The organism is Acinetobacter soli (assembly GCF_000760595.1).
Taxonomy (GTDB): Bacteria; Pseudomonadota; Gammaproteobacteria; order Pseudomonadales; family Moraxellaceae; genus Acinetobacter; species Acinetobacter soli.
The window spans coordinates 288357-345620 of sequence record NZ_BBNM01000001.1; the positions used below are offsets into that span (position 1 = coordinate 288357).

The following is a 57264-nucleotide window of genomic DNA, read 5'->3' on the forward strand; positions in this document are numbered from 1 at the left end:
ATACCGAAGGCGCCATGATTTTTGTCAGCGTGATTGTTGCATTGATGGAACTATATGACATTGATGAACAGGATTTCGTCAAACTCTGGCGTAACGAAATCGAAATTGTTCATCCGGCAAACCGAGGCCAAGCCATCAGCGAAACCACTTAAAGGTCATTTTAAGCAGTAAAAAAAAAGATGACCTAACTGGATGATTTTTTTAGCCAGTCTTATTTTTTGTTTAAAAACACAAGGCTTATGATTATACTGCTGAAAAAATAGCCCTTGAAAGTTGAGCCACCATGCCTACGCTAGATTCTTCAATTTTTGATCTTGCACCTATTCCAATGTGGCTCGAAGATTACAGCGGAATCAAAATTCAGTTTGATGAGTGGCGTGATCAAGGGATCCAAGATTTACGAACTTTTCTTCGTGAAGATCTCGAACGTGTTCGACAATGCGCACATAAAATCAAGCTGATTCGTGTCAATCAAAAAACCTTACAACTTTTTGAAGCAGCATCGTTTGAGCAGCTTTGCGACAATCTGGCGGTTATTTTTCAGCAAGACATGCTCGATTCACATTTGAATGAATTGGTCGATTTATGGGAAGGTAAAACGCTATTTTCAAGTATGGCCGTCAACTACACGCTCAGTGGTCGGCGCTTAGATATACAATTGCACGGTACCATTTTACCGGGCTATGAAGATTCATTTGCGCGTGTACTGGTCACCACTGAAGATGTCACCCAAGTTCACCATGCACGCCGCTTAGAAGAAAAAAATCGTCAACTGGCCGAATCTCGTTTTCACTATTCACCGGCCTCGTTATGGGTTGAAGATTTCAGTCGTGTCAAATTCCGGCTTGATCAGCTCAGACAGCTGGGAATAGATGACTTTAGAACCTTTATTGATGTCCATCCCGAGTTTGTCAATCAATGTGTGGAAGACATCCTGATTTTAGATGTCAATCAAGCGACCCTCGATTTATTTCAAGCACCCGATAAAGCAACACTGCTTAAAAATACGCATAAAATATTTGCAAAAGAAATGCTCAGCACCTTTCGTGAACAGCTTATCGAGCTATGGAAAGGCAATATCCATCATCAGCGAGAAGCAATTAATTATGCACTCGATGGCAGTATTCGCAATGTATTACTGCAATTTACCGTGTTTCCGGGTTATGAGCACAACTGGGGCATTGTGCAGGTCGCCTTAACCGATATTACAGCACGCAAAAAGGCAGAAAATTACCTTGAGTATTTAGGTAAACACGATGTGCTAACCAAACTTCATAACCGCTCGTTTTATAGCGAAGAAATTCATCGCTTAGAACGAAGTATGGTGCGCCCTATCTCATGTATTTTTTTAGACATGAATGGGCTTAAAGCTATCAATGATTATCATGGTCATGATGCGGGAGATGATGTACTCAGGCGTGTGGGTCAGATCTTAACGCAATCGATTCAGCAAACTCCATATACGGCGTCTAGAATTGGCGGCGATGAATTTGTAATTTTAATGCATGGGGCAGACGAAACGGCGGTCAGCGTGATGCTACAAACCATTGATGCCCTACTCACTTTGGATAATCAGTTTTATTCGAGCCAGCCGATCAGTATTTCTATGGGATATGCCACAACACGCGAACATGAAACGATAGAAAGCATGTTAAAGCGCGCAGATGCCGAGATGTATACAAAGAAAAAAATGCATCATGATCGCGTTTAAACCATTTTATCTCATACAAAAAAAGCCCCTACGATGTTGCAGGGGCTTTTTAATTGTTTGATGACGCTGCTTAGCGTTTTCCCATCGAACGACGTGTTCCGCGCGGTGGCATCCAGGTGCGGTCTGCATACTGCTCAGGTTTCGGACGCACATAATTGTGTGCGACATCCTCTTCGTTTTGATCTGCTGGATTTGCAATTGGAAAAGGTAATTTAACCAAAGCTTTTTTGGCTTTTGGCTTGGCTTGACTCATGTTCTGTACTCAAGTTTTCTTGAACAACGCATATATTAAATGATTTTGCTTCAGGATGCTTTTAAAAATCGTAAATGATGATGATCAAGCTGAATTTACAGGTGTCTCTGAATGTTTTTTTATTTTTGTTTTGATAATAAAACACGAACTGAGGTTTTTGGGCTAAGATAGTGTGCTTTTATTTTTTATCCCACAAGAAGGAATATTGCCGTGGACGTACGTCTGTCTGATCGTGTAAATGCCATCAAGCCGTCCCCTACTTTGGCCGTTACGAACAAAGCAGCAGAACTTAAAGCTGCAGGAAAAAACGTGATTGGTTTAGGTGCAGGTGAACCAGATTTCGATACCCCGCAACACATCAAAGATGCTGCGATTGAAGCAATTCACAATGGCTTCACCAAATATACCGCAGTAGATGGTACGCCAGGCTTAAAAAAAGCAATTATTGCAAAATTCAAGCGTGACAATAATCTAGATTATCAAGCAAACCAGATTTTGGTTTCATGTGGTGGCAAACAATCGTTCTTCAATTTGGCACTTGCGTTGCTCAATAAAGGCGATGAAGTAATCATCCCAGCACCATTTTGGGTGAGCTACCCAGATATGGTGATTATTGCCGAAGGTACGCCAGTCATCGTGAAATGCGGTGAAGAGCAACGCTTTAAAATTACCCCAGAGCAGCTTGAAGCAGCCATTACTCCAAATACACGCTTATTGGTATTGAACAGCCCATCAAATCCGACAGGCATGATTTATACCAAAGCAGAGCTTGAAGCACTTGCCGATGTACTTCGCAAGCACCCACAAGTATATATCGCATCTGACGATATGTATGAACCGATTCGTTGGGAAGATGAATTTTACAACATCGCGACTGTGGCACCCGATTTATACGACCGTACCATTGTATTAAATGGTGTTTCAAAAGCGTATGCCATGACTGGCTGGCGCATTGGCTATGCAGCGGGTCCTGCAAAAATCATTGGCGCAATGAAGAAGATTCAGTCGCAATCGACTTCTAACCCAACCTCAATTTCACAAGTTGCAGCAGAAGCAGCACTAAATGGCCCTCAAGATGTGTTAGAGCCAATGATTGAAGCGTTCAAACGTCGTCATGATTTGGTTGTAAACGGCTTAAACGCCATTCATGGTATTTCTTGCCTGCCTGCGGATGGTGCATTTTATGCCTATGCCAACATTCGCCCATTGATTCGTGCCAAAGGCCTCAAATCGTGCACCGAGTTTTCTGAGTGGTTATTAGAAGAAACTGGTGTTGCAGTTGTACCTGGTGATGCATTCGGTCTTGGTGGCTTTATGCGTATCTCATACGCTACCGCAGATGAAGTATTGGTTGATGCATTAGCCCGTATTAAAAAAGCGGCAGAATCCATTGACGGTATCGATGCAGCCATTGCATCAATTCAAGCTGAAAAAACAGCTTAACTGTTAAGCTCCCGATTTATAAAAAAAGCCTGTCTTCGGATAGGCTTTTTTTATGGCTGAATCGTTCATTATTTTTCACTTGATATATTTTTATTTTTGCACAGATATTTATACGTTTAAATACACTGCATCCCGCTCATCATATAGCTTTATACAGCATTTTGCTTAGCTATAACGCTTAGGGCGTGATAGTGTTAAATAATGACAATAATACGGAAAGGTATGATCAATCTCGATCTGTTTTACCTGCTGATCTTGTGTGCTCCATGCATAGGCATAAGCAGGAGAAAATAAACCGCTACGCTCAATGGAAAACAAAAATAATGAGTTATCCCAGCTTTCAGACGCACGTTCCCACAAGTGATCCGCTGAATCATGTAGCAATTTAACCTGATGCTCAGTCCATTTATCGCCAAACCAGAGTTGCAATAAATCGCCTAAATAGATTTTTTCTTGACTAAAAACGGCAAAATGAATGTGTGCGTCGGTGACATTTTGATAATACTGCTGAGGATCGCGAATAATGTCGAGATAGTTTTTTTGATAGAAAGCGAAATCAGAAAAGATTTGTTCAATTTGAAGAGTCGGCATGATATAGCCCTCCGGTTTAGCCATTTAGTGCTGGCAAGTTGGTTAAATCCACACTGTTCAGATGACCATCTGAACGTTCTCTTATATAAAACATAACAGTGATTTTCGTGCCGTGCAAGCAAAATTGATAATTTGAGCCAGTTTGCTCAAATAAGAAACATACACACTAAAAATGAAACAAAGATGACAAATTTGGCTTGACCCCTGTCAAAATCTCCTTATAATCGCATTCAGATTCTCCCATAGCTCAGTCGGTAGAGCGACGGACTGTTAATCCGCAGGTCCCTGGTTCGAGCCCAGGTGGGAGAGCCAAATATCAAAAAGCCCGCAGCATTAAAGCGGGCTTTTTTTTGCCTAAAAATCGCTATAAAAAAACCTCTTACGCAAAGAGGTTTTTTATTTTAAGCAGCCTGTGCTTCTGGTACGCCACTATGAAAACGAAACACTTTATCTGCTGAGAGAATGAGGTTTTTTTCTACTTCACGAATTTGCACAATACGCTGTTGAATATCCTCTTCAGGGTTCTTCATTTTTGCCGTTTGTGCAACCTCTAAAGCCAGTGCCAGATAGTCCTCAAAATGCCGAGATTCAGACTTGAGTAGATATCGGTAGTAACGCCCTAATTCGTCATCGACATGCGGTGCCAAGGCATGAAAACGCTCACACGAACGCGCTTCAACAAAAGCACCAATGATTAAAACATCAATGAGTGCTTCTGGCTCATAAGTTCTAATTTGTTTGCGAAGTTCACCCGCATAGCGCCCTGCACTGACCGCCTTCCATTCCTGCCCACGTTTTTTCATCAACTCGAGCACTTGCTCGTAGTGCAACATTTCTTCACGCACCAGTTGCGCCAGCTTCACCTGTAGATCTGTAAAAAAACTGTAGCGGAACATCAAATTCATGGCTGTTCCTGCTGCTTTTTTTTCACAATTGGCGTGATCTTGCATTAATAATTCAAGATTATTGAGCGCTTCGTTCAACCATGCTTGAGGTGTTTGACACCCCAAGAATTCAATTACAGGTTGCATCAGTTCATCATAGTTTGGACTTGACATCTTGACTCACTTATCCTGCCGCTTGAATCGCAGCCTTCATTTGCTTTACAGCTTGCTCAAGTCCAACAAAGACACTATCTGCAATAATCGAATGACCAATATTCAATTCATGAATCTGCGGGATCGCAGCGATCGGAGTAATGTTCTCTAAATTCAGGCCATGCCCTGCATTTACCACCAGCCCTTTGCTTGCAGCATATTCAGCGCCACGTACAATCCGCTCTAGCTCGGCACGCTGTTGTTGCTCACTGCTTGCATCGGCATAGGCGCCTGTATGCAGTTCAATCGTCGGCGCACCACAGGCAATGGCAGCATCAATCTGGGCAACATCGGCATCGATAAATAACGACACATCACACCCTATAGCAGTTAATTCAGCTGTCGCTGCTTTCACTTTTTCAAAATTCCCCAGAACATCTAGCCCACCTTCTGTGGTGACTTCCTGACGTCGCTCTGGAACAAAGCAAACATGTTGAGGTTGAATTTCCTTGGCAAATGCAATCATTTCATCTGTCACTGCAAGCTCAAGGTTCATACGTGTTCTAAGCACTGGACGCATACGACGTACATCGTCATCTTGAATATGACGGCGGTCTTCACGCAAATGCAGTGTAATGCCCTCGGCACCTGCTTGCTCACACACCAGTGCAGCCTGTACAGGATCTGGATAAACGGTTCCTCTGGCCTGTCTCAAAGTTGCGACATGATCGATATTGACGCCAAGCAAAGCAGCCATACAAACATCCTATTTATGAACGAGATTGAGTATTTTGAATCCACAATTGGCGACTTTTTAATGGTCGGTCTCCCAAAAGGGATGTAATCATCTGACGGTATAGTTTACCTAATAATTGTAATTGGTCGGGAGAAAATTCGTTCCCGATTTGATAATTCTGCATACAGCCAATCAATTGCCCAGACAAGGTCGACTGGGTGTGCTGTAAAACAGGCATAAAGCCTTCTGTAGACTGAAACTGATAGTGCGCTAACGGATTAATCGGTTGCTGGTTGGCATCGATTTCAAAATCGATGGCATAGCCCAGCTCTTGCAATAACACATGCTCAAACTGCCGTAAAATCTGTTTCAGGTAATGACTCGGTGCCTGTTGTTGATGCAAATGTTGTAATTGCAGCAATGTGTGCTGATAGTGCCGGAAAGTTTCTGGCATAGGCTCTTCTAGCGGGCATAAACGCAGTAAAACTTCGTTGAGATAAAATCCGGCAAAAAATGCATCGCCCTGAAAGAAAACTGGAAAGTTTAAAATTTCGAGCTTGGTAAAATTTTTTAAGTCACCTTTGCCTGTGGCTTGCAAGGTAAAAGGCTGATACTGCGGAGGAGGATTTTGCCGAAGAATACCATCGATACGACCGTATTCTTCGCTAAACAAATGCACGATATGACTTTTTTCACGATAACGCCGGTGATGAATCAGATAACCATGAAGGACTTGGTTTCGCATAAAAACGCAAACTAATCCTTCTTGGCTGAGTCTTTATCGTCATCCCCATCGGGAATCACGGCACCCACCACCGCAGCAGTACCTTTAACCACCCCTTTGGTGGTTTTGTAGGCCACCTTGACAGGAACAGTCACAATCTTGGTAATACAGCCTTGAAGCATCAACACGCAACCCAGCAGAACAACACAGCGAATCATGACTGTCATCGACATTACTCTTGTTTAAATATCACTATAGCCCAAGCTTTTCAGCGCACGCTCATCATCAGACCAGCCACCTTTGACTTTCACCCAAAGCGTGAGCATGATTTTTTGTTCAAACATTTTTTCCATGTCTGTACGTGCTTCCATACCAATCCGTTTGAGTTTAGCGCCTTTGTCACCAATCACAATGGCTTTTTGTCCAGCACGCTCAACAAAAATGGTCGCATCGATATAGGTACAAGCAGGCTTCATACGGCCAGTCTTTTCACTTATCGCCGGTTCTTCAGTTTTAAATGATTCAATCTGCACCGTCAAATCGTATGGCAATTCTTCACCAAGCTGACGCATGATTTTTTCGCGAATAATTTCGCTGGCCAAGAAACGCTCTGAACGGTCGGTCACTTGATCGAAAGAATACAATGGCGGTTGAAACGGCAGGTATTTTTCAATGATGTCACGCAAGTGATCTAGATTTGCACCACGAAGCGCAGAAACAGGAATAATTTCTGCAAAGTTCATGAGCTTTGCGCGCTCTTGAATGAGAGGCAGCAAGCTGCGTTTTTCTTCTACGGTATCAATTTTGTTGATCACCATAATGACCGGCATATCTGCATTTTTGAGCTTTTCAAGCACAAGATCGTCATTTTGAGTCCATTTGTGACCATCGACCACAAATAGCACCAAGTTCACGTCACGCAGTGCAGAGTGCGCTGCACGATTCATCATCTTGTTGATCGCACGCACTTCTTTTTTATGCATACCCGGTGTATCGACATATACCGCTTGAGATTTCTCGCGTGAATCGATTCCCACAATTTTATGACGTGTGGTTTGCGGTTTACGTGAAGTAATCGAAAGTTTTTGACCCAACAAATGGTTCATTAATGTGGATTTACCCACATTTGGACGCCCAACAATTGCAACAAAGCCGCTACGGAAGTCGGAAGGTATCTCGACACCGGCGGAACTAAAAAATTGATCAATCAGATTTGGGGATTGATTTTCATCATTATCATGTGAATCTGGATTGATTTGATCAGAATGCATCGACATGCAAATTACTGCTCCAATAACTTTAAAATTTCTGCCGCAGCTGCTTGCTCAGCAAAACGGCGGCTCGAGCCCTCACCTAAAACATTTGGTAGCCCGGCTACCACACATTCTACTTTAAAGTGCTGGTGAGGGGCATCCCCTTGAATATCCACAACCTCGTAAACAGGGAGAGGTTTTTTACGTGCTTGTAAATACTCTTGTAAACGCGACTTCGGATCTTTTAACTGATCTGTCGGTTCGATATGATCCAGATAGGGTACATACCAGTTTAAAACAATTTTGTTTAACAAATTTAAATCGGCGCTATCGACATAAATTGCACCGATAATCGCTTCGACCGTATCGGCCAGAATTGATTCGCGATGATGTCCACCCGATTTTAATTCACCTGTGCTTAAAATTAAACAGCGACTCAGTTTCAAATCATTTGCGATTTTACCAAGCGCTTCTTGACGCACCAAGGTCGCACGCATGCGCGTTAAGCGACCTTCATTTTCATGCGGATAAGTCTGATACAAATAATTGGCAATGATCATACCCAACAGCGAGTCGCCCAAAAATTCAAGGCGCTCGTAGTTGTACTTGTGACTAACAGATCGATGCGTGAGTGCAAGCTGAAGTAATTCCAACTGCTTAAACTCGTATCCGATCCGACTCTGTAATCTTGGATCACTGAGTTTGGACTGCGTTTTGTTCAAAATTTTTCTCAAATTTTATAACTAAATCAATATTAAACAAGAACGGTCTTCTTACTTCATATTGTTTGCTAACGCGTAAACCACCTTTGTTCGTTACCTTTGCAATCTCGTTAAATCGAACGTCACGTACACTGTTCATGTCTAAACGCTGATTCATCTGGGTCACAAATTTATCGACCGCGATATTGCGAGGAGATTCACGCATTAAGGCGTCGATCTGGTTATTGATGATTCGATCATCCCAATAAGCCGGAGCAACTGCCACTGCTGCTTTAAGTACTAAAGCAAAGACAATAATCCCCAAAAAAACACCTAAATACGAAGCACCCCATTGAGACTTGCGCATTTGTTGTTGTCCTAATTTCTAATTTTAGTCAATTGTACCATTTCGGTTGAAGGATGGAATCTTAAAGCCAGGTTCTTTATGCATCCAAATATAGAATGCACGCCCAGTCAGATTCTCTTCAGGTACAAATCCCCAAAAGCGACTATCTGCACTCTGATCACGGTTATCGCCCATGGCAAAGTAATGCCCTTTTGGTACCGTAACTTCCCAGTACATTCCGTCTTCAGCGGCATATTTACCGTTGTCGATGTAATTGATAAACGGCGCTTGGCGTGCAATGTTGACCCCTTCAAGCTCACGCATGGTAAAGGTATGCTCACCCAAGGTCTCTTTATGATAAATCGAGGTTGGAGTGTCTAAACTGTCTTTTTCACGACTAAACTGAGTCGCAACTTTAGGTACTTTCTGACCATTAATGCTTAACTGACCATGATCATAGACAATATGATCGCCCGGCAGGCCAACCACACGCTTGATGTAACTGATGGTCGGTTGTGGTGGATAACGAAATACAATCACATCACCGCGTTTTGGCTCACCTACATCAAGAATTTTGGTGTTTACGATCGGAAGACGAACACCATAGTCGTATTTATTGACCAGAATAAAGTCGCCAGTTTCGAGGGTAGGCACCATTGAATCAGACGGAATATTAAATGGTTCAATAATAAACGATCGAAGCACTAAAACCACGGCCAGCACAGGCCAGAAGTCGTACGCCCAAGTAATGATAAAATTTTCGCTTCCCCGTCCTTTGGTTACACGTTGCTTAAACACCAACTTGTCGAGAAGCCACACCAAGAAAAAAATGAGCGTGACAGGAACGAGAATTAAATTAAAATCAAAATCCATGGGCGAGTCCTAAAGGTTATCTCTCTACTTTTAATACAGCTAGAAACGCTTCTTGTGGGATTTCAACACTTCCCACCTGCTTCATACGTTTCTTACCTTCTTTTTGTTTCGCAAGCAATTTCTTCTTACGCGAAACGTCACCACCATAACACTTCGCCAATACATTCTTACGCATGGCTTTTACGGTTGAGCGCGCAATAATTTGAGCACCAATGGCCGCTTGAATTGCCACGTCAAACATCTGACGAGGAATCAAGTCTTTCATTTTTTCAACCAGTGCAATACCACGGTGACGCGCATCCTGACGGTGACAGATCATGGCCAATGCATCGACCTTTTCACTATTAATTAACACGTCTACCTTAACCAGAGATGAACTTTCAAAACGGACAAAGTTGTAATCGAGTGATGCGAAACCACGTGAGCAAGATTTTAAGCGGTCGAAAAAGTCCATAACCACTTCAGCCATTGGAATTTCGAACGTCACCGACACTTGGTTACCCAAGAATTTCATGTCTTTTTGTACACCACGGCGCTCGATACATAGCGTCATGACATTACCAAGATATTCTTGAGGCACCAGAATATGACATTCTGCAATCGGTTCGCGAAGGTCTTCTACCGTGCTGGCGTCTGGCATTTTAGACGGGCTGTCGATATAAATCGTATCGCCTTTTTTGGTCAGTGCTTCATACACTACGGTTGGTGCAGAGCTGATCAGGTCTAAATCGTATTCACGCTCAAGTCGCTCTTGTACGATTTCCATGTGCAGCATGCCCAAGAAACCACAGCGGAAACCAAATCCAAGCGCATCAGAACTTTCAGGCTCGAAAAATAATGCCGAGTCATTAATTTGAAGTTTCTGCAACGCTTCACGGAACGGTTCAAAATCGCTTGAATCGATTGGAAATAATCCCGCATACACCTGTGGTTTAACCTTTTTAAACCCTGGCAAAGTTTTAACTTCTGGCGTTGCGGAAAGTGTGATGGTATCACCTACCGGCGCACCAAAGATGTCTTTAATCCCCGCAATCACGAAGCCTACTTCACCCGCTTCAAGCATGTCAGTTTCGGTATGTTTTGGATTGAATACACCCACAGAGGTGACTGGATGCACTTGACCAGTCGACTTAACCAGCATTTTGTCGCCCTTACGGATCCGACCTTGCTTGATACGTACCAAGGAAACAACGCCTAAGTAGTTGTCAAACCATGAATCGATAATCAGTGCTTGCAGTGGTGCGTCACGATCACCTTCTGGTGCTGGAATCACATCGACCAAGCGCTCAAGCACACCTTCAACCCCAAGACCAGTTTTCGCTGAACAAGTCGGTGCTTCAGTGGCTTCAATACCAATAATTTCTTCAATTTCGTGAATAACGCGTTCTGGCTCGGCCTGTGGCAAATCAATCTTGTTGAGAATCGGTAAAACTTCTAAGCCCTGCTCAATTGCGGTATAGCAGTTGGCAACAGATTGCGCCTCAACACCTTGTGCTGCATCGACCACCAAAAGTGCGCCTTCACATGCTGCAAGTGAACGTGACACTTCGTATGAAAAGTCGACGTGTCCTGGTGTATCAATAAAGTTGAGTTGATATTCTTGTCCATTCGGATGCGTGTAATACAAGGTTACCGATGCCGCTTTAATGGTAATTCCACGTTCCCGCTCAAGTTCCATTGAATCCAATACCTGAGCTTGCATTTCACGATCTTGCAAGCCACCGCACATTTGAATAAAACGGTCAGCAAGTGTCGATTTGCCGTGATCGATGTGTGCAATGATCGAGAAGTTACGAATATTTTTGATATCAACGGATTTTTTAGCCGATGCCATAGATTACTCTGAAAAAAAGTACACCTTAAAGCGCAATACTGAACATAGCATGCAAGGTGTAAAAAGGACTGTCCTGAATTGCTGCACAGTATAAGCAACCAGACACCAAAAATATAGTGCGATCCGGCGCATTTCACAAAGTAATCGAAATGGGTTAAGAGCATTGCATTTTGAGCCACGCCTCCCTTATTCACTTAAACCGCTGTTCTATGACATCTCTTTAACATGCACTGATATCCCATCAGATCAATCAATCGCGCAGTTATGGAGACGGATGAACTGCGTAACACATCGTAAAGTCAATCGGATTAATGTCCTTCGATAAAGGCTGATACGCTTGAGTAAACGTCGGAGACATGCGTTTTGGTCGGCCTGAACTCATCTCGATGCAGGCCCATTTGGTTTTCGCTACAAACAAGATTGTCTGATCTTTAGGGCGATAAAATACGTACTGGCGTGATAGATACAAACTATCGAGCGCATCTAGCCATGTGCGTAAAATCAGTTCATCTCCTTCAAACGCGGCCTTACGATACTGGACATGATGCTCCACCGCCACCATGGCATGATTAAGCTGTTGATACTGTTTTAACCCAAGCCCCAGTGCATTGACATGCTTACTGGCCACATCTTGCATCCACTGCACATAAACCACATTGTTCACATGACCCAGTTGATCAATGTGTTCAGCGCTCACCGTCAGAGCCAAATCAAAAATTGCACTCATCTTTTGTCCGTTATTGTCATTGAAAAAGTTACGCAGAATTTACGTTACATCTTGCTGTGCTTCATCTACGCTTTTGAGCACGATACAAAGATAGGTTTAAAACATGAGTAGCCTGATCGTTTCAATGTCAAAGCAAACCCCACATCGCTTTTCAGTGAGCTCATTGCCCATTGACCTTGAAGCGCCTACCACCGCACATTCTAAAAATAACAGCTCTGCGTTTTTGCAGGAAGTCGAAGAATACCTGAAACGCTATCCAAATACACAACATATTGATGTATGCCTGCACGATCTCAATGGTCATATTCGTGGCAAACGCATCGATATCAACAGCCTGCGACAACTCGATAAAGGCTGCTATTTCCCCCTATCGGTCTATGCCATGAATCTAGATGGAAAAGTCAATGAAGAGACGGGTTTAGGTAAATATATTGGCGAGCCAGACCGATTATGCCGTCCTATTTTAGGGAGTTTAAAACCCGCAGCGATTCAACCTGAATTCAACGCTCAGGTGTATGTTTCAATGCAAGATGACACGCTAATAGACTGTCCCTATGAACCTCGGAATGTGCTCAAGAAAATTGTCAATCAGCTACATGCTGAGCAGTATTATCCAGTGATGTCGGCCGAGCTTGAGTTTTATTTGTTTGATATCACCGCCAGCTCACGTGATGCCCTGCTCAGTAATCAAAGCTTTGATATGGACATGCCTGAACGAGATTTACAGGTGCTGCAAGAAATTGAACGAATTGCGAAATTACAGTCGATTCCCATTACAGGCCTAGTCGCAGAATCTGCCATGAGCCAATATGAGATCAATATTCTACATCGTCCTGATATTCTGACCTTGTGTGATCAGATCATGTCGTTAAAACGTATTGTTAAGCAGGTCGCCAAACAATTTCATATGCAGGCCTGTTTCTTGGCAAAACCCGATTTGCATCAGGCTGGAAGTGGCATGCATTTTCATCTGAGTATCTGCGATTCAAATTTGCAAAATCGCTTTCGTACCTCTTCGCCAGATCAACCCTGCAATGCATTACAACAAGCCATTAGTGGACTGGTCGATTTAATGCCTGCTTCCATGGCAATTTTAGCACCCAACATCAATTCTTATCGTCGTTTTCAACCCGGCCAGCATGTGCCTATGGAAGCCAACTGGAATATCAATAACCGCAATGTGGCCATCCGCATTCCCTGTGCAGATGCAGAGAATCAACGGCTCGAATATCGGGTAGCTGGTGCAGACTGTAATCCCTATTTAACCGTAGCGGTGATTTTAACGGGAATTTTACATGGTATAGAGCACTCACTGGAAATGCCTAAACCTTCCCACCAAATCAAGCAGCTTCACGAACATATTTTTTTACCTCAGCAGCAACTAGATGCACTTGATCGGTTTAAAAATAATACAACACTCCAGCACTATCTAGGTCGAGAGTTTTGCGAGCTCTGGCACACCTTAAAGTACGCCGAACATCAACACGTTTATCAGCAAATCACCAGTGCCGAAAAAGCATGGGACTTATAATAATAACAACACGTTTAAAACAACAAAAAGCCAGAAGCAGATGCTTCTGGCTTCAAATTAAGTACGTTTTAACATTGTGCCGATTAGTTAATACGTAAACCCAACATGGCGCGTTGCCCTTGACGAATCAGTGAAATGCGAGCAACCGAATTTTTAGGAAGCGCAGCAACCGCTCTGGCAAACTCGCTGGTATTGTTAATTCGAGTTGAATTGATTTGAACAATCACATCCCCAGGCATTAAGTTTGAGCGCGAAGCCAAACCGCCACGGGTCACATCCTGCACAAAAATACCGCCCGAAATATCCAGACGCGCTTGTTCATCGGTAGTTAGGTTACGAATTGCCATACCCAATACCGGCCCGTTTTGTGCAGCCGCTTTTTCAGAAGTTGCAGGTGTATCGTCTGGTGCTGTGGTGAGCGTAGCCGAAACATTCATTGGCTTACCGTCTCGAAGGATTTCCAATTGAATCACCTGTTTCGGCATGGTTCGATTCAGATAATTCAGTAGCTCAGAAGTGCGTGAAATCGGGTTGCCATTATATTTCATAATAATGTCCCCTGCCTTTAAACCAACCTTGGCCGCAGGTGAACCCGGTGTAACCTGATTAATCAGCGAGCCCTCAGGTTTTGGTAAGTTGTAGGCATCGGCAAGATTCCGGTCAATATCTTGTAGCATTACACCCAAATACGAACGTGTGACTTTGCCCTTGGTTTTTAATTGCTGTGCAACGTCCATTGCCACATCAATTGGAATGGAGAACGACAACCCCATATAACCGCCTGTACCGCTGAAAATTCGGGAATTGACCCCGACCACTTCACCTTGCTGATTAAATAATGGGCCGCCCGAGTTGCCCGGATTTAATGCTACATCGGTCTGGATAAAAGGCACTGAGGTTTCGCCCACCATATTGCGTGATTTTGCACTGACAATCCCCGCAGATGCCGAATAATCAAAACCAAACGGCGAGCCAATCGCTAAAACAGGCTGTCCTACTTTCAGCTGATCGACATTACCAATTTTTAATGCAGGAAAATTCGCACCATCAACTTTCAATAAAGCCACATCGGTACGTTCATCACTTCCAACCACTTTGGCATCAATTTCGCGACGATCATTTAACGTGATGGTAATGCGTGATGCATCCTCAACCACATGATGATTGGTGAGCAAGTAGCCATCCTTGCTGATAAAAAATGCACTGCCGTATCCCGTTTTTTCTTGCGGTGCCTGCTGCTGTGGAATAATGACCTGATTTCCAAAAAAACGGCGTAGGATTTCAGGAACTTGCTGCTGTAATAGCTCCTCTTGCGTCATTTTCTTGACGACACTGACACTGACCACCGCCGGACTGACTTGCTCGACCAGATTGGAAAAGTCCACAGGTGCTGCTGCATTTACTTGTGCAGCTGCCACGGTAAACGTTACCGCATACAATCCTTTTTTTAAATAACTATTACGCATCACAAATTACACCTACACAATTCGCTTCAATCGTTTTGTTTTTATCACAAGATTTTTAGACATTTCGTAATAATATGTTTAATTAGTGGTGGCAAAACAAGACCTTAGTTTTCCGTTACAAAATTGAAATATGATTGAAATTTTTATTCACCTCAAACCGGTCGAAGTCTTGCCTTTTTTGCAAAAAAGCGTTGTTATTATCAGACTTTTTTAAAATTAGCTGATGGACATGTCTAATTTAAATTCTACGCATCAGTTTGATGTGATTATTGTGGGCAGTGGCGGAGCCGGCTTAAGTCTCGCACTCTCACTTCCGAGCCATTTCAATATTGCGATTTTGGCCAAATCTTCTCTCACTGAAGCCAGCACATTTTATGCGCAAGGCGGCGTAGCTGCTGTACTCGATAAAACCGACTCTATTCAACAACACATCGACGACACTATGGTTGCTGGTGCGCACCTGTGTGAATTAGATGCGGTCAAGCAAACCGTGGAAGGCGGACGTCCATCCGTTGATTTCTTATTAAAACAAGGGGTTGAGTTTACTCTCGATGAAGATGCACAGCTTCACCTGACCCGTGAAGGTGGACACTCGCAGCGTCGTATTATTCATGCAGCGGATGCAACCGGAAAGGCCATTTCGACCACATTGGTGCAGCGTGCACAAGAGGCACCCAATCTCACAATTTTTGAAAATTTCGTCGCCATTGATGTGATTAGTCTGCATAAGCTTGGACACGCAGATCAACCCAATCGTGCAGTAGGTTTATACGCACTTGAAGAAGCAACAGATCAAATCCATACATTTTTGGCGCCTTTTACCGCATTGGCTTGCGGTGGTGCCATGAAGGCTTATCTGTATACGTCTAACCCGGATATTGCAACAGGTGACGGGATTGCGATGGCCTATCGTGCAGGTTGCAGGGTTGCCAATATGGAATTCAACCAGTTTCATCCCACCTGTTTATATCATCCACAAGCACGCTCATTTCTGATTACTGAAGCCATGCGCGGTGAAGGTGCCTACTTACGTTTACCCGATGGTGAACGTTTTATGCTTCGGTTTGATTCACGTGCAGAATTGGCGCCACGCGACGTTGTGGCGCGTGCGATCGATTTTGAGATTAAACGACTTGGCATTCGTCACGTCTGGCTCGACATTACCCATAAGCCGGCAGCATTTATTCAGGAGCATTTTCCCACCCTGTATGCGCGCTTACTGGAACTGGGCATTGATATTACCACGGACATGATTCCAGTCGTACCGGCTGCACATTATACCTGTGGGGGTGTGGTGGTCGACGAAAACAGTCAGACCGATCTTGAAGGGCTATATGCGATTGGTGAAACATCGTACACCGGATTGCATGGTGCAAACCGTATGGCCAGTAATTCACTGCTTGAATGCTTTGTTTATGGGATGGGCGCAGCGTCTGATATTGAGCGAAAATTTACTCAACCGTTTGATTTTCCAGATGTGCCTGCATGGGACGACTCACAAGTGACCAATGCCGATGAAGATGTGGTGATTTTACAAAACTGGGATGAGCTACGTTCAACCATGTGGAATTATGTGGGGATTGTCAGAACAACCAAGCGTCTACAGCGTGCACTGCATCGCATCGAAATGCTTAAAAGTGAAATTACCGAATATTATCAAGATTACCGCGTCAGCAAGAATTTGATTGAACTACGGAATTTGGTATTGGTGTCCGAGATGATTGTACGCTGTGCCATGCAGCGCAAAGAATCACGCGGCTTACATTACACACTGGATTATCCAGAGCTTGGCTCAGAACTTCGAAAAACGGTGCTCACTCCACCTCATTTTGAAGTGGAGCAACCGCTCGTCAATCTGGCATAAAGGCCTAGCACGAATCTAAAGTCAGATTCGTGCTTCTAAATGCTCGAGCGCAGCTTCAAATACTCGATCTGGCGCTTGTGTCGCATCCAGACGCTTGACGCGTTCTGGATATTGCAGGCTCAACTCTTCATAGCCTGCACGAACACGACTAAAAAAAGTCATTTTTTCTTGTTCAAAACGATCCAGCTCTCCACGCTCGCGCGCACGCGACATCCCCAGCTCAATCGGTGCATCTAACCAGAAAGTCAGCTCAGGCATACAATTGACAAAGGTTTGATTCAAAATCGAAAGTTTGTCTTTACTTAAACCACGGCCAGCACATTGATAAGCATAGCTGGCATCGGTAAAACGATCGCTCAGAACCAGTTTCCCCTGTTTCAATGCAGGCTGAATGACTTCTTGAATATGCTGCGCACGCGCCGCGTACATTAGCAATAGTTCAGTGTCTGAACTCATACTTTCGCTATGATTAACAGCAAGCAGTAAACTGCGAATCTGTTCTGCAAGCGGTGTCCCTCCCGGTTCACGGGTAAGTACCACCTGCTGACCGGCTGCCTCAAAATATTCGTACAGCTTACGAATGAGCGTGGTTTTTCCTACACCTTCCGTGCCTTCAAAACTAATAAACATTCAAATACCTTAATTTTTCGATCTTAACACGGACAAATACTGTTGAACCGCTTGATTGTGCTCCTGCAAAGTCGCACTAAATTTATGCCCACCGTTGCCAGTAGCAACAAAATAAATATTGTCAGAATTGTCTGGATGCATGGCAGCCTCAATGGCTTTTTTACCTGGCAATGCAATTGGGGTTGGGGGTAATCCGGCCATGGTGTATGTGTTATAGGCAGTGGGTGTACGCAAATCCTGACGGGTAATATTGCCGGTATAGCGCTCACCCATACCGTAAATAACAGTCGGATCTGTTTGCAATCGCATACCCAATTTTTGACGACGTACAAACACGCCCGAAACTTGACGTAGCTCTGAATCCAAACTGGTTTCTTTTTCAATAATCGAGGCCATAATCAAAGCCTCATATTTATTTTTATACGGCAGACTCGGTGCTCGCTTTTGCCACGCCTCATCTAAGGTTTTCATTTGATAGCGATACAAATCGGTCAGGATTTTTTTATCCGACTCACCTTTGGCAAAAAAATAGGTGTTTGGTGCAAATAGTCCTTCAGGATGATCGTACGGAATATCCAGAGCCTTCAACATTTCTTGTTGCGGTAAATTGACCACGCTTTTTTCAACCAAAGGATCTTTTTTAAGAATCTCGACCAACTGTTTAAAAGTGGTACCTTCAATCACCAAAATACGATTCATTTGCGCATTATCGGCGTTTGAGAGCATTGCCAGAACTTGTCGAATACTCATGCCCTGCTGAATTTCATATACGCCTGCTTTTAAACTGTCATGAATAAAAAACTTTTGATAAATTTTCAAAACGATTGGCAAGCTGACTTTTTCATCACGACCCAGACGGTCGATAAATCGCGTGTAGGTATCACCGGGAGCAATCGACAGCATTTGTTTTTTACCTTCGATTGGGTAGGCACGAAACAAATTACTCCATAGCACCCAAAACATGGCCACTAAGATGATCAATAGTACCCATGTGAAACGATGTTTTTTCCACCCCGAAGAAGGCAGTTTTTGCGATGTGTTTTTAGATTTCGGCTTTGTGGGCTGCTTCGACATATCAATCAATCTGATTCAGTTTAAGAGTGTGGAAAAGTGTCAAACATGCCTCGGTACTTAAAGATCGCGAATGCATCCGCGAGGCAATGGTCATCGGATGAAGCGTATTACAAAAAAATAGCGCCTGAACCTGATCGAGTTCATCGAGATGAATCTGACGTTCAAGAATATCGATACCGGCCTGTTGGGCCCGATCCAAAATTTCAGTTCGCATTAAACCGCGAACGCCATTATAGCGAAGTTCGGGCGTAATCCATGCGTTATTTAAGTAAATAAAGCAGTTACTGCTTACGCCTTCAACAATATTCCCGTTTAAATCTGCCACCAGTGCTTCTGCCCAGCCGTACTGATCTGCCTGCTGCTTGAGCAAGACTTGTTCGAGTCGATTGAGCGTCTTGATACCGACCATATCTGGCATGGTCAATCCGATACGGCGTGGTAACAGACCAACCTCTACATACTGCGGTGCGGTGTCACTATAGGCTTGCGGATAGAAAAATACATACAGATCCGCATTATGATCTGGAACGCTATAGCCTCGTGGGCCTTCACCCCGACTGATCAAAAGTTTCAGCGTTCCGGTAAGCACTATCTCCTGATGAGTCAGTTGCTTGAGGCTTTGCTCAATCAGCTTTAAATCAACATTTAATCCCAATTGCTGGCAGGCATAGTTCAAGCGCTCATAATGTCGATTGACCAGTTGAATCTGCCCTTTCACAATGCGTGCTGTCGAAAAACACCCATCCCCATATTGAAATGCGCGATCCTGTAAAGCAACAGACGCAACGGGTTGAGCATTTTTAAAGCACCACATAGGCAATTTCTCTATTTTTTGGCAGCTTAGTGTAAAACCGAACCATAAAAATGATGCATTTTCTTATTTCTTTTTTATTCATATAAAATTCATTTTTTATTATTTTTTATGGATAGTAACTCATTGTATTCTCCTTTTTAGATTTAGAACTAACCTATTTAAGGATATGAATATGCGATTTGCACAGTTAAAAATTGGGGTACTGGCTGCATTAATCTCCGTTTCTTCATTTGCAGCAAAAGACTTTTTAAATGTGTCTTATGACCCAACACGTGAACTCTACGAAAACTTCAATAAAGAGTTCGGTGCGTACTGGAAACAACGTACTGGTCAAGAGATTAACTTTAAACAATCACACGGAGGTTCTGGCAAACAAGCACGTGCAGTGATTGATGGGTTGCAAGCCGATGTGGTTACCCTTGCTTTGGCTGCTGATATCGATGAAATTGCCGATAAAGCAAAACTACTACCACCCGACTGGCAAAAGAAATTTCCAAATAACTCAACACCATATACCTCAACGATTGTATTTCTAGTCCGTAAAGGTAACCCAAAAGGTATTAAAGACTGGAGCGACATTACCAAGCCAGGTGTCGAAATTATTACGCCAAATCCAAAAACCTCAGGTGGTGCACGCTGGAACTACCTAGCGGCATGGGCATGGGCAAAACATAAATATGGTTCAGACGCCAAAGCACGCGATTTTGTGCGCCAAATTTACAAACAGACCAAAGTGCTTGATTCAGGTGCTCGTGGTGCGACCACAACCTTTGCTGAGCGCGGTATTGGCGATGTGTTATTGGCATGGGAAAACGAAGCTTATCTGGCGGTACGTGAACAACCCGGCAAGTTTGAAATTATTACGCCTTCGCTTTCAATTTTAGCTGAGCCACCTGTGGCAATTGTAGAAAAAAATGTTCAAAAAGATGGCAACGAAAACCTAGCGAAAGCTTATCTAAACTTCTTGTATTCACCTAAAGGCCAAGATATCGCGGCGAAAAACTTTTATCGCCCACGTGATCAAAATATTTTGAAACGCTACAGCGGCACCTTTAAGCCACTCAAACTGGTCACGATTGATCAAGAGTTTGGCGGCTGGAATAAAGTACAAAAGGCACACTTTAGTAATGGCGGCGTCTTTGACCAAATTGTCAAAGAAAATAGCGCAAAATAATTGAGCGTTCAGGAGCATGACGATGATTCATACAGTAATTGTTCCGGGTGTTGGTGGTAGTGAACAACATCATTGGCAGTCATGGTTACAACGTCAACTGCAGTCATGCTCACGTGTCGAACAAGCCGATTGGCATCGACCTGTACTTTCTGAATGGGTAGAACAACTGGCGAAGCATGTACGCTCAATTCATGGACCAGTACAACTGGTGGCGCATAGTTTTGGCTGTTTAACCAGTTTGGCGGCTTTGAAAGAGCATCCAGATCTGACGCACAAGATCAAGCATTTGACCTTGGTTGCACCCGCGAATCCAGCGCGTTTTGGAGATGCAGGATTCGCCAGAGACAGCACCAACAATTATTTAGCCTATTTTGAATCACTTAGACCAATCGTTCGAACACAGTTGTTGATGAGTGAAAATGATCCGTGGCTACATGTGCAAGATGCACAGCATCTTGCACACTGCTGGAAGTTAAAGGCCGTCAGCCTAGGCCACGTTGGTCATATCAATGTGGCTTCGGGTTTCGGTCCTTTTCCAGAAATATTTGATTACATTCTCCCAGAAAAACAGCGTACTGGATCTGTACGTGCGCGTTACAGCAATCGATTTTTTGGCTTCGCACTGTAAATCAATGTTGGGATTAAGATTTTTTATTTTTCGTTTGCTTGATTGAGCAAACCTGCTCTTTTTCAGGAGTTACCATGTCGCAGCGATCCCGAGTGCTGCCAGGGTTTGGTCTTTCACTGGGCTTTACCCTTGCATATTTATCTTTAATCGTGCTTATTCCATTATCTGCCGTTTTTATCAAATCTCTGGGTGTGGGATGGGATGGACTCTGGGAGATCCTGAGTTCAGAGCGCATTCTTAAATCTTTGCAACTCAGTTTTACGACTGCCATGATTGCCGCGCTCATTAATGTAGTGTTTGGCTTGCTTCTGGCATGGTGCTTGGTGCGCTATAGCTTTCCGGGTAAACGTATTGTCGATGCGTTGGTGGATTTACCATTTGCCTTACCTACTGCGGTTGCAGGTATTGCCCTCACCTCGCTATACGCTTCGACTGGCTGGGTGGGTCAGTATCTTGAGCCGCTTGGTATTAAGGTTGCATATACACCGATTGGCATTACCCTCGCTTTGGTGTTCATTGGATTACCTTTTGTAGTACGTACTGTGCAGCCGGTTTTAAGCGATATCGAAACCGAACTTGAGGAAGCTGCATCGGCTCTGGGTGCCAACCGTTTTCAAATTATCACCAAAATTATTTTGCCCATTTTATTTCCAGCCTTACTCACCGGTTTTGCCTTAGCGTTTGCACGTGGCGTGGGTGAATATGGTTCAGTAATTTTTATTGCTGGCAATCAACCTTTTAAAACAGAAATCGCACCACTAATGATTATCTCTAGACTCGAAGAATATGACTATGAGGCTGCAACCACAATTGCGGTCGTGATGCTGGTGATTTCCTTTGTAATCTTGTTTGCGATCAATCTTTTACAAGCATGGGCGAGCCGCCGTACCGGGAGAACAGTGAAATGAGCTTAGTCACCGATAGTCATTTACTGGCAGAAAAGCTTCAAAGCCGTGATGCCACACGCGAGCCCAAGTGGGTTCGTTATACGCTGCTGAGTATTGCGTTACTGTTCTTTTTAAGCTGCCTGATTCTGCCCCTTATTTTGGTCTTTGTAGAAGCATTTCGACAAGGTGTCGAGGTATATATCAATGCACTGATTAATCCAGACACTTTTTCGGCAGTCAAGCTAACCTTGCTTACGGCAGCAATTGCGGTACCACTCAATGTCATCTTTGGTGTGGCAGCAGCATGGGCCGTGGCAAAATTTCAATTTGCCGGAAAATCGATACTCACGACCTTAATCGATTTACCGTTTTCAGTTTCACCTGTAATTGCAGGTTTGATGCTGGTCTTGATCTTTGGTATGCAAGGCTGGTTCGGGCCATGGTTTATGGATCATGACATCAAGGTATTGTATGCCGTACCTGCGATTGTATTGGCTACTGTTTTTATTACCGTACCTTTTGTGGCACGTGAGCTGATTCCTTTAATGGAAGCGCAAGGCACTGAAGAAGAAGAAGCGGCGATGGTTTTGGGTGCATCGGGCTGGCAGACCTTTTGGAAAGTGACCTTACCCAACATCAAATGGGGCTTAATTTACGGTGTGATCTTGTGTAATGCACGCGCGATGGGTGAGTTTGGTGCAGTTTCTGTGGTTTCAGGACATATCCGCGGTGAAACCAATACTTTGCCACTGCATGTCGAGATTTTATACAACGAATACACCTTTAGTGCCGCTTTTGCCGTGTCTTCACTGTTGGCGCTACTGGCGATTGTGACCCTGATTTTAAAAACATGGGTGGAAGTGCGTCAGGAAAAACAAAACAAACAACATGATTCAACTTCATCTTGAGGAATGACAAATGAGTATTCAAGTTAAAAATATTGAAAAACATTTTGGTGCATTCCATGCATTAAAAAATATTTCATTAGACTTTCCAGAAGGTGAACTGGTGGCATTGTTAGGACCATCAGGCTGCGGAAAAACAACGCTTTTACGTATTATTGCCGGACTAGAATCGGCAGATGGCGGGCAAGTGTTGCTTGAAGGCACCGATGCCACCGATATTCATGTGCGTGAGCGTCAAGTGGGATTCGTATTTCAACATTATGCGCTGTTTCGCCACATGTCCGTATTTGACAATATTGCCTTCGGTTTACGTGTACGCTCACGGCGGACGCGCCCATCGGAAGCAGAGATTAAAAAGCGCGTAACACGTTTGCTGGATCTGGTTCAACTCGGTTTTTTAGCCGATCGCTACCCTTCTCAACTTTCGGGTGGTCAGCGCCAGCGTATTGCATTGGCCCGTGCACTGGCAGTGGAACCGCGCGTGCTACTGCTTGACGAACCATTTGGTGCGCTGGATGCCAAAGTGCGTAAGGAATTGCGACGCTGGTTACGGACACTGCATGACGAGCTACATATTACCTCGATTTTTGTGACACACGATCAAGAAGAGGCGCTTGAAGTTGCCGATCAGATTATTGTGATGAATAAAGGGAATGTCGAGCAAATCGGTTCACCACGTGAAGTATACGAAAAGCCAGCGACCCCGTTTGTTTTCGACTTTTTAGGACAAGCCAATCGCTTTGATGGACATTATTATGAAAACATAATTCAATTGGGCGATGACAAAATTATTTTACCGAATGCCTCGCAAACACCTCATGGTAAAGTGATAGCATTTGCTCGACCAAATGAACTACATATTCATGCACAACCAACAGATAACACCATTCAAGCTACCTTTTTAAGAGAAGTCTGGATTGCTGGAAAAGTCGTTGCTGAATTACAAGATCGTAATGGCAGACTGATCGAAATTGCCCTGACACCCGATGAAGCACGCCTTCATCAATTTAGACCGAACCAAACGGTTTGGATCAGTGTGTCTCAGCTTCATCTTTTTGAAGAACGGGTTGCTTAGAATTAAAAAATGGGGGCAAGTCCCCCATTCTCGTTGAGAGGATCAAGAGAACATGAATTTTCAACAATTACGCATTATTCGGGAAACCGTGCGTCAGAATTTTAATCTGACCGAAGCTTCTGCTGCACTTTACACTTCACAATCAGGTGTCAGTAAGCATATTAAAGATTTAGAAGATGAGTTGGGTGTACAACTTTTTGTTCGCAAAGGAAAACGATTGTTAGGTTTGACAGAACCCGGCCAATCCTTGCTTGGCATTGTTGAACGTATGTTGGTCGATGCAGAAAATATTAAACGTCTGGCCGATGACTTTAACAAAGTTGATGAAGGCACCTTGACTATTGCCACCACGCACACACAAGCTCGTTATGTGCTGCCTCCGATTGTCAATCAATTTAAGAAACTGTTTCCAAAGGTACATTTAATCTTGCAACAGGCCAGCCCAACCGAAATCTCAGAAATGTTGTTGCTTGGTGAAGCGGACATCGGTATTGCCACCGAATCTTTGACCACCGAAGATAATCTGGCCAGCGTCCCTTACTATCAATGGGAACACAGCATTATCACGCCGCAAAATCATCCGCTTACCAAAGAAACCGACATTACACTTGAGAAGCTCGCAAATTTTCCAATCATCACCTATCACGGCGGCTTTACTGGGCGTTCAAAAATCGACAAAGCCTTTGAAGATGCCGGCATTGATGTCGATATCGTCATGTCTGCACTCGACGCCGATGTCATTAAAACCTATGTAGAACTCGGAATGGGTGTGGGAATTGTGAATGACGTGGCCTACGATAAAGAACGAGATTATCGCTTGAGCCAACTCAAAACCGGAATTTTTGGCTTAAATACAACATGGATCGCGGTTCGTAAAGGACACTTACTTCGTGGTTACGGCTACGAGTTTATTTCTTTATGCTCACCAGAAGCGGACATTAAGCAGCTTAAAAAAGTGGCTTACCCAGACGAGTGAAATCAAATTTATAAAACATAAAAAAACGGGATTTCTCCCGTTTTTTTATATTCAAACGATTACCAGTTGTAGCTTACGCCCACTTTACCAACAGGTAACCATTTGTATTTGTCATCATCAGCAATTTTACGTGCCTCTGCATTCACAGCATCTTCTAAGCTCTGACTACCTTGAGTAGTAGCAGTACCGGTAGAAACTAATTTAACTGTTGGGTTGCCTGTGTAATAAGCACCAACTTCGCCGAACACACTCCAGTTTTTAGTAATTTTTGGAGCGAAACCAAAACCTAAATATGGTGCGATGTCATTCTTGTATTCCATCTGACCATTAATTCGAACACCATTTTGACCGGCTAAAAAGTCCTGATTATTAACACGGAATGAACGAGTGGCATCAACATTACGTGTAATATCGTATTGATTGTCTAGGTACGCTGCACCAGCGGCAACATATAAACCTTGTGCCCAACGGTTTTGACTTGCACCCCAAGGACGAATTTCTGCGTTTAAATACGCAGTTTTATTATCCATATCAAGATCGTAAGTAGAACCATTAACTTTCACATCATCAGACCATGAAATATCGCCACCATTGTAACCAAGTGCTAGACCTACATACGGGTTTGCTTGCCAAAGCAAAGCACCACCGTAACCTGTTGTGCCTACTTCAGCACGAACACCTACAGGAATGAGCTGCTGCGCGTCAAATGCATAGCGGTCATGTACCACAGCATCATCAGCTGATGCAACGCCTGCTACAGCGCTAAGTGCACCTGCTAATGCGAATACTTTTAATACTTTCATTTTCGTCTCCTCAAAAAGAGTAAAGGCTTGTTCTAATAAATCTGATTTCTTTTGGTAAGCCCATAGTAGATGAAATTGTGATTTGTTTTTATACAAAATTTGCTTATTTTCTGTTAATTTTTGATACAAGTTGGTCTTTTAGCTTGTTTTTTAATCAATTTTTATTGAATTTAAATATAATTATTGCTGCAAAAACGCAATGTCTAAATTTTGATTGTTTTTTAATCACGGCAATCATTCAACCCAAGATTCTTTGGCCGTTTTCGTGTAGAATCTTTAAAATTTTTTTTGGAAGGACGTCCATGTCTGAGCTTTCAACGATCATTGAGCAAGCGTTTGAAAATCGTGCCAACTTTACCGCCGCTGATTGCCCTACAGAAATTCGTGAAGCAGTTGAACACGTTATTGCTGGTTTAGACAACGGCACTTTACGTGTTGCTGAAAAAATTGATGGTGAATGGATTGTTCACCAGTGGGTTAAAAAAGCGGTTTTATTATCGTTCAAACTTAACGACAACAAACCTGTTGAATCTGGCGATTTAGCGTTTTACGATAAAGTAGACACTAAATTTGCAGGCTGGACTGAAGCGCAGTTTAAAGAAGCTGGTGTTCGTGTTGTTCCTCCTGCTGTTGCACGCCGTGGTAGCTTCCAAGCAAAAAATGTTGTGTTGATGCCATCTTATGTCAACATTGGTGCTTATGTTGATGAAAACACCATGGTTGATACTTGGGCCACTGTAGGTTCATGTGCTCAGATCGGTAAAAATGTTCACTTGTCTGGCGGTGTAGGTATTGGTGGTGTACTTGAACCACTTCAAGCCAATCCAACAATTATTGAAGATAACTGCTTTATTGGCGCGCGTTCTGAAATTGTTGAAGGTGTAATCGTAGAAGAAGGTTCTGTCATTTCAATGGGCGTATATATTGGTCAGTCGACTCGTATTTACGACCGTGAAACTGGTGAAATTCATTACGGCCGTGTACCTGCAGGTTCAGTAGTTGTACCGGGCAGCTTACCGTCTAAAGACGGCAAGTACAGTCTGTATGCTGCAATTATTGTGAAAAAAGTAGATGCGCAAACACGCTCGAAAACCAGTTTGAACGATTTGCTTCGCGCTGAGTAATTCTCACAGATTAGCGAAATATTGATGCTCTTCGGAGCCTGATTCGCTTCTCGTCTCTACGGTCAAGCCTGATCGTAGAGATTTTTGTTTTTCAACTCTTGGTAATGCTGTAATGACTTCTTTACGTTCTACGACAATTCCAGTGACGGACCCGGCTGCGGGACTACGCATAACGGAAATTTTCTACTCTTTACAAGGGGAAGCCAATACTGCGGGTTTACCAACAGTTTTTATCCGCTTAACGGGTTGCCCTTTACGCTGCACATATTGTGATACCACTTATTCATTTGAAGGTGGGCAACGACTTTCAATTGATGAAATCATAGAAACTGCACGTGCCTACAAAACGCCTTATATTTGTGTGACAGGTGGCGAGCCATTAGCTCAGCCCAATTGTCAGGTATTATTAACGCGTCTGTGTGATTTAGGTTTTGACGTTTCACTGGAAACCAGTGGTGCACTCGATGTTTCAATGGTCGATGCTCGGGTATCAAAAGTGCTTGATCTCAAGACGCCAACCTCTGGTGAAGAGAAGCGTAACCTGATGAGCAATCTTGATCATTTGACTCCTCACGATCAGATCAAATTTGTGATTTGTAAGCGTGAAGATTATGAATGGTCCAAACTCCAGGTTGAACAATTTCAACTTGAGAAAAAAGTGAGTACCGTATGGTTCTCGCCTGCTTTTGCCGTTGAGAAAAATGCAGCGAAACTGCCTCAACTGGCTCGTGATTTAGCAGAGTGGATTCTAAACGACCATCTCCCCGTGCGGTTTCAGTTACAGCTCCATAAAATTTTATGGAACGATGAAACGGGTCGTTAATTTAATTTGATTGGAGAATGATATATGCGCCCTCGTGCCATTGTTTTATTGTCAGGCGGCTTAGACTCAACAACCTGTTTAGCTTGGGCACAAGCGCGCTATGAATGCATGGCCTTAAGCTTTATGTATGGTCAACGCTCATCTACAGAGCTAGATGCAGCCAAAGCACTGACTCAACGCGCTGGCGTTGAACATCGCGTGATCAATATCGATTTAGGTAATTTGGGTGGCTCTGCCCTTACCGATCACAACATTGATGTTCCAGAACAACAACAAGATGGTATTCCGGTGACGTATGTACCGGCTCGTAACACAATTTTTCTCTCGTATGCGCTTGCTGCAGCAGAAGTTTTTGGCGCTGAGGCTATTGTTATTGGCGTAAATGCAGTAGATTATTCTGGATACCCAGATTGTCGCCCAGAATATATCGAAGCGTTTACAAATATGGCACGCTTGGCAACAAAAGCGGGTGTAGAAGGAAAACCTCTTACATTTGAAACACCTTTGTTACATTTATCCAAAGCGAATATTATACGTCTTGGTATTGAACATGGCGTAGACTATAGTCAAACAGTTTCTTGCTATCAGGCTGATACGCAAGGCCGTGCTTGTGGTAAATGTGATAGCTGCCGCTTACGTAAAGAAGGTTTTATTGAAGCTGGCGTCGCAGATCCAACACGCTACATACCGCAATAATAAGGTACTATTTATGAAATTTTTGAATACCAAACTTTTACTTTCTTCTGTAATGGCATCTGCAGCTTTGTTTGCATCTGTAACTCATGCAGACGACAACAAACTTCAGCAAGCCTACAAAAGCACAAACGTAAAAGGTGCTTTGATCAATCTGTGTAAAGAAGAAACTGCTAAAGGTAATAAACTGAACAGCGCAGAAGTAAGCAAATATTGTTCATGTGCAGTAGAAGCAGACGGCAGAATGACCAATGCACAAAAATGGGAAATTCAAAGCGCGATTAATGCTAAGAAAAGCCCAAGCACATTGGCTTTTGTACAACAGCAAAACAAAAGCCTTCAAACTTGCTTAGGCCCTCAGTTGACTTCAAAACTTAAAACTTTAAGTGAAGAAGCAATGAAAGCCGCACCAGCAGCGAAAAACTAAGTTCATTTTAAAATGACATTACAAGCCACATTATGTGGCTTGTTTTTTTATGGAGAGAACAATGAGTAACGTAGAAATTCAATTGCCGGATCAAGTGTTTCCAACTACAACGGGTGAAATTAATTTATCTGATTTAGATAACGAATGGTTGGTGATCTATTTTTACCCAAAAGACTCCACCCCGGGTTGTACAACACAAGCAGTCGGCTTTTCTTGCTTGAAAGATCAGTTTGATGCTCTGAATGTTAAAATTGTTGGTGTATCACGCGACTCGGTGAAATCACATCAAAACTTTACAGCAAAGCAAGCACTCACCATCGATTTGATCAGCGATAAAGAAGAAGTGTTGTGTAAGCATTTTGACGTAATCAAAGAAAAAAATATGTACGGTAAAATGGTGATGGGGATTGAACGCTCAACCTTTATTTTTCACGATAAAAAATTAGTCAAAAGCTATCGTAAAGTGAAAGCAGCTGGACATGCAGAACAGGTGCTTGAGGATATTCAGGCGCTTCAAGCCAACTAATCTAGTCCAATAGACTTCGCTTAGAGCGAAGTCTATTGTCAACATATTAAAGATTTGAACTGTCGTGATAAGAAAATTTGTGCTGTAACTCTCGATAGGTATCAGTTTTTTGAAAAGCCTTCAAAAATGCAATAGTGCCTTGTGGAAAAGCCGACTCATCAATGCAACCCTCATAGAACGCTTCACGCAGCGGCGTGGCTGACATAGACTGCTTTAGGCTGTCCAGTTCCACCATGTGCCACTCTGGAAACAACTTTAAGTAGTAGGATGACTCATCCTTAAAATGGCCAATTAAACCAATCTTACTTGTGGATGAAGCCAGTGCATAAACACCAGATTTAACTTGCTCAACCCACTTTTTATCGTCATAGACATCAATAATGGGCGCAAACAAAATACGTGTTTGCTGTTCGGGTGTAAAATTTGACAAGATCATGTCTTGTCGCTCTGCCGCCAGAAACGGATTTTTAATATTTCGCTCTGCCTGAGCCGACCCCAAAGCAATAATCACTTGTCGACTCTGCTGTAATGCAATTTGAATCGTTTCAAGATGAGCCAAATGAAAAGGCTGAAAACGCCCAATAAAAACAAGGTAATCAAACGTATACATATATCAACTTAACTTCAATGAACTCATCAGTTGCTTTTTTCAAGCAGTTTTAGGACATAATGAGCCGCATAGCCTTTTATAAATAACCAAGGATAGTACGATGACACTACAATGTATTCAACAACCTCATCAACATTTACAAGCAAATTTAGAAAATGGGGTGCTTACCTTAGCGCTTAATCGTGCAGAAGCAAAAAATGCACTTTATCGCGAATTATATCTTTGGCTGGCAAAAGCGCTCGATGATGCTGATGCATCGTCTGAGGTTCGAGTGGTTGTGTTACGTGGTGTCGATGCAGATTTTTCGGCTGGCAATGACATGAAAGACTTTATGTCATTTATTCAAAAACCGCATGAAGGCAAAGCTGGCGATCAACCACCTTTTGTCTTGTTAAAATCGGCTGCGCGCTTTTCAAAGCCACTTATTATTGCAATTCGCGGTGTCGCCATTGGTATTGGAGTGACCATTTTGCTACATGGAGATATTGTTTACGCCGACAATACGGCGTTGTTCCAGATTCCATTTGTCAGCCTAGGACTGTCACCTGAAGGAGCTGCAAGCCGTCTGTTGGTGCAACAAGCAGGATATCATCGTGCGGCAGAATTACTGTTTACTGCACAAAAATTTAATGCCGAAAAAGCGCTACAAGCCAGTTTGATCAACCAGATTTCAGAAGATGTCTATACATTAGCAAACAAAACGGCTCAACAATTATCTGCCCTTCCTTTGGCTTCCATCAAGCAATCTAAAGCCCTCATGAAGCAAGACCTCTCTGAGATTATCGACTGCATTGACAAAGAAGCCGAAATTTTTATGCAACGTGTACAATCGGCAGAAATGAAAGAAGCGGTGCAAGCTTTTATGCAAAAACGCCAACCTGATTTCTCACAGTTTGCCTAATTATTATACTTCAATACAATCAATCACTTAATCATCAGTTTTGTGATACATTTTTTTAACATCACAAAATTGATGCAGTGATATGCTCATTTTATTGTCTCGCTTAAGTAAAGATCATGACCACGACTTCTCACGATTCAGCAACCTCAGATTCAACTGAAAAAAAACGCTATTATGAGCCTGCACCTCAAGATATCGATGTTGATAACTTTCGTAAAGTGCTTGAAAGCAGACGCTCAGTACGCAAATTTACCGATAAAGCCATTCCTACTGAAGTCTTAGATGCCTGTCTGGATTTGGCCCTACTGGCACCAAACTCGTCAAACCTTCAGCCATGGACATTTTATGTGGTGCAAAATCCAGCCAAGAAAAAGCAGCTGGTTAAGGCTTGCTTAGGGCAATTGGCTGCAAAAACAGCGTCAGAACTGATCGTCTGTGTTGCGCGTACCGATCGTGTTGATGAAATGGCCAAGAAAAATATTTCTGAATTTCCATTTAATGAACCGCCTAAAATGGTTAAACAGTATTACCGTTTTATTCCGTTCAACTACAAAACCGGCTATTTCAACGCACTGGGAAATTTAAAAAAAGTGGCTTTTAAAGTGGCCAGAACACTGGATCGCCAGCTGCCTGTGACGGCATTTAATCCGGCCGATGCAAAGCTTTGGGCTGCAAAGAGTACCGCATTGGCCTGTGAAAATCTGGTCTTGGCATTACGAGCCTATGGATTTGATAGCTGCATGATGGAAGGCTTTGACGAGCCAATGGTACATAAGCTGCTCAAACTCAATGACGAGCAATTTCCGATTATGGTCATTGCGGCGGGTGAGCGTGCCACAGATGGTGTTTTTTATCCACAGTACCGATTTGATCGTAAGCTGTTTATTCAGAAAATCTGATTGAATCAATATCTACCATTTGAATAAATTCAAATGCGGGTTCTTCATACGGATGACTTGCACTTAAGGCCAAGGCAACTGCTTTGGCCTTTTGTTCAGATACAATCGTTTCCACACGCCATTCTTCAAGCTGCTCTAGAGCGTCTAGTTGCCCTAAAAAAGGTTGAGCATTTTTAACTGCTTTAAATTGTCCAATACCTTTTACTTGCCAAGCACACTGCTCATAATGACCAACACCGCCTGCCCCGGCGGCAAAAATTGCAGCTTTGGTCGATTCCAGATGAGATTCAGGTACGTAATAAATTAGTTTAAGCATTAACTTACTGCCAAAAATCAAAGTAGTTCAAGTTATTTCATAATATCATAAATAAAATACAAGCTATCTCAAAATATATTATAAAAAAATTTAAATCTTCTTATTATAAGAATCATCAAGAAAGAAATATTATAATTCTACTCTATATTTTAATCACTTTAACTATTAAGAATTAATAAATATTTAGGTTTTTTATAATTCAGTTTATCTTAATAAAATTTTCTTCAATATGATCTGATAAAATTTTTATTAATTCATTCTTTTTATCGGCCACTACTGGAATAAGATATATCGATTTAGAGCTTTTGATACCCACGCAATCGAAAAACTCTTTTTTAAAACCATTTCTATACTGAATACGATAGGATTCACCAACTACAACTTCAAAGTCTTTAACAGTAACAGTTAAGAACCAACATATATTCAGTTTTATTAAGTTCTCCTTAAAAGAAAAGCTAAACACAGTGTAACGATAAGTTTTGAAAATCTTTATTATTATAGCAATAATACAAAAAAAACCTAAGACTACTGGATATAAATAATATAATGATATATTAAAATCAAAATAATATACTTGTAAAGCGTTCGATTCAAAAACAGACGGAAATAAGAATAATATACCAGCAGAAAGAAATATTAATAAAAATATCTCACCTAATATCATTTTTATACAAGAAGGATTAATAAAATAATCATACTTACTTAAATTCATATATATACAACTTTTTAATCTTATTCATTAAAATATAAAAATTACAATAAATTCTTATAAAAACATTAGAAATTATAATCATTACATCTTTAGAATTAATTTTAACATATAATATTTTCAAGTCTAGAAATATCAAATCTAACGAGAAAAATTTATTAATTTTTTATAAATCAAAATGTTTACAGACTAAATTAAATACATAACAACCTCCTTCTACAGCGGCAAAAATTGCAGCTTTGGTCGATTCCAGATGAGATTCAGGTACGTAATAAATTAGTTTAAGCATATAAAATTCCTAATAATTTTAAATAGTGGTTATAGATTAATGATATTCGAAGCGAACCAAAGCATGGTATTTTAGCTGTTCCAAATACAGCTGTCAGATCTATAGATGGAGCTTATAGTCAGATGACACTCACCGCCTCCTCGCCACGCCCAGCCGAAACGTTACTTATCCTGTTCGCAGGCATTTCAAGTTTAATTGTGGCACATGGTCTAGGGCGATTTGCATTCACCCCCTTACTGCCTTATCTCATTCAAGATAATGTGATCACACTTGCTCAAGGGGCTAATCTCGCAACTTGGAATTATATTGGCTATTTGGTCGGTGCACTGGTGGCAGTCTCTCTACATGGACGAAACAGCACGCAAAGTGTGCTGATCTGGGCATTACTCGTCAATGCAGGATTGACTATTTTGCAAATTATCACAACAGATTATACGTTTTTTCTACTGCTGCGTTTATGCAATGGTATCACCAACGGGCTGGTGTTTGTGCTGGTCCCTGCGCTGATTCTTGAATGGTTGGCAGAGCATCATAAAACACAATTAAGCGGGCTGATGTTTACAGGCGTGTCGATTGGGCTCATTTTGGACAGTATATTAATCGACTGGTCATCGGCATGGTTTAGCGGACAATTGCGCTGGATTCCAATCGGCTTGGTGGCGCTGCCGCTGGCGTTATTTAGTGTCTGGCAACTTAAGAAAATTACACTATCTTCTCGCCCTACAGTCGTCATTCGTTCATCACGCTTACTAGACCGAAACAGTACTCCGTTATTTATCGGCTATGCAGGTGCTGGCTTAGGCTATATTTTACCGATGACGTTTTTGCCTACACTAGCACATGAGTTAATTCGTAACCAACCATTCATTCTGACCAATATCTGGTTAATTACGGCACTTTCTTGCCTAATCTTGTTACCTTTCTGGAATAAGCTTGGTGCAAGTACCAATGACCGCTTTGCACTGATTTGTTCTTATATTGTGCAAATTTTAAGCTTGATTGCTGTATTGATCTTTCATAATGCAATCGGTGTGGTGATCTGCGCGATTTTGATGGGCGGGAGTTTTATGGGGACTGTGGTATGCTCTCAGCGAATTGCGCGAATCTTTCAACCGCATCAAGGCCCTAAACTGTACGCAGCGCTGATTAGCCTATATGCTGGCACCCAACTAATTGGACCGTGGCTGGCTAAACTCTGGATTGATCATGGTGGGACATTACTGCAAAGCTTTTACATGGGCTTGGCAGTTTTGATCTGGGGCCTGCTCTGGACACTGCGTACACCGAATCCCGCGAATGTGGTTACGACACATTAAGGCGTAAATAATTTGCCACAATCCAGAGCATTTCCAGACTCATCACCATGCCAAATAACCACCACCCTCTGCGTTTGTGCTGAACTGTGTGCTTATTAGAATACATAGCAGTTACATCCTTTTTTTATTGTGCTGATAAATCTAAAGCAAAAGCCATACCACAGCACAAAATATAAACAGCATAAAAAAAACGCCACATAAGGTGGCGTTTTTTTATTCGGCTGAATTAGCCAATAAATTTACGTGCGTTACGGAACATACGTAACCATGCACCATCTTCAGTCCAGTTTTCTGGTGACCAAGAGTGTTGAATGGCACGGAAGTTACGCTCTGGATGCGGCATCATAATGGTTGCACGGCCATCTTTAGAGGTCACACCTGTAACAGCTTCTGGTGAGCCATTCGGATTCAGCGGATAATGCTGAGTTGGGTTACCCAAGCTGTCGACATAACGTAAAGTGACTTGCTGATTGGCATTTAAGCTAGCCAAATGAGCATCGGTTGTCACTACACGACCTTCACCGTGAGCGACTGCAATTGGCAAGATCGAACCTTGCATATCTTGCAACAATACCGACACCGATTTTTCAACACGCACGTTTACGCTACGCGCCTCAAACACTTCCGAAACGTTACGATGGAAACGTGGCCATGCATCAGCACCCGGAATAAGCGGTGCAAGCTGTGACAACATTTGGCATCCGTTACAAATCCCCAGACTAAAGGTACTGTCACGATGGAAGAAGCTCTCAAACTGATCGCGTAATTTCGGATTAAACAGTACCGATTTGGCCCAGCCACCACCTGCACCCATGACATCACCGTACGAGAAGCCACCGCATGCCACCAAACCTTCAAAATCTTGAAGATCGACACGACCGGCGAGTAAGTCACTCATGTGAACATCAATGGTGTTGAATCCGACTTTATCGAATGCCGCCGCCATTTCAACGTGCCCATTGACACCTTGCTCACGTAAAATCGCCATATTTGGACGACGTGTCGCAATGAAAGGCGCTTCAACTGGTTCGTTTAAATCAAAAGTAGCTTGTGCAATCAAACCTTTATGATCTTGATCTGAAATCAAGGCAAATTCTTGGTCAGCAGTTTCAACATTGTCACGTAAACGCTGGATTTGATGAGACACTTCTGCCCATGCACGTTGTAATTCGGCACGTTCAAAAGTTAAACCGTTCACAGTTAATTGATCTAAACTGTTCACACGGCCAACTACCGAAATCGCATCTTTAAGACTAGAAGCCGAAATTTCAGCTTGTACGGCGTCCCAATCTGCAGCTTTTAACTGAACCACTGCACCAATTTCTTCTGCAAACAGGCTTTCAATGCTTTGCTGTTCAAGTGCAACACCTAAACGTGATGCAAACATCATTTCGGCAACCGTAGCGAGCAAGCCACCATCACCGATATCGTGATAGGCTTGAATTAAACTGCGATTATTCCAGTCTTGTACCAACGCAAAAAATGCTTTTAAGTCATCAAAACTGTCAACATCTGGCGTGACCGTTCCAATTGCCTTGTATACTTGAGTGAGAATCGAAGCGCCGAGACGGAACTGGCCTTTCGATAAATCGATACGAACCAGAACAGATTCATCAAATTTTTTCAGCTCTGGTGTTAAGGTTTTACGCACATCACTCACAGGTGCAAATGCAGTAATCACACCCGACATTGGCGAAGTCACAGCTTTGTCTTCACCATTATCATTCCACGTGGTACGCATGGAAAGCGAGTCTTTACCGACCGGAATCGCAATACCCAGCGCAGGGCACATTTCCATACCAATGGCTTTTACACCTTCAAATAAAGCTTGATCTTCACCTTTTTGACCTGCAGCTGCCATCCAGTTTGCAGAAAGTTTGATGTCACCAATTTGTTCGATATTGGCCGATGCAATATTGGTAATCGCTTCAGCCACCGCTAGGCGTGCAGATGCCGCAGGGTTTAACAATGCCACCGGCGGGCGTTCACCCATTGCCATAGCTTCACCTGTGTACCCTTGAAGGCTGGTTGTGGTCACCGCAGCATCGGCAACAGGCACCTGCCATGGGCCAACCATTTGGTCACGTGCCACCATACCCGTAATCGAGCGGTCACCAATGGTGATCAAGAACGATTTAGATGCCACAGTTGGGTTTTTAAGTACACGGAAAATAGCATCTTTTAAATCGATCTGTGTCGTATCAAAAGCTGTACCTTCACGTTCAATGCTTTCATAAGAACGTTGCATACGAGGCGTACCACCTAGCATGACTTGCATCGGGATATCCACCGCATTGTTTTCAAACAATGGATCTTCAACCGTTAAATGACGCGCTTCAGTTGCTTCACCAAGCACAGCAAACGGACAACGCTCACGCGCACAGATTTCTTCAAACTGAGCCAAAGACTCTGGACGAATCGCAAGCACATAACGTTCTTGTGCTTCGTTTGACCAGATTTCCATTGGGCTCATGCCAGGCTCAAGCGATGGAATTTTACGTAAATTTAAAATCGCACCCAATTCATGGTCGTTTACCAGTTCAGGCATCGCATTTGAAAGACCACCTGCACCAACGTCATGAACAGACACAATCGGGTTGAAATCTTCTAGGCGCCAGCAGGTATCAATCACTTCTTGGCAACGGCGCTCCATCTCTGGGTTTTCACGTTGTACAGAAGCAAAATCAAGGCTCTCACCCATGGTACCGCTGTCTACAGAAGATGCTGCTCCACCACCCAAACCAATCAACATGGCTGGTCCGCCCAGTACAATCAGTAAATCGCCTGGTTGAATTGCATCTTTTTCGACATGATCTGGACGAATGTTGCCGTAACCGCCCGCAATCATGATTGGCTTATGGAAGCCTTTCACTTCTCCGTTGACATTTTGTTCAAATGTACGGAAATAACCGTTTAATGCCGGACGGCCAAATTCATTGTTAAATGCTGCACCACCCAATGGACCTTCAATCATGATTTGAAGTGGAGATGCCATACGTGACGGTTTACCGTAGTTTTCTTCCCAAGGCTGTTCAAAGCCCGGAATATTGAGGTTTGAAACGGTAAAGCCGGTCAAGCCTGCTTTTGGTTTACCCCCACGGCCTGTTGCGCCTTCATCGCGGATTTCACCGCCTGAACCCGTTGCAGCACCCGCAAATGGCGAGATTGCAGTTGGATGGTTATGGGTTTCAACTTTCATCAGGATGTGTGCAGCCTGACTTTTATATTTATAAATATAATGACCGGTGTCATTGTCTTTTTTTGGATAAAAACGCTGAGTATCGTAGCCTACAATCACAGACGCATTATCTTTATAGGCAGATAACACTTCGTCTGGTGACTCTTTATAGGTGTTTTTAATCATCTGGAACAAGGATAACGGCTGTACTTCACCATCAATCGTCCACTCTGAACCAAAGATTTTATGACGGCAGTGCTCTGAGTTTGCCTGAGCAAACATCATCAGCTCGATATCGTTCGGGTTACGGCCCAATTGAGTAAAGGCATCGGTAAGGTAGTCAATTTCTTGCTCAGACAATGCAAAACCAAATTCATTGTTGGCTTTAACCAGTGCCGCTTTACCCTCACCCAAAATATCAACCGAGTTGAGCGGTTTTGGCGAAGTTTCCAAAAACAATGCATTGGCACTGTCAATTTCTGCAAAAACTGTTTCAGTCATGCGGTCATGAAGTGCTTGTTTCACTTCATTGGTCATTTCTCTAATCCCTTTAAGGGTAAACAAAATACCACGCTCTAAACGATGAATCGGTGTATTACAGTTTTTGAAAATATCGGTGGCTTTAGACGACCACGGCGAAATGGTGCCGATACGTGGCGTCACCAAAACTTGGATTTCATCTGTTGCCGCCTGACGCAGCTCAAACGATGATCCATCATTTAATAGTTGTAATGCAGATTGATGCTGCTGCTCGTTGAGCGCTTGATCAAACAGATAAACCCATTGGCTGTCAAAAGATTGTACAGAACTAATTGACGATAAACGTGTTAATAGTTGAGCTTTCTTAAAAGAAGAATGTGCTGGTGCACCGGCCACGATAAACATGTTGATTTTGGCTCCACGGGCAAGTCTGATGAACTTTACCGCAATGTGACTTTAGAGAGAGCGCATATTCTACTGTGAAAAGCAAAAATCGGCTAGATGAACATTCCGTATTATCTAAATGAATTGCATCAAAATAATCACATTCACGAAAAGAAATTAAATTTCACTAAAAGCGCCAACTTCTGTCGCACTGATCTAGTGCTTTTTTCTTTTTTTTGGCATCATGAAATCAGAGATCTCAAGAAAAGTTATAAATGGAACAAATGCGCTGGTTAGAGCTGCTTTCAGCGGTTCGTTTAGGTAGTAAAAAAAGTAAAACTGAATTGGCCCGTAGCCCATATCATAAAGATTATGATCGCATCATCTTCTCGCCGAGTTTTCGACAACTAAACCGCAAAACTCAAGTCCACCCGCTCACCCAGCAAGATGGCATTCACACACGGCTCACACATTCACTTGAAGTGTCTTGTGTTGGGCGCACATTAGGAATGTTAGCTGCTGAAAAAATCAAGAATGAACTTCCCGCGTGGATTTCTCCATCAGACATCGGTGCCATTATTCAGGCTGCGTGTCTTGCACATGACATTGGCAATCCACCTTTTGGTCATGCAGGTGAATATGCCATTCGTGACTGGTTCGATGAAGCTGAAAATCAGCGCTATCTTGAAGGCCTTACCCCCGAACAACATGCCGATGTATGTCAGTTTGAAGGCAATGCCCAAGGCTTACGTATTTTAACGCGTCTGGATTATCACCCCAATGACGGTGGGATGCGACTCACTTTTGCTACACTGGGTGCTTATTTAAAATATCCGTGGTTGTCTCATCCGGTTGACCATATCGACTCAACGCATCTGCGCTCCAAGTTTGGCTGCTATCAGTCTGAAAAAGAAGTGCTGGTGCAAATTGCAGAACAACTTGGGCTCATCCAGTTGGGCGAATATCATTATTGTCGCCATCCTTTAACCTATTTACTCGAAGCGGCCGATGATATTTGTTATGCCCTGATTGATCTTGAAGATGGCATCAGCATGAACATGCTCGAATATGATGAAGTTGAGCCTTATTTTCTGAATTTGATTGGTGACTATGGCACCCCACACGAACTGACCCTCCCGCACGCCACATGGCATCAGAAAGTCGCGGCCCTACGTGGACGGGTGATGAAACGCTTAGTTGCAGAAGTAACCAATGCCTTTGCACGTCATCATGATGAAATACTGGCGGGTAAGCTCAATGGCGGTTTATTGCAATATTGCCCAAGTGATATTCATATTGGTATTCAAAATGCAAAAAACCTGACTCGAGATAAAATTTTTGATCATCCACACAAAGCGGATCTTGAATTACTGGCACACTCGAGTTTGCAGCATTTACTCGATGCTTTTATTCCGCTTGCCCAACCAAAACAGCGACTACGCTTTAAAGATCAGCGTTTAATGGTGATTTTGCAAAATCTTGGCATGATCATGAGTGATGATCTCTATCAAAACATCATGCAGATTTTAGATATTATCAGTCGTTTTTCCGACCATCAGGCTTATGCCATTTCGCAAGAGCTCAAAGGCAATAAAGTCAGCATGTTTTAAATTTTAGTCGCCAGATCAAATCAGTTGCTTGTACAACAGCCGGTTATCTGCTGTGGAGTATCAAGATTTTTGTTATTGTATTTTTTGAATTTGAAGAGTGATTGAATCGCATGATTGGTTGTTTAATTGGTGAAGTTTTTGCGCTTGAGGCGCCGACCGTATTGCTGAATGTCAATGGTGTCGGTTATGAAATCGACACGCCGCTATCAACATTTTGTCAGTTGCAAAAAGGACAACGCGTCACATTATGGACGCATCTGGTGGTTCGAGAAGATGCACAGCAACTATTTGGTTTTATCGATGCACAAGAAAAGTTGGTTTTTAGAACGCTACTCAAAGTGAACGGTGTTGGTCCCAAAATGGCATTGGGCATTTTATCTACCCTTAGCATAGATTTACTGATCCATACCATTGAGCATGACGACATCAATACTCTTATTAAAGTTCCTGGGGTAGGTAAAAAAACAGCCGAACGTTTAATGATAGAGTTACGTGATCGCTTCAAAGCCTTATCTACTCCGAGTAGCACAGGCTCCGCTATGGCGCCAGCACAGATCCAGTTTAGCGCTAACTCCCCCGTGGCAGAAGCAGAAGCCGCCTTACAGTCATTGGGCTATAAACCAGCAGAAGCACAAAAAGCAGTGGCAGCGGCAAAAGCCAACCACACCGAAGCAGCCGATATTATTCGTGCTGCATTAAAATCGATGATGAAGTGAGCCATCAATGAGTGATCGTTTAATCAGTGGCAGTGAAAAACCAGAAGATCATTTTGATCGCGCCATTCGCCCCACCTCGCTCGCTGACTATATTGGTCAGCCCGTGGTTCGTGAGCAAATGGAAATCTTTATTGGTGCGGCACGTGGCCGAGGTGAAGCACTGGATCATACGCTTATTTTTGGTCCTCCTGGCTTAGGAAAAACCACACTGGCCAACATTATTGCCAGAGAAATGGGTGGAAACCTCAAGTCAACTTCAGGCCCGGTGCTTGAGCGTGCCGGTGATCTTGCCGCTATGCTGACCAACCTTGAAGAAGGTGATGTGCTGTTTATCGATGAGATTCATCGTTTATCGCCGGTCATCGAAGAAATTCTGTATCCAGCAATGGAAGATTATCAGCTGGATATCATGATTGGTGAAGGGCCTGCTGCGCGTTCAATCAAGCTTGATCTTCCACCGTTTACCCTAGTGGCCGCCACAACACGAGCAGGTCTACTCACCTCGCCGCTGCGTGATCGATTCGGTATTGTCCAGCGTCTTGAATTTTACTCGGTCGAGGATCTGACCCATATCGTGACGCGCTCTGCAAATCTGATGGATGTTCCGATCACACATTCGGGTGCGGCCGAAATCGCACGTCGTGCACGAGGTACGCCGCGTATCGCCAATCGTTTGCTCCGACGAGTACGTGATTATGCGCAGGTAAAAGGGACTGGTGAAATTACACAAGAAATGGCGCAACGTGCACTTGATATGCTGAATGTAGACAAAGACGGGCTAGACACACTCGATCGACGTTACTTAAGCATGCTGCTTGAACGTTTTGATGGCGGACCGGCAGGTGTGGAAGCATTGGCTGCCGCTATGGCAGAAGATAGCGGAACGCTTGAAGATGTGATTGAGCCATACCTCATTCAACAAGGTTATGTGATGCGTACCGCTCGTGGCCGAATTGCCACCAACATGGCGTATTTACAATTTGGCTTAACCCCGCCAGAGCCTAAAAGCTAATTTTTAAGAATGTGCCAGCGAGAAAAAATTGATCTCTGGCACATTTAAATCGTGGCTTTTTTACATATATCATTTCTGTAATTTTTATAATAATCAAAGAATAAGTATACGTATTAAGTATTTTTTTATACTTAATACGCTCATGCAATTTCGCCATAAAATTGGCAAAATAACGTTATCAAAATACAAAAAACGATTTTTGAAAAAGGAATTTTCTCTTGAAACAGTTTAAAAAAGCACTGCTATGCACGCTGTCACTTTTTACAGTCTGCACAGCGAGTTATGCCGATTGGGTGAAACAGTCAGCTCAACAAGTTGAACCGCAAACAATTCAGTTACGTCATCAAATCCATAAGCATCCCGAACTTGGGAATATGGAGTTTCAAACCTCAAAACTGGTCCAGTCCGAGCTGAAATCTTATGGTATTGAAGTAAAAACCGGTTATGCTAAAACAGGCGTGGTGGGCATATTAAAAGGTGCAAAACCAGGTCCGGTAATGGCATTACGTGCCGATATGGATGCACTTCCTATGCAAGAGCAAACAGGACTTCCCTTCGCAAGTCAAACCAAAGCCATCTATCAAGGTAAAGAAAGTTACGTGATGCATGCTTGTGGTCACGACGCGCACACCGCGATGCTTCTGAGCGCTGCAAAAATTCTGGCTCAGCATAAAGATAAAATTGCGGGCACAGTGGTGTTTCTGTTTCAGCCTGCTGAAGAAGGCGGTGCAGATATTGATAACTTTACTCAGGGTGATCAAATTGGATCACGTAAAATGATTGCAGATGGCGCATTAAATCAACCAAAACCTGAAGTGATATTTGGTCTTCATGTGATCGCGGGTATGAAAAGTGGAGAGCTATATTACAAAGATGGTGTGATTTTAAACAGTGCAGATCAGCTTCGTATTCGTGTTACGGGACAAGCCGTACACGGCTCAACACCTTGGTATGGACGCGACCCTGTTGTCGCTTCAGCAGAGATTATCAATAATTTACAGACTTTGATAAGTCGTCGTACCGATTTATCAAAAGGAATGGGCGTTGTCAGTATTGGAAATATTCAGGCAGGCACGGCAGGTAATATTATTCCTGAGCAAGTTGCTATGGTTGGGACTATTCGTTCTAATCATGAAGATATTCGTCAAACGATTTTAAAAGATTTACCTGTTATGGTTGAGCACATTGGCTTGGCAAATGATGTGAAAACCCACGTTGATATCGCACAGTATGCTCCAGTCACCTCAAATAATAAAATATTAACTGAATCTATGCTGCCAACACTTAACACCGTTGTTGGTGTGCAAAAACTACATCGCCTAGATACGAATGCCAGCGCGAGTGAAGACTTTTCATACTATGGCCAATACATGCCATCGTTGTTCGTATTTCTTGGAGCAACCCCAAGCACAATTGAACTTAACAAAGCCGCACCCAATCATAATCCTAATTTTATTGTCGATGATGCAACTTTAAAAACAGGCGTTGAAACACATGTGCGGTTTGTTTTGGACTATCCAAATGTAGCGCAAAAAGTACAAGATGCTTGGTTAAATAAAGATCAGAATCCATCTTAATTGAAACTGATGGCAATTTAAATGAGTGCACTCTGCTTAAAATTAAACAATTACGCACTACTAAAATATTAATTATTCTGGATTTTTAGGAAAAATTCCAGAATTTTTTTTTCGTTTAAATCATCATGATGATTGGAGTGTTGTGCCATTGGACGCTTCAGATAAGCTGATAAACTTCAATGCGGTAGAACCTTGGCGCATGAGCAAATTTCTCTACTTTTCCCACAGATTTTGAACAGCGCCAACTCAAAACACAATATTGAATCAAAAGACGGAACACTCTCATGGCGAATAAATTCGAATTCCAAATTCGTGTATATATTGAAGATACTGATGCCGGCGGTATCGTCTATCATGCTAACCATATTCGCTATCTTGAAAGAACTCGTACAGAATGGCTTCGTGCCTCTGGCATCGATCACTACTGGCACCAAAAAGACTATAACTTTGTTGTGCACAAAATTGCACTGAAGTACATTCGCCCAATCATGATGGACGATATGATCACTGTTACAGCAAGTGTAGTTTCATGTAAAGCTTCGTCATTTGTATTGCAACAAAATATATATCGTGGTGAAATCATGCTAGCTTCTGGTGAAGTGGAACTGGCGTGTTTAAATGCTGAATTGCGCCCTCGTCGTTTACCAGATGAAATTCGTGGTCTTATTCTTCAAGAATTGGAACAAGCTTAAAAAAACAAACTTTGGCACACGTAACTATGGCAACACCAGCTCAATCTTCATTGCATATTTCTGATCTTATTTTACAAGCAAGTCCTGTGGTACAGGCCGTAATGTTGATCTTACTTTTCGCATCGATTTATAGTTGGTATCTGATTGCCAAGTTACATATGAGCTATAAAAAATCTGCACAACAGGATGAACATTTTCAAAAAATGTTCTGGTCGGGTGCAGAGCTGAATACGCTTTACAACAATGCACAGCTCAACTCAAAACGCACAGGTCTTGAAGATATCTTTTATCATGGACTAGGTGAGTTTTTTAAACTTAAAAAGCGCCATGCTCCCGCCTCTCAAAGTATTGAAGGAACTGAGCGAATTTTACGTGTCGGTTTAAGTCGGGATCAAGGCCGCCTCGAACAAGGACTTGGTGCCTTGGCCAGTATTGGTTCTGTTGCACCTTATATTGGTCTGTTTGGGACTGTGTGGGGCATTATGAATGCCTTTATCGGTTTGTCAGCAGTTGATCAAGTCACCCTGGCCACTGTTGCACCAGGCATCGCAGAAGCACTTATTGCCACAGCAATCGGTTTGTTCGCTGCAATTCCAGCGGTACTCGCCTTTAACCATTATACAGCTAAGGGTGAAGCGCTTTATTCTGACCGCGCACTTTTTGCAGAAGAAATGGTCGCATTGCTGCAACGTCAATCTGTAGGTTCCACTCAGGAAGACGTATAATGGCCATTCAGCGTTCAGGGCGCTTTGAGCGCATTAAAAAGCCGTTAAAAAGTGACATGAATGTCGTACCCTATATTGATGTCATGCTGGTGCTCTTGGTTATTTTTATGGTGACTGCTCCAATGATCACCAGTGGTATTAAAGTAGATCTACCACAAGCCAATAACACACCAATTGAATCGAAAGAACCCGCAATCGTAACCCTTGGACAAGATGGCCAGATTTTTCTGCAATATAAAGATCACAAAGAAGAACCTGTTTCACTCGATCAGCTCAAAAATATATTAGGAGAGGCTCAAGCTCAGGCTGATCAAAGCAATCAGAAGCTGACTGTATTGGTCAATGGTGAAAAATCTAGACCTTATGGCGATGTGGTTTCACTCATGTCTACTTTACAAGCAGCAGGTTTAACACAAGTTGGTCTGCTTACAGAACCATTAAAGTAACCCATGAAAAATTTTCAAAAGCCCGCTTTTAAAGAACGATCAATTGCACTCGGATTTACACTTGGTGTGCATACGCTGGCAATTGTTGGCTTACTTTATTTGGGCTTAAGTAAACCACCTGAACCGCCTAAAAAAATCACCACTGTACTGGTGAACCCTGCCGATTTGGCTTTACCTGTTCAAGAAGCAGATACGACGAGTACGCAAGTCGCACAGAACATACAGTCAACACAAACACCCAATCAAGAAGCTCCCATTATTCCTGCAAGTCCTCCAGAGCAATCTCAATCTGAGGCAAATGCCGCCGCACTCGCAGCAGCAACGGCTGCCGCAAAAGCTCAAGAGCTGACACAAGCAAAAAAAGCAGAAGATAAAGCTCGAGCTGAAGCTCAAGAAAGATTAAAAGCCAAGGCAGAGGCTGTTGAAAAGACTAAAGCCGATGCAGCCGAAAAGGTCAAAGCTGAAGCCGCTGCAAAAGCCAAAGCTGAAGCAGCAGAAAGGGCCAAAGCCGACGCTGCTGCAAAAGCTAAAGCGGATGCCGCTCAAAAAGCTAAAGCCGATGCCGCTGCAAAAGCCAAAGCTGAAGCAGCAGAAATGGCCAAAGCCGACGCTGCTGCAAAAGCTAAAGCGGATGCCGCTCAAAAAGCCAAAGCGGATGCTGCTGCAAAAGCCAAAGCCGACGCTGCTGCAAAAGCCAAAGCTGAAGCCGCTGCAAAAGCTAAAGCCGACGCTGCTGCAAAAGCCAAAGCTGAAGCAACAGAAAGGGCCAAAGCCGACGCTGCTGCAAAAGCTAAAGCGGATGCTGCCGCAAAAGCCAAAGCGGATGCTGCTGCAAAAGACAAAGCCGAAGCAGCAGAAAGGGCCAAAGCGGATGCTGCCGCAAAAGCCAAAGCTGACGCTGCTGCAAAAGCCAAAGCGGATGCTGCCGCAAAAGCCAAAGCTGACGCTGCTGCAAAAGCCAAAGCGGATGCTGCTGCAAAAGCTGAAGCTGAAGCCCGTGAATCTGCAGCAGAAAAAGCACAGCAAGAAGCGGCACAGAAGAAAGCTGAAGCTAGACGCGTGGCTTCAAGTGCCAAAAAAGATTTCGAGCAGAAAATTTACCGCGCATGGAATATTCCTATGGGTGCAGCTGGTAAAAAAGCCACTGCACGTGTCACTTTAAGTGATAGCGGCTCTGTACTTTCGGTGGTGGTGAATTCCAGTGATGCAGATGTCAAAGCGAGTGTCGAAGCTGCGGTACGATCAGCCGCCCCTTATCCAATGCCGTCAGACCCAGATGCACGACGTGAAGCGCGTACGTTTACCTCGTCGTTTACAGCAAAATAATTTTTGATTGTGATTACATGCTTTAAATGGATTCAAAGCATGTAATCGTGCTAAAACAGCACAAGCCATTCAATTTGACCCTCTATCACGACTATGGATATGACGCGTAAACATTTACTTTCTTTCGCACTCATTGCGGCTCTCGGGATGACCGTGACTTCAAACACGTTTGCCCAATTGCATCTTGAAATTGCAAAGGCGCCTGAAGAAGCGCCTAAAATCGCGATTGTGCCTTTTGCAAATGATCAATCCTTGTTTCCGATTGTGGAAAACGACTTGAATCGATCTGGTCGTTTTAGCAGTTCTTCAAAAAATTTACCCGCTACAGCTTCGGTAGATCAGGTGCAGGCTTCAGCATGGCAATCTGCCGGCATTCCCTATGTCGTGGTAGGTAATGTTAAACCTGCAGCCAATAATGCACTTGAAGTACATTACCAACTTTACGATGTGCAAAAGCAGCAATATCTTTTAAATGAAGTCTTAACTGTTCCAGCTTCGCGCGTACGTCAGGCTGCGCATATGATCAGTGATGCGATTTATCAAGCCCTCACTGGTATACCGGGCGACTTTAGCGGGCGTATTGCCTACGTACTTCGTAATCCTGCTACTCCAAATCAGCGTTATACACTCCAGATCGCAGACACAGATGGCGAACAACCTAAAACCGTTTTATCGTCTCGTGATCCAATTCTATCACCGGCATGGACACCCGACGCTAAAAAGATTGCTTATGTATCTTTTGAAACCAAACGACCCGCTATTTATTTGCAAGATTTAGCAACGGGGCAACGCGAAGTTTTGGCAAGTTTTAAAGGCTTAAACGGCGCGCCAAGTTTTTCTCCAGACGGCAAATCGATGTTATTTACAGCGTCGATGAACGGCAATCCAGAAGTCTATCAAATGGATTTAACCACCCGCCAATTACAGCGCATGACCAACGATAACGCGATTGATACAGAAGCACGTTATGCACCAGATGGCAAATCCTTTATTTTTACCTCAGATCGCGGTGGCTCACCTCAAATTTATCGCTACAGTTTTGATGATTCATCGGTTAAGCGCTTGACCTTCCGTGGTGCCTTTAATGCACGTGGCACACTCAGTGCAGACGGTAAGAATATCGCATTGGTACATCGCCCTTCAGGTAGTAATTACAAAGTGGCCATCATGAATATTTCGACTGGTATCGTGAATATTCTGACCCCAACCAGCCTTGATGAATCACCAAGCTTTTCACCGAATGGCCAGATGGTGGTCTATGCTACCTATGAAGGAAGTCGTGGCTTATTGTCTATTATGTCGACAGATGGCCGCTTCCGAATGAATTTACCAAGTGAACAGGGTGAAGTGAGAGAACCTGCGTGGGCACCGAAATAACGCTTAGACATAATCTTACTGGAGATTAATATGAACGCTGTGAAATTATTTGTTTTACCTGTGCTGGCAACAGCGGTAATCATGACAGGATGTGCAAGCCGCAAACCTGCTGCACCTGTGACCACTGGAACGAATCCAACTGGCACGACCACTGTAAGCACAGAAGGTTTAAGTGAAGATGCTGCATTAAATGCAAAAAATCTGACTGGTGCGTCATCTAAAGGGGTCACTGCTGCAAATCGTGCCTTTCTGGCAAAACGCGTGGTCCATTTCGATTACGACAGCAGTGATTTATCCACTGAAGACTATCAAACACTTCAAGCACATGCTCAATTTCTAATGGCAAATGCAAACTCTCGTGTTGCATTGACAGGTCATACAGATGAACGCGGTACACGTGAATACAATATGGCCTTAGGTGAGCGTCGTGCAAAAGCAGTACAAAGCTACCTAATCACCAATGGCGTCAATCCACAGCAGCTTGAAGCAGTGAGTTATGGCAAAGAAATGCCAATCAATGCGGGTCATGATGAAGCTGCATGGAAAGAGAACCGTCGCGTTGAAATCAACTACGAAGCAGTTCCTCCTTTGTTGAAGTAATAGATAAAAAATATAAAAAGCGCCTTCATTGAAAGGCGCTTTTTATATGAATGTCTTTTACTGTGAAGTATGGTTTGAATCTGCTTCTTGGTGCTGAAACGACTCGATCAAATCGTGTTTATTAAACTCTTTATATTCAGGTTTTGCTTGATACCCTTCCCAAGCTGCAGCAATACTTTCTTTGGAGATCTCATCCAAACTCAAAGCTTCGCTCGGGGTGGGACTTGGCTCAAACTTCTTGGTCGTCATTTTTGCTGCTCCTACCCTCGGATTTCTCCTATGCCACTAAACATAACATGTTATGGCAAGCTTGCAAGCAAAAAATAACCAGAAATAAAGTAAGATAATTTTTCTTTTTGTCCAATCTCATCTAAACTATGCGCCAGTTGCAGATCACCACTATTCATCTTCTTCGGAGTTATTTTGTATGTCAAATCTCACCTTGGCTCAATACCTACAACAAAAAAATGGGAATTTGACACCTGAGTTGGCACAAGTGATTGAAACAATTACAAATGCTTGTAAAGAAATTGATCAAGCCATTCAAAAAGGAGCATTGGCCGATCTGCTTGGAAGCGCAGGTAACGAAAATGTTCAGGGTGAAACGCAGAAAAAACTCGATGTGTTATCAAATGATCTTTTGCTTGATGCCCTTCAAGCACACCCTCAGGTAGGTGGCCTTGCATCGGAAGAGCTGGACGATTTTACCCCAGGTCATCAAGATGGCAAGTACTTGGTTTTGTTTGATCCTTTAGATGGATCAAGCAACATTGATATCAATATGTGCGTCGGCACTATTTTTTCGGTTTTACCTGCCAAACAAGCAGTGACGCAAGCTGCTGACTTCATGCAGCCTGGTACAGCTCAGGTTGCTGCCGGTTATGTTATGTATGGGCCTTCAACTATGATGGCGCTTACCTTTGGTGCAGGCGTAGACTTCTTCACTTTCGATATCGAAAGCCGTGAGTTTATCTTGACGACTGCGTCGGTTAAAGTTAATGCGGATACTCAAGAATTCGCTATTAACGCTTCGAACCAACGTCACTGGGAAGCACCAGTTAAACGTTATATCGATGAGTTGCTTGCAGGAAAAACGTCGGTTCGCGGTAAAGATTTCAATATGCGCTGGATCGCATGTATGGTGGCAGATGTTCATCGTATTTTATGCCGTACTGGTATCTTTATGTATCCATACGATTTGAAAGATCCAAGCTCAGCTGGACGTTTACGTCTCATGTATGAAGCCAATCCAATGAGCTTTATTATTGAACAAGCAGGCGGTGCAGCAACCACGGGTCGCGTGCGTATCATGGAAATCGAGCCAAACGATCTTCATCAGCGCGTTCCTGTCATTATCGGCTCAAAAAATGAAGTCGATCTTGTGACCGGTTATCATCAGTAATTTTATCAGACTGTGATGTCAGTTTTGGCATCACAGTGGACTTTTATATATGTCGATTATTTATCTTGAATCTAAAGATAACCCCAAAATTAAACATTTACGCGGGCTGATCGAACAGCAAGCTTTTCGTAAAAAGAACCGTCAAACTGTACTTGAAGGCACACATTTATGTTTGTCTTGGTTACAGCAACAACGCAAAATTAACAGCATTTTTACCACTGAAGCCGCATTAAAACATCCAGATTTTGACGCCATCGCAGCGCAATATACTGGCCACGTGTTTATTTTAGCAGAAAGTTTGTATCGCGATTTAAGTACGCTTGGTACCTCACTGGCATGTTTGGCGATTATCGACTTACCTCAATCAAGTCAGGCCATCGATTTTTCTCAAGATACACTTATTTTGGAAAACATTCAGGATCCAGGCAATGTCGGAACGTTGCTTCGCTCTGCAGCGGCGGCCAATATTAAGCAAGTTATTTGCACCAAAGGTTCGGCATCTTTATGGTCACCTCGCGTGTTACGAGCCGGGATGGGTGCACATTTTAGTCTGTATACCTTTGAAAACGTTGCGCTTGATGTTGTACTTGATCAGTTTAAAATTCCGGTCTATGTGACCAGCTCGCACGAGGCGACCAGCATCTATGATCAAGATTTAACCCAACCTTGTGTCTGGATATTAGGGAATGAAGGTCAGGGTGTTTCAGATTATGCACTTGCCCATGCGCAAAGTGTCACCATTCCGCAGCCGGGTGGTCAGGAATCCTTAAATGTGGCCATTGCAGGCTCTATCTGTTTTTTTGAAATGGTTCGCCAACGACTGTAGAAACGTTAATTTATATTAAAGTCTCTCTTTTATCGAATAAAATCATTTAGACTGTATGTAAATAACTGTTGATGTTGTCAACCTATTCTTCTTATTGAGCGTTATATAGAACATGTAACCAGATAGGAAGAATGGGGATCGAATGACAGGATTTTCCATCTCTATGGATTTAGCGCCCAAACAGTCTCGAACTGAACGCAGTACCCATGAAGGTACTGCCGAACAACGTCTTAAGTTTTTTATGCAAGATGTGAGCGGTCGTGCGCTTGTCATGATGGAAAGTGCCACTCAAGGTCAGCAAGGCATTGCCATGGATCTGGTACAAGAAGCGTTTATTTCGCTTCACAAGTCTTACGCAGACAAGAGTATCGATGAATGGTATCCTCTTTTTTACACCATACTGAATAATAAATTACAGGACTGGCGGCGTAAGGAAGCCCGAAGGTCTAACCCGTTTTCTTTTTTTAAAAAAGTCAGTTTAGATTCCGACGACGAAATAACTGATGTTGTTGATGAAACAACACCTAATCCTTTTGACTTTCTGGATCAAGCCGTAACCATTGAAGAGATTCAAGACGCCATCAGCAAACTACCTGTTCGACAACAACAGGCGTTTATGTTGCGTGCTTGGGAAGGGTTTGATACTCAAACCACTGCTCAGATCATGAATTGCACAGAGGGAAGCGTAAAAACGCATTACCATCGCGCTATTCAGGGTTTACGCGCTTCGTTAGCTCATTTAAATCCATCTTTGGGAGGTTCATCAGATGAATCAAGATGATTTCACAAAGCGTGTGACGTCTAAGCTTGATGGACTCGCACGTCATCATAAAAACAAAGCTGTTGTCATGACCCATGTTCTTGAAAAAATCAAAGAAGAACCAAAGTCATACTATAGCGTGTGGAAAATGTCAGGTTTTGCACTGGCCGCAGCAATCACAGGTTTTGTGATTTTACCAAGCTCGTTTGATCTGACTGAAAAACCACAAAATCAAGTCATTGTGACACCAAAACTTTCGCCGCAAATGGTGGAAGATTTTGAAATGCTAAGTGTACTTGGCGAAGATAAGGTGCCTCATGGTAGCTAAACGACTCGCCATTGCCCTATGTGCTTTAAGCTTTCTGCAAACCAGCTTTGCAGGATTCGAGCGTTTTTGGTTTTTTTCCAAAGATGCCAATACGCAAGTCAATGAAACCTGGGATGCACTTTCCGATGACGAACAACGTGCACTCATACAGCGCTACCAATCGCTGAAAGAGGCACCAAAAGATAAAAAAATTGATTTGCAGCAGCGTATGGACTGGTTCACTCAGCTTCCAGAGCAAGAAAAACAAAAAATGCGAGATACTTGGCAAAAAATGAGTACTCAAGAACGCAACGATTTAAGAAAACGTATGCAAAATGCCAGTATGGAAGAGCGTACTCAAATTCGTGAAGAATACATTCATAAGTATCTGACGACCGCCGACCCGCAATAATACAGCGATATAACAAAAAAGAGGTCGATTGACCTCTTTCTTACTTTTAGAAGTTGACTATTTGAAGCGTCTGTATAGCGCAAGCCCCATAAGACCAATTACGCCGAATACACCAAGACTGCCACCCCCACCGCGACTGTCATTGGTTGTTGTTGCGGTATTGACCAGTTTGACTGTCGCTTGTTCAGACTTTAGACCTTCAGCATCGTAAATCACATATTTGAAGGAATAATTAAATGGGCTGAAGTTGTTTTTTACCTGTATACGCAGATTACCGCCATAACAAAGATTAGCAATATCATCACCCGGACAGTTACCTGTTCGGTCTGCTGCAATGGTAATACCTGATGGGACATCAATTAAACTTACTGCAAGCTCTGCCCCGTCATCGTTGCGATAAAATTTTGGTTTATTTGGATTTGACGTTAAGGTTGAACTTGGCCCATCGCCATCATCACTGTCATTGCTCAACAGATTAACGCTAATTTCTTGACTGCTGCCATATTGCAGACTGTACTCATCATCTTTTGCAATGGGTTTAATATTGACAAACTGTGCAAATAACAATCCAGATGACTGACTACTCGAATCCGTTTTTGACGTTAATGTATATTGGCAAATGTTGTATTCATCGGCTTGTGTAATGGTATCGTCTTTACGTGAAATAATGATCCGTTTTAAAGTCGGATTCCATTCACACTGTAAATTTGCGTCGTCTCTTAATTTGATTACGCTTGCGGTACTGCTTGAGTTATTCAATGTACCAATTCCAAAACGTTGCACGCTTACATTATAATTTTCCAGATTTAATGGCTGGATTTCATGCGCGGCGTTTTCATTGGCAAAACTTTTTGCAAACGGATCGACGTAAATTGCACGGTACTTTAAATTGGCTTTGGTATTGGTCACCAAGTCACTGTATTTTTGAAATTCATCGCGATATAACGGTAAAAACTTCGGATCTGTGGCACTGTCTTCAATCAGTTTCTTATAGGAATCCCTTAAGGTTTCATAACCTGAATTAGTATTTGTGAATAAATCGACCAATGATGTATTGGTTAGATTTTTTAAATCACTTGCGGTCAGTTTTAACAATTCAATCGAACCGATATCACAGCTATTGGCAGCAGCGGGATTCAGCAATAACGTCGCATCGGTAATCCGCTGAATACCACGTTGATCATTTTTGGCATTACAACTGGTCGAGCCGACATCAACCAAATCGCTTTGATTTTGATTATTTCTTGGAAAATATACAGGTAAGTAATTGGTATTTTTATCACCTGCACGTAAATCTTCGAACAGGCTTGAGAAGCTGGTGGTACTCACATCGATGGTATTGTGCTGTGTAGCTAAAACCTCATTACCGACATCACACTGCCCTTCTTTTGCAGCAGACAAAACCAGCGCATTATAAGATAAATTTAAACCGGTCGAAGTTTCTGATTTGGCATCACCGTATGCATAACGGCATGATTTTCCAGTATTTGCAAATAAAGCATTCAGGGTTAGTCTCTTGGTACCAGTCTTGTCGTATAAAAAGGTACTAAATGCTGTGTTTTTAACAATCGTGTTATTTTCAAGGGTTAAATTGGAGCTGGCATCAAGATTACTCGATTGCGAGTTTGATTGATCACTGCTGAATTTTATAATACTGCCAGAAGTCGGATTGGCAGTGTTGAGTGCAATCGTGTTAGCAGTTAAAGTTGCTGTGGGCGTTCCACAAAAGGTCAGTACACTGTCACTCGATGCACTGCCATTTTGTATAATGCTGTTATTGGTCAGCGTGAGAGTGCGTGGATTAAGCACACCGAAGTCACGGCATGCCATGCCCAGTACTGCATTGGTTGATGCTGTATTTCCCTGAATAAGACTATTACTGATCGTCACGGCACTGGTGCCATTTTCAAGATAAATTGCGCCACCATTGGCTGCGCTCGAGTTGAGGATATTTACCCGATTGAGCGTGGTCGATCCGCCTAAATAAAGCGCTCCCCCACGATCCGAACTACGGCCCTGACGTAACTCGAGATCATTCAAAGTGAGTGCAGATTTCGCATTGGTGGTATTTAAAATACGTACATTATTTTGTCCTGAAATCACAGTTTTCACTGCGGTCAGTGCAGGATACTGCTGGGTGATGGCATCTTTTTGCGTATAATCGAGCGCCTCTTTTCCTTTAATAATCACCTGTGAAGTCGGTACCAGCTCGGAACTCAAATTATACGTTCCCGCTTCAAGCTGGATGGTATCGGTGCTAGATGCAACGGTATTTCCAGCCGAACATCCACCATAGGATTTATTGGCTGCCGCGGCTTTAAGCGCCATGCGTAGTGAACATTTGGCACTTGAGTCACTGTCGATATCTTCAAAGGTATTCACGTATATGGTTTTATCTTCTGCTGCCATGAGTGACATGGCTGATAAAATCATTAATGTCAGTATTCCTTTTTTATAATTCTGCATGATTCATCCTTTTCTTACTGCTGACGTTTCCGACGCCACATCATCAATCCACTCAATACGATCAAGCTTCCCCAGCCGAAACTACCACCACCACCTGTACTGACTTTTTTATCTTCGAAGGTGTTGGGCGGGTTTTGTACAATACGCACAGGAATATCGATATACTTGCTGTTGGTCGACGAACTAAAACGGCTAAATGTGGTTACAACACGGATTTTAAATTCATCTGTTCCGTGCCAGTTGCCATTGGGTGTGTAAACCACATTTCCATCCTGATCGAGCGTTAACGCTCCCTTAGATGGCGTATTGGTTTGTATAACGCCCAAACAACCGACTTGCCATGCTTTACCGTCTGTACGTTTTCCTAAAATAGCCTCGCACGCACTCGCCGGAACTAATTCCCCATCTGTGAGTTGTTCTGCAATCGAAAATTTTGCCTGTTCACCATATAATATATCACTTCCCACAGTAGCGATTGATGAGGTGTCGATGACGAGTTCAATGGCACCCAAGTCACATGATTGATTACTACTACGAGATTTACCACGCTGATCGACTGATTCACATGCACCCGTGCCACTAATACGACCACGATTCACAATCAAAGAGTCATCTAAACTGTTGTAGCTAAGCAATAAGCGCGGTCTAAAAAAACCTAAAAAGGTCATACTCGGTGTAGCAAACGGACACAGTAATCCTTCAGCCGGTGCGAGTGTACATTTTCCTTCTACACTCGAGCCTGCAAATAGTTTTACAGCACCGAGATTAATATTGGGTGCATTACTTGAACCCGATCTACAGTCAGAATTCACCAGATTATTTTGAATCAAGCTTTTGTCAGAGCTTGTAAAGGTACAGTTCTTGGCAGTTTGTAATACTTCGTTTTGAACAATCCCGTTTTCAACCACAATACTATTGGCTAAATAGGCATTGCCAAGCGGCGCATCGAAATAGATACCTAAAGAGTTGCGTACCAATGTGTTATTATTCAAACTCTGGCCATCACGTAAATTGATGAGATAGCCCGTGTTTTTAAGGATTGTCGAATTTTTTACACCATATAACCCCGAACTAAAAAAACCCGCTGTAAGATCATCGCTAAACTTTGCTGCGCTAAAAAATAATGTCGGTGTCGTTGTAGTCGTTGTAGTGTTGTCTCGCACAACCGATTGAGTCATCACGAATCGGGGAAGATCACTGTAAATCACGGCGCCTTGGCTGGCAGTATTATTTTGCATCAAACTATTGATAATGGTGACTGATCCACTGGATTTATCTGTAGTTGATGCTTGTGCGTTATAAATTGCGCCACCCAAATTCGCATATCCATTTTTAAGCGTCACATAACTTAAAACGAGTGTCTCTTGGTTGTATATCAAACCACCCTGAGCAATACCACAATCTTTGGCACAGCCATCCAGATTCACTTCTGTGAGCTGAACATTATATTGCTCATTCTGGGTACTATCATCACGGATTCGAAAAATCTGATCAGCCCCTGTCATTTTGATGGTGGCATTATTCAAACCTAGCTGATTGGTAATAGTCGTGTCGTAAGTGGTTTTAATTTGCAATGCTTTTTTAATTTCAATTTTGCTTTTTAATTCATAGGTTTTACTTTTTTCAAGCAAAATAACCGGGTTGCTGTCTTTGCCCCCGCATCCATTGTAGCCTGATTCAGGCGACCCTCTATTAATGTACTCCACAGCTTCACGTAGCGAGCACAATTGGTCATCTTTCACTTCATCCGCTGTGGTGTTTACTATAATACTGTCACAGTACGCATGCCCCGCAATACACAACAAGCCAATGCCTAAGCCCTGCTTGAGCATATTATTCTCCTTAACATTCCATTTTTCATTATTTTTTTAAAGTTGCTCTATCCCAACAACTTTGAATTCTTTGCCTACTTTGTCACAGCTAGAGTAATTACTCAAGATCTAATTTTAGTGTCGATATTCATCTATCAATGCGTAAATCTGACGCAAGGTCGCATTGGATAATTTTGTCTTTTCGCCTTTTAATAATTTTTCAAGCTGGGCAATGGTTTGCAAGAGTAATGACGCTTGATGAGGCCCGTGCAAAAGCAAATAGTCTAAAATTTGCGGATCAAATTGCAAACCACGACGCGTCATGGTCGATACTATGAGTGCCTGCCGATCGGCATACAAACTACCATTGGGTAATTTTACACTGACTGCCTGCGTAAGACGCGATTGTAAATCCGGTAATTCCAGACGTAGTTCAATCGGGGCAACACGTGAAGAAAACACCAATTG

General features: G+C 43.0%; 60 protein-coding genes, 1 tRNA gene and 1 pseudogene (2 of these 62 running past the window's edge). 35 read left to right on the forward strand and 27 right to left on the reverse strand.

Annotated features, from left to right (window positions below; genetic code table 11):
• Positions 1 to 152, forward strand: partial view of an A1S_2505 family phage non-structural protein gene (locus tag Aso01_RS01375; protein ID WP_039910097.1) — the end only. Its footprint begins 664 nt before the window's first position; 152 of the gene's 816 nt are visible here — the last part of the coding sequence; the start codon falls outside the window, past its left edge; it ends in the stop codon at positions 150 to 152.
• Positions 153 to 283: 131 nt separating this feature from the next.
• Positions 284 to 1711 (forward strand): sensor domain-containing diguanylate cyclase, encoded by a 1428-nt coding sequence (locus tag Aso01_RS01380; RefSeq protein WP_004939222.1) that lies wholly within the window; start codon positions 284 to 286, stop codon positions 1709 to 1711.
• A gap of 70 nt (positions 1712 to 1781) precedes the next feature.
• Here the strand turns inward: Aso01_RS01380 and Aso01_RS01385 are convergent, their stop codons facing one another.
• Complete coding sequence (locus Aso01_RS01385; RefSeq protein ID WP_004939225.1) at positions 1782 to 1964, reverse strand: hypothetical protein; 183 nt, start codon at positions 1962 to 1964, stop codon at positions 1782 to 1784.
• A 210-nt stretch (positions 1965 to 2174) separates the two neighbouring features.
• Here Aso01_RS01385 and Aso01_RS01390 point away from each other — a divergent pair, with 210 nt between their 5' ends.
• Entirely contained in the window at positions 2175 to 3407 is a 1233-nt protein-coding gene (locus Aso01_RS01390; RefSeq protein ID WP_004939227.1) for a pyridoxal phosphate-dependent aminotransferase, read from the forward strand.
• Positions 3408 to 3572: 165 nt separating this feature from the next.
• Here Aso01_RS01390 and Aso01_RS01395 read toward each other — a convergent pair whose 3' ends face one another.
• A complete protein-coding gene (locus tag Aso01_RS01395) occupies positions 3573 to 3998 on the reverse strand; it encodes a hypothetical protein (protein WP_004939231.1) in 426 nt (141 codons plus the stop codon).
• Positions 3999 to 4234: 236 nt separating this feature from the next.
• Here Aso01_RS01395 and Aso01_RS01400 point away from each other — a divergent pair.
• Positions 4235 to 4310, forward strand: a tRNA-Asn gene (locus Aso01_RS01400).
• An 89-nt stretch (positions 4311 to 4399) separates the two neighbouring features.
• On the opposite strand, the gene Aso01_RS01405 is transcribed toward Aso01_RS01400, so the two are convergent.
• From Aso01_RS01405 to Aso01_RS01450, 10 genes are all read right to left on the reverse strand, one after another.
• A complete protein-coding gene (locus Aso01_RS01405) occupies positions 4400 to 5056 on the reverse strand; it encodes a MiaE family protein (RefSeq protein WP_004939234.1) in 657 nt (218 codons plus the stop codon).
• A 10-nt stretch (positions 5057 to 5066) separates the two neighbouring features.
• Positions 5067 to 5792 (reverse strand): pyridoxine 5'-phosphate synthase, encoded by a 726-nt coding sequence (pdxJ, locus tag Aso01_RS01410; RefSeq protein ID WP_004939236.1) that lies wholly within the window; start codon positions 5790 to 5792, stop codon positions 5067 to 5069.
• Between the two features lie 13 nt (positions 5793 to 5805).
• Entirely contained in the window at positions 5806 to 6516 is a 711-nt protein-coding gene (gene recO, locus Aso01_RS01415; RefSeq protein ID WP_004939239.1) for a DNA repair protein RecO, read from the reverse strand.
• Between the two features lie 11 nt (positions 6517 to 6527).
• Positions 6528 to 6722, reverse strand: a complete 195-nt coding sequence (locus tag Aso01_RS01420) for an NF038104 family lipoprotein (protein ID WP_004939242.1) — start codon at positions 6720 to 6722, stop codon at positions 6528 to 6530.
• Between the two features lie 15 nt (positions 6723 to 6737).
• On the reverse strand, positions 6738 to 7766 hold the full coding sequence (gene era, locus Aso01_RS01425) for a GTPase Era (RefSeq protein WP_171063765.1): 1029 nt from the start codon (positions 7764 to 7766) through the stop codon (positions 6738 to 6740).
• A gap of 11 nt (positions 7767 to 7777) precedes the next feature.
• Positions 7778 to 8470: a ribonuclease III gene (rnc, locus tag Aso01_RS01430; protein ID WP_004939248.1), complete on the reverse strand. Its 693-nt coding sequence runs from the start codon at positions 8468 to 8470 to the stop codon at positions 7778 to 7780.
• Complete coding sequence (locus tag Aso01_RS01435) at positions 8442 to 8816, reverse strand: DUF4845 domain-containing protein (RefSeq protein ID WP_004939253.1); 375 nt, start codon at positions 8814 to 8816, stop codon at positions 8442 to 8444. The genes rnc and Aso01_RS01435 overlap by 29 nt, the downstream gene beginning before the upstream one ends.
• Before the next feature lie 24 nt (positions 8817 to 8840).
• The gene (lepB, locus tag Aso01_RS01440; protein ID WP_004939254.1) at positions 8841 to 9668 is read right to left on the reverse strand and encodes a signal peptidase I; all 828 of its coding nucleotides are present in this window, start codon (positions 9666 to 9668) and stop codon (positions 8841 to 8843) included.
• A gap of 16 nt (positions 9669 to 9684) precedes the next feature.
• Complete coding sequence (gene lepA / locus Aso01_RS01445) at positions 9685 to 11502, reverse strand: translation elongation factor 4 (RefSeq protein WP_004939257.1); 1818 nt, start codon at positions 11500 to 11502, stop codon at positions 9685 to 9687.
• Positions 11503 to 11764: 262 nt separating this feature from the next.
• A complete protein-coding gene (locus tag Aso01_RS01450; RefSeq protein ID WP_004939260.1) occupies positions 11765 to 12229 on the reverse strand; it encodes an acyl-CoA thioesterase in 465 nt (154 codons plus the stop codon).
• Positions 12230 to 12332: 103 nt separating this feature from the next.
• Between Aso01_RS01450 and Aso01_RS01455 the strand changes: the two genes are divergently transcribed.
• Positions 12333 to 13760: a glutamine synthetase family protein gene (locus tag Aso01_RS01455; RefSeq protein WP_004939263.1), complete on the forward strand. Its 1428-nt coding sequence runs from the start codon at positions 12333 to 12335 to the stop codon at positions 13758 to 13760.
• Positions 13761 to 13843: 83 nt separating this feature from the next.
• Here the strand turns inward: Aso01_RS01455 and Aso01_RS01460 are convergent, their stop codons facing one another.
• A complete protein-coding gene (locus Aso01_RS01460; protein WP_004939266.1) occupies positions 13844 to 15226 on the reverse strand; it encodes a Do family serine endopeptidase in 1383 nt (460 codons plus the stop codon).
• A gap of 223 nt (positions 15227 to 15449) precedes the next feature.
• Between Aso01_RS01460 and nadB the strand changes: the two genes are divergently transcribed.
• Positions 15450 to 17090, forward strand: a complete 1641-nt coding sequence (gene nadB / locus Aso01_RS01465; protein WP_151752620.1) for an L-aspartate oxidase — start codon at positions 15450 to 15452, stop codon at positions 17088 to 17090.
• A 21-nt stretch (positions 17091 to 17111) separates the two neighbouring features.
• Here nadB and tmk read toward each other — a convergent pair whose 3' ends face one another.
• Genes tmk through pabC form a run of 3 tightly spaced genes read right to left on the reverse strand, consistent with a single transcriptional unit; the run spans position 17112 to position 19608 of the window.
• Positions 17112 to 17720, reverse strand: coding sequence for a dTMP kinase (gene tmk / locus Aso01_RS01470; RefSeq protein ID WP_004939272.1), 609 nt, complete (start codon positions 17718 to 17720; stop codon positions 17112 to 17114).
• Positions 17721 to 17729: 9 nt separating this feature from the next.
• Positions 17730 to 18794, reverse strand: a complete 1065-nt coding sequence (mltG, locus tag Aso01_RS01475; protein WP_004939275.1) for an endolytic transglycosylase MltG — start codon at positions 18792 to 18794, stop codon at positions 17730 to 17732.
• Position 18795: 1 nt separating this feature from the next.
• Entirely contained in the window at positions 18796 to 19608 is an 813-nt protein-coding gene (gene pabC / locus Aso01_RS01480) for an aminodeoxychorismate lyase (protein WP_004939278.1), read from the reverse strand.
• A gap of 172 nt (positions 19609 to 19780) precedes the next feature.
• Here pabC and Aso01_RS01485 point away from each other — a divergent pair, with 172 nt between their 5' ends.
• From Aso01_RS01485 to Aso01_RS01510, 6 genes are all read left to right on the forward strand, one after another.
• The gene (locus Aso01_RS01485; RefSeq protein ID WP_004939280.1) at positions 19781 to 20782 is read left to right on the forward strand and encodes a sulfate ABC transporter substrate-binding protein; all 1002 of its coding nucleotides are present in this window, start codon (positions 19781 to 19783) and stop codon (positions 20780 to 20782) included.
• A gap of 22 nt (positions 20783 to 20804) precedes the next feature.
• Positions 20805 to 21410 carry an alpha/beta hydrolase gene (locus Aso01_RS01490; RefSeq protein WP_004939283.1) on the forward strand — a complete coding sequence of 202 codons (606 nt, stop codon included), beginning with the start codon at positions 20805 to 20807 and terminating at the stop codon, positions 21408 to 21410.
• A 74-nt stretch (positions 21411 to 21484) separates the two neighbouring features.
• A complete protein-coding gene (gene cysT, locus Aso01_RS01495) occupies positions 21485 to 22318 on the forward strand; it encodes a sulfate ABC transporter permease subunit CysT (protein WP_004939286.1) in 834 nt (277 codons plus the stop codon).
• On the forward strand, positions 22315 to 23205 hold the full coding sequence (gene cysW / locus Aso01_RS01500; RefSeq protein WP_004939289.1) for a sulfate ABC transporter permease subunit CysW: 891 nt from the start codon (positions 22315 to 22317) through the stop codon (positions 23203 to 23205). Before cysT ends, cysW begins: the two co-directional genes overlap by 4 nt.
• Positions 23206 to 23215: 10 nt before the next feature.
• Positions 23216 to 24277, forward strand: a complete 1062-nt coding sequence (locus Aso01_RS01505; RefSeq protein ID WP_004939291.1) for a sulfate/molybdate ABC transporter ATP-binding protein — start codon at positions 23216 to 23218, stop codon at positions 24275 to 24277.
• Positions 24278 to 24329: 52 nt separating this feature from the next.
• On the forward strand, positions 24330 to 25253 hold the full coding sequence (locus Aso01_RS01510; protein ID WP_004939293.1) for a CysB family HTH-type transcriptional regulator: 924 nt from the start codon (positions 24330 to 24332) through the stop codon (positions 25251 to 25253).
• Between the two features lie 59 nt (positions 25254 to 25312).
• Here the strand turns inward: Aso01_RS01510 and carO are convergent, their stop codons facing one another.
• On the reverse strand, positions 25313 to 26056 hold the full coding sequence (gene carO, locus Aso01_RS01515) for an ornithine uptake porin CarO type 3 (protein WP_004939294.1): 744 nt from the start codon (positions 26054 to 26056) through the stop codon (positions 25313 to 25315).
• Between the two features lie 302 nt (positions 26057 to 26358).
• Between carO and dapD the strand changes: the two genes are divergently transcribed.
• The 5 genes from dapD to Aso01_RS01540 all read left to right on the forward strand — a co-directional run bounded on the left by dapD (position 26359) and on the right by Aso01_RS01540 (position 29649).
• Entirely contained in the window at positions 26359 to 27180 is an 822-nt protein-coding gene (dapD, locus tag Aso01_RS01520) for a 2,3,4,5-tetrahydropyridine-2,6-dicarboxylate N-succinyltransferase (RefSeq protein WP_004939296.1), read from the forward strand.
• Positions 27181 to 27292: 112 nt separating this feature from the next.
• Positions 27293 to 28003: a 7-carboxy-7-deazaguanine synthase QueE gene (gene queE, locus Aso01_RS01525; protein WP_004939299.1), complete on the forward strand. Its 711-nt coding sequence runs from the start codon at positions 27293 to 27295 to the stop codon at positions 28001 to 28003.
• Between the two features lie 24 nt (positions 28004 to 28027).
• Positions 28028 to 28699 (forward strand): 7-cyano-7-deazaguanine synthase QueC, encoded by a 672-nt coding sequence (gene queC, locus Aso01_RS01530; RefSeq protein ID WP_004939302.1) that lies wholly within the window; start codon positions 28028 to 28030, stop codon positions 28697 to 28699.
• Positions 28700 to 28712: 13 nt separating this feature from the next.
• Positions 28713 to 29123 (forward strand): hypothetical protein, encoded by a 411-nt coding sequence (locus Aso01_RS01535; RefSeq protein ID WP_004939305.1) that lies wholly within the window; start codon positions 28713 to 28715, stop codon positions 29121 to 29123.
• 61 nt (positions 29124 to 29184) lie between these two features.
• On the forward strand, positions 29185 to 29649 hold the full coding sequence (locus tag Aso01_RS01540) for a peroxiredoxin (protein ID WP_004939308.1): 465 nt from the start codon (positions 29185 to 29187) through the stop codon (positions 29647 to 29649).
• A gap of 46 nt (positions 29650 to 29695) precedes the next feature.
• Here Aso01_RS01540 and Aso01_RS01545 read toward each other — a convergent pair whose 3' ends face one another.
• On the reverse strand, positions 29696 to 30259 hold the full coding sequence (locus tag Aso01_RS01545) for a nicotinate-nicotinamide nucleotide adenylyltransferase (protein WP_004939310.1): 564 nt from the start codon (positions 30257 to 30259) through the stop codon (positions 29696 to 29698).
• 100 nt (positions 30260 to 30359) lie between these two features.
• Here Aso01_RS01545 and Aso01_RS01550 point away from each other — a divergent pair, with 100 nt between their 5' ends.
• Together Aso01_RS01550 and Aso01_RS01555 are read left to right on the forward strand one after the other, a co-directional pair.
• Entirely contained in the window at positions 30360 to 31160 is an 801-nt protein-coding gene (locus Aso01_RS01550) for an enoyl-CoA hydratase-related protein (protein ID WP_004939314.1), read from the forward strand.
• A gap of 116 nt (positions 31161 to 31276) precedes the next feature.
• On the forward strand, positions 31277 to 32059 hold the full coding sequence (locus Aso01_RS01555; RefSeq protein ID WP_004939316.1) for a nitroreductase family protein: 783 nt from the start codon (positions 31277 to 31279) through the stop codon (positions 32057 to 32059).
• Here Aso01_RS01555 and Aso01_RS01560 read toward each other — a convergent pair.
• The 3 genes and pseudogenes from Aso01_RS01560 to Aso01_RS15915 form a co-directional block, all read right to left on the reverse strand.
• Positions 32043 to 32375 (reverse strand): YqfO family protein, encoded by a 333-nt coding sequence (locus Aso01_RS01560; protein WP_004939320.1) that lies wholly within the window; start codon positions 32373 to 32375, stop codon positions 32043 to 32045. The genes Aso01_RS01555 and Aso01_RS01560 overlap by 17 nt on opposite strands.
• A gap of 199 nt (positions 32376 to 32574) precedes the next feature.
• Positions 32575 to 33087, reverse strand: coding sequence for a hypothetical protein (locus tag Aso01_RS01565; protein ID WP_004939323.1), 513 nt, complete (start codon positions 33085 to 33087; stop codon positions 32575 to 32577).
• A gap of 205 nt (positions 33088 to 33292) precedes the next feature.
• A pseudogene (locus tag Aso01_RS15915) lies at positions 33293 to 33373 on the reverse strand (NGG1p interacting factor NIF3); the annotation flags it as partial.
• Between the two features lie 122 nt (positions 33374 to 33495).
• On the opposite strand from Aso01_RS15915, the gene Aso01_RS01570 reads away from it, so the two are divergent.
• Positions 33496 to 34689, forward strand: coding sequence for a YbfB/YjiJ family MFS transporter (locus Aso01_RS01570; RefSeq protein WP_004939332.1), 1194 nt, complete (start codon positions 33496 to 33498; stop codon positions 34687 to 34689).
• Here Aso01_RS01570 and Aso01_RS15960 read toward each other — a convergent pair.
• Both Aso01_RS15960 and purL read right to left on the reverse strand, forming a co-directional pair.
• Positions 34676 to 34795 (reverse strand): KGW motif small protein, encoded by a 120-nt coding sequence (locus Aso01_RS15960; protein WP_004939335.1) that lies wholly within the window; start codon positions 34793 to 34795, stop codon positions 34676 to 34678. The genes Aso01_RS01570 and Aso01_RS15960 overlap by 14 nt on opposite strands.
• Before the next feature lie 120 nt (positions 34796 to 34915).
• The gene (gene purL / locus Aso01_RS01575; RefSeq protein ID WP_004939338.1) at positions 34916 to 38752 is read right to left on the reverse strand and encodes a phosphoribosylformylglycinamidine synthase; all 3837 of its coding nucleotides are present in this window, start codon (positions 38750 to 38752) and stop codon (positions 34916 to 34918) included.
• Between the two features lie 254 nt (positions 38753 to 39006).
• Here purL and Aso01_RS01580 point away from each other — a divergent pair, with 254 nt between their 5' ends.
• The 10 genes from Aso01_RS01580 (at position 39007) to pal (ending at position 48812) form a co-directional block, all read left to right on the forward strand.
• The gene (locus tag Aso01_RS01580; RefSeq protein ID WP_004939340.1) at positions 39007 to 40341 is read left to right on the forward strand and encodes a deoxyguanosinetriphosphate triphosphohydrolase; all 1335 of its coding nucleotides are present in this window, start codon (positions 39007 to 39009) and stop codon (positions 40339 to 40341) included.
• 110 nt (positions 40342 to 40451) lie between these two features.
• Positions 40452 to 41057: a Holliday junction branch migration protein RuvA gene (gene ruvA / locus Aso01_RS01585; RefSeq protein ID WP_004939342.1), complete on the forward strand. Its 606-nt coding sequence runs from the start codon at positions 40452 to 40454 to the stop codon at positions 41055 to 41057.
• A 7-nt stretch (positions 41058 to 41064) separates the two neighbouring features.
• A complete protein-coding gene (ruvB, locus tag Aso01_RS01590) occupies positions 41065 to 42069 on the forward strand; it encodes a Holliday junction branch migration DNA helicase RuvB (protein WP_004939345.1) in 1005 nt (334 codons plus the stop codon).
• A 218-nt stretch (positions 42070 to 42287) separates the two neighbouring features.
• Positions 42288 to 43646, forward strand: coding sequence for an amidohydrolase (locus tag Aso01_RS01595; protein WP_004939349.1), 1359 nt, complete (start codon positions 42288 to 42290; stop codon positions 43644 to 43646).
• Positions 43647 to 43930: 284 nt separating this feature from the next.
• Positions 43931 to 44338: a tol-pal system-associated acyl-CoA thioesterase gene (gene ybgC, locus Aso01_RS01600; protein WP_004939350.1), complete on the forward strand. Its 408-nt coding sequence runs from the start codon at positions 43931 to 43933 to the stop codon at positions 44336 to 44338.
• A 26-nt stretch (positions 44339 to 44364) separates the two neighbouring features.
• Entirely contained in the window at positions 44365 to 45063 is a 699-nt protein-coding gene (gene tolQ, locus Aso01_RS01605) for a protein TolQ (protein WP_004939353.1), read from the forward strand.
• Positions 45063 to 45509 carry a protein TolR gene (gene tolR / locus Aso01_RS01610; protein ID WP_004939356.1) on the forward strand — a complete coding sequence of 149 codons (447 nt, stop codon included), beginning with the start codon at positions 45063 to 45065 and terminating at the stop codon, positions 45507 to 45509. Before tolQ ends, tolR begins: the two co-directional genes overlap by 1 nt.
• Before the next feature lie 3 nt (positions 45510 to 45512).
• Positions 45513 to 46835 carry a cell envelope integrity protein TolA gene (gene tolA, locus Aso01_RS01615; protein ID WP_042065081.1) on the forward strand — a complete coding sequence of 441 codons (1323 nt, stop codon included), beginning with the start codon at positions 45513 to 45515 and terminating at the stop codon, positions 46833 to 46835.
• A 93-nt stretch (positions 46836 to 46928) separates the two neighbouring features.
• Positions 46929 to 48212, forward strand: a complete 1284-nt coding sequence (gene tolB / locus Aso01_RS01620; protein WP_004939365.1) for a Tol-Pal system beta propeller repeat protein TolB — start codon at positions 46929 to 46931, stop codon at positions 48210 to 48212.
• A 30-nt stretch (positions 48213 to 48242) separates the two neighbouring features.
• Positions 48243 to 48812, forward strand: coding sequence for a peptidoglycan-associated lipoprotein Pal (gene pal, locus Aso01_RS01625; RefSeq protein ID WP_004939367.1), 570 nt, complete (start codon positions 48243 to 48245; stop codon positions 48810 to 48812).
• A gap of 57 nt (positions 48813 to 48869) precedes the next feature.
• Here pal and Aso01_RS01630 read toward each other — a convergent pair whose 3' ends face one another.
• A complete protein-coding gene (locus Aso01_RS01630) occupies positions 48870 to 49061 on the reverse strand; it encodes an NF038105 family protein (RefSeq protein WP_004939372.1) in 192 nt (63 codons plus the stop codon).
• Positions 49062 to 49239: 178 nt separating this feature from the next.
• Between Aso01_RS01630 and Aso01_RS01635 the strand changes: the two genes are divergently transcribed.
• From Aso01_RS01635 to Aso01_RS01655, 5 genes are all read left to right on the forward strand, one after another.
• A complete protein-coding gene (locus Aso01_RS01635; RefSeq protein ID WP_004939373.1) occupies positions 49240 to 50214 on the forward strand; it encodes a class 1 fructose-bisphosphatase in 975 nt (324 codons plus the stop codon).
• Positions 50215 to 50263: 49 nt separating this feature from the next.
• Entirely contained in the window at positions 50264 to 51040 is a 777-nt protein-coding gene (locus tag Aso01_RS01640) for a TrmH family RNA methyltransferase (RefSeq protein WP_004939375.1), read from the forward strand.
• 163 nt (positions 51041 to 51203) lie between these two features.
• Complete coding sequence (locus Aso01_RS01645) at positions 51204 to 51821, forward strand: RNA polymerase sigma factor (RefSeq protein WP_004939381.1); 618 nt, start codon at positions 51204 to 51206, stop codon at positions 51819 to 51821.
• Positions 51808 to 52128: a hypothetical protein gene (locus Aso01_RS01650; protein WP_004939385.1), complete on the forward strand. Its 321-nt coding sequence runs from the start codon at positions 51808 to 51810 to the stop codon at positions 52126 to 52128. Before Aso01_RS01645 ends, Aso01_RS01650 begins: the two co-directional genes overlap by 14 nt.
• The gene (locus Aso01_RS01655) at positions 52118 to 52519 is read left to right on the forward strand and encodes a DUF3106 domain-containing protein (protein WP_004939388.1); all 402 of its coding nucleotides are present in this window, start codon (positions 52118 to 52120) and stop codon (positions 52517 to 52519) included. The genes Aso01_RS01650 and Aso01_RS01655 overlap by 11 nt, the downstream gene beginning before the upstream one ends.
• A gap of 57 nt (positions 52520 to 52576) precedes the next feature.
• Here the strand turns inward: Aso01_RS01655 and Aso01_RS01660 are convergent, their stop codons facing one another.
• The 3 genes from Aso01_RS01660 to hda form a co-directional block, all read right to left on the reverse strand.
• A complete protein-coding gene (locus tag Aso01_RS01660) occupies positions 52577 to 54985 on the reverse strand; it encodes a CSLREA domain-containing protein (RefSeq protein WP_004939391.1) in 2409 nt (802 codons plus the stop codon).
• A gap of 14 nt (positions 54986 to 54999) precedes the next feature.
• Positions 55000 to 56817, reverse strand: coding sequence for a rhombotarget A (rbtA, locus tag Aso01_RS01665; protein ID WP_004939394.1), 1818 nt, complete (start codon positions 56815 to 56817; stop codon positions 55000 to 55002).
• Between the two features lie 114 nt (positions 56818 to 56931).
• Positions 56932 to 57264, reverse strand: the 3' end of a protein-coding gene (gene hda / locus Aso01_RS01670; RefSeq protein ID WP_004939397.1) for a DnaA regulatory inactivator Hda. The gene runs 375 nt beyond the window's last position; 333 of the gene's 708 nt are visible here — the last part of the coding sequence; its start codon lies beyond the right edge, outside the window — the gene reads right to left on this strand; its stop codon occupies positions 56932 to 56934.

Bases quoted from the DNA above. Each gene is read 5' to 3' on its own strand.
- Aso01_RS01550 (WP_004939314.1), top strand. From the start codon at position 30,360: ATGACACTACAATGTATTCAACAACCTCATCAACATTTACAAGCAAAT.
- nadB (WP_151752620.1), top strand. From the start codon at position 15,450: ATGGACATGTCTAATTTAAATTCTACGCATCAGTTTGATGTGATTATT.
- Aso01_RS01570 (WP_004939332.1), top strand. From the start codon at position 33,496: ATGACACTCACCGCCTCCTCGCCACGCCCAGCCGAAACGTTACTTATC.
- lepA (WP_004939257.1), bottom strand. From the start codon at position 11,502: ATGGCATCGGCTAAAAAATCCGTTGATATCAAAAATATTCGTAACTTC.
- cysT (WP_004939286.1), top strand. From the start codon at position 21,485: ATGTCGCAGCGATCCCGAGTGCTGCCAGGGTTTGGTCTTTCACTGGGC.
- tolR (WP_004939356.1), top strand. From the start codon at position 45,063: ATGGCCATTCAGCGTTCAGGGCGCTTTGAGCGCATTAAAAAGCCGTTA.
- Aso01_RS01540 (WP_004939308.1), top strand. From the start codon at position 29,185: ATGAGTAACGTAGAAATTCAATTGCCGGATCAAGTGTTTCCAACTACA.
- Aso01_RS01555 (WP_004939316.1), top strand. From the start codon at position 31,277: ATGACCACGACTTCTCACGATTCAGCAACCTCAGATTCAACTGAAAAA.
- recO (WP_004939239.1), bottom strand. From the start codon at position 6,516: ATGCGAAACCAAGTCCTTCATGGTTATCTGATTCATCACCGGCGTTAT.
- Aso01_RS01485 (WP_004939280.1), top strand. From the start codon at position 19,781: ATGCGATTTGCACAGTTAAAAATTGGGGTACTGGCTGCATTAATCTCC.
- queE (WP_004939299.1), top strand. From the start codon at position 27,293: ATGACTTCTTTACGTTCTACGACAATTCCAGTGACGGACCCGGCTGCG.
- pdxJ (WP_004939236.1), bottom strand. From the start codon at position 5,792: ATGGCTGCTTTGCTTGGCGTCAATATCGATCATGTCGCAACTTTGAGA.
- cysW (WP_004939289.1), top strand. From the start codon at position 22,315: ATGAGCTTAGTCACCGATAGTCATTTACTGGCAGAAAAGCTTCAAAGC.
- Aso01_RS01635 (WP_004939373.1), top strand. From the start codon at position 49,240: ATGTCAAATCTCACCTTGGCTCAATACCTACAACAAAAAAATGGGAAT.
- Aso01_RS01655 (WP_004939388.1), top strand. From the start codon at position 52,118: ATGGTAGCTAAACGACTCGCCATTGCCCTATGTGCTTTAAGCTTTCTG.
- pal (WP_004939367.1), top strand. From the start codon at position 48,243: ATGAACGCTGTGAAATTATTTGTTTTACCTGTGCTGGCAACAGCGGTA.
- Aso01_RS01545 (WP_004939310.1), bottom strand. From the start codon at position 30,259: ATGTATACGTTTGATTACCTTGTTTTTATTGGGCGTTTTCAGCCTTTT.
- tolQ (WP_004939353.1), top strand. From the start codon at position 44,365: ATGGCAACACCAGCTCAATCTTCATTGCATATTTCTGATCTTATTTTA.
- tmk (WP_004939272.1), bottom strand. From the start codon at position 17,720: ATGTTTATTAGTTTTGAAGGCACGGAAGGTGTAGGAAAAACCACGCTC.
- dapD (WP_004939296.1), top strand. From the start codon at position 26,359: ATGTCTGAGCTTTCAACGATCATTGAGCAAGCGTTTGAAAATCGTGCC.
- Aso01_RS01420 (WP_004939242.1), bottom strand. From the start codon at position 6,722: ATGACAGTCATGATTCGCTGTGTTGTTCTGCTGGGTTGCGTGTTGATG.
- Aso01_RS01395 (WP_004939231.1), bottom strand. From the start codon at position 3,998: ATGCCGACTCTTCAAATTGAACAAATCTTTTCTGATTTCGCTTTCTAT.
- Aso01_RS01535 (WP_004939305.1), top strand. From the start codon at position 28,713: ATGAAATTTTTGAATACCAAACTTTTACTTTCTTCTGTAATGGCATCT.
- Aso01_RS01450 (WP_004939260.1), bottom strand. From the start codon at position 12,229: ATGAGTGCAATTTTTGATTTGGCTCTGACGGTGAGCGCTGAACACATT.
- Aso01_RS01505 (WP_004939291.1), top strand. From the start codon at position 23,216: ATGAGTATTCAAGTTAAAAATATTGAAAAACATTTTGGTGCATTCCAT.
- mltG (WP_004939275.1), bottom strand. From the start codon at position 18,794: ATGTCGAAGCAGCCCACAAAGCCGAAATCTAAAAACACATCGCAAAAA.
- Aso01_RS01385 (WP_004939225.1), bottom strand. From the start codon at position 1,964: ATGAGTCAAGCCAAGCCAAAAGCCAAAAAAGCTTTGGTTAAATTACCT.
- ybgC (WP_004939350.1), top strand. From the start codon at position 43,931: ATGGCGAATAAATTCGAATTCCAAATTCGTGTATATATTGAAGATACT.
- Aso01_RS01565 (WP_004939323.1), bottom strand. From the start codon at position 33,087: ATGAATTTAAGTAAGTATGATTATTTTATTAATCCTTCTTGTATAAAA.
- pabC (WP_004939278.1), bottom strand. From the start codon at position 19,608: ATGTGGTGCTTTAAAAATGCTCAACCCGTTGCGTCTGTTGCTTTACAG.
- Aso01_RS01640 (WP_004939375.1), top strand. From the start codon at position 50,264: ATGTCGATTATTTATCTTGAATCTAAAGATAACCCCAAAATTAAACAT.
- era (WP_171063765.1), bottom strand. From the start codon at position 7,766: ATGCATTCTGATCAAATCAATCCAGATTCACATGATAATGATGAAAAT.
- Aso01_RS01435 (WP_004939253.1), bottom strand. From the start codon at position 8,816: ATGCGCAAGTCTCAATGGGGTGCTTCGTATTTAGGTGTTTTTTTGGGG.
- purL (WP_004939338.1), bottom strand. From the start codon at position 38,752: ATGTTTATCGTGGCCGGTGCACCAGCACATTCTTCTTTTAAGAAAGCT.
- Aso01_RS01560 (WP_004939320.1), bottom strand. From the start codon at position 32,375: ATGCTTAAACTAATTTATTACGTACCTGAATCTCATCTGGAATCGACC.
- ruvB (WP_004939345.1), top strand. From the start codon at position 41,065: ATGAGTGATCGTTTAATCAGTGGCAGTGAAAAACCAGAAGATCATTTT.
- tolB (WP_004939365.1), top strand. From the start codon at position 46,929: ATGGATATGACGCGTAAACATTTACTTTCTTTCGCACTCATTGCGGCT.
- Aso01_RS01580 (WP_004939340.1), top strand. From the start codon at position 39,007: ATGGAACAAATGCGCTGGTTAGAGCTGCTTTCAGCGGTTCGTTTAGGT.
- lepB (WP_004939254.1), bottom strand. From the start codon at position 9,668: ATGGATTTTGATTTTAATTTAATTCTCGTTCCTGTCACGCTCATTTTT.
- ruvA (WP_004939342.1), top strand. From the start codon at position 40,452: ATGATTGGTTGTTTAATTGGTGAAGTTTTTGCGCTTGAGGCGCCGACC.
- rbtA (WP_004939394.1), bottom strand. From the start codon at position 56,817: ATGCTCAAGCAGGGCTTAGGCATTGGCTTGTTGTGTATTGCGGGGCAT.
- Aso01_RS15960 (WP_004939335.1), bottom strand. From the start codon at position 34,795: ATGTATTCTAATAAGCACACAGTTCAGCACAAACGCAGAGGGTGGTGG.
- Aso01_RS01490 (WP_004939283.1), top strand. From the start codon at position 20,805: ATGATTCATACAGTAATTGTTCCGGGTGTTGGTGGTAGTGAACAACAT.
- Aso01_RS01645 (WP_004939381.1), top strand. From the start codon at position 51,204: ATGGATTTAGCGCCCAAACAGTCTCGAACTGAACGCAGTACCCATGAA.
- Aso01_RS01455 (WP_004939263.1), top strand. From the start codon at position 12,333: ATGAGTAGCCTGATCGTTTCAATGTCAAAGCAAACCCCACATCGCTTT.
- Aso01_RS01380 (WP_004939222.1), top strand. From the start codon at position 284: ATGCCTACGCTAGATTCTTCAATTTTTGATCTTGCACCTATTCCAATG.
- tolA (WP_042065081.1), top strand. From the start codon at position 45,513: ATGAAAAATTTTCAAAAGCCCGCTTTTAAAGAACGATCAATTGCACTC.
- Aso01_RS01405 (WP_004939234.1), bottom strand. From the start codon at position 5,056: ATGTCAAGTCCAAACTATGATGAACTGATGCAACCTGTAATTGAATTC.
- Aso01_RS01650 (WP_004939385.1), top strand. From the start codon at position 51,808: ATGAATCAAGATGATTTCACAAAGCGTGTGACGTCTAAGCTTGATGGA.
- Aso01_RS01630 (WP_004939372.1), bottom strand. From the start codon at position 49,061: ATGACGACCAAGAAGTTTGAGCCAAGTCCCACCCCGAGCGAAGCTTTG.
- Aso01_RS01460 (WP_004939266.1), bottom strand. From the start codon at position 15,226: ATGCGTAATAGTTATTTAAAAAAAGGATTGTATGCGGTAACGTTTACC.
- Aso01_RS01510 (WP_004939293.1), top strand. From the start codon at position 24,330: ATGAATTTTCAACAATTACGCATTATTCGGGAAACCGTGCGTCAGAAT.
- queC (WP_004939302.1), top strand. From the start codon at position 28,028: ATGCGCCCTCGTGCCATTGTTTTATTGTCAGGCGGCTTAGACTCAACA.
- carO (WP_004939294.1), bottom strand. From the start codon at position 26,056: ATGAAAGTATTAAAAGTATTCGCATTAGCAGGTGCACTTAGCGCTGTA.
- Aso01_RS01660 (WP_004939391.1), bottom strand. From the start codon at position 54,985: ATGCAGAATTATAAAAAAGGAATACTGACATTAATGATTTTATCAGCC.